Below are 54,266 nucleotides of genomic sequence, written 5' to 3' on the forward strand. Positions count from 1 at the left end.
CCCCCCTCCTCTATCAGGATTGCAGTAGCCCGCGATCGCGCTTTTAATTTCTATTACCAAGACAATCTCGATTTGCTGCAAAACCTTGGTGCAGAATTGGTTTTCTGGAGTCCCTTAGAAGATGCTGCAATACCAAAAGATGTGCAGGGAATGTATTTTGGGGGTGGTTTCCCAGAAGTTTTTGCCCAGCAATTAGCAGAAAATATCAGCGTTCGTGATGCAGTGAAAACAGCAATTTTGAAAGGAATGCCTACAGTTGCTGAATGTGGAGGATTGATGTATTTATGTGAGCAAATTATCGATTTTGAGGGTAAGTCTTGGTCGATGGCGGGAGTTTTACCCACATCTGCTGTGATGGGTGGACGTTTAACTTTGGGATATCGTCGTGCAGTAGCTTTGCAAGATAATCTTTTAGTGAAGGTAGGTACAACTGTTTACGGACATGAGTTTCATCGTTCCCGTTTAACTTTAACTCCCACTCAGCCCCTATTTGAAACTTCTCGTTACGATTGTGACGAAAATATGGGATGCGAGGGATGGGGTTTACCGACAAATGTTCATGCTTCTTATGTTCATCTCCATTGGGGAGAAAGTGGAGAGATACCACAACGGTTTATTAAGCAATGTAAAAGTTAGTACTTTTACGCCAACTAGCAATAAATTTGCTAACATTTGTAAACAATACCATTATTAATATCTCTTTCAGCTTTAAAAAGGTTTTCAAAAGTATAAAGATTGAAAATTGTCTGATGTTCTCGATACTGATGATTATCTCTACAACTTACCTGAATATCATCAATAGACCAGTTGGCAAAACCGATTCCCTTACAACTCTTTAGAACTATCCGTATTCCCGGCATTTGGGTTGTTCCTGTTCTCCAACCTTTGGAAGTAATGTAATAGGACAAGGTTGCTTTAAATTGGTTATCAGCGAACTTGATTAGGATCAATTTCATGTCATCTAAAACAAAATGTTCTTGACTTCTATCAAGTATATTGCTGAAGATACATCTATCATTCCATTTATTGAATTTGCTGAATAAGTCTGGAGTTTCTATAGGTTTAGAACGTTCTAGCCTCTCATAACAAGAAGTTGTCGCTTGTTCTTGAGTAGTATTCATCTTGATTTCACATCCATCTGCTAAAAGTGTTGATAGAAACGACTGTAATCCTACCCCAATAAGGTGTTCTGTCAATAATATTCTTAATAAGTTGCTATAAATTAACCTGAGTTCGACACTTATAAAAGGGCAAAAGGCTTGCTAAATATGAATTTAAGAAATTGGGCAGGTATGATGATGACGAAGATTTATGGAGAATCAGCAAAAAAGTCACAAAAAAACGCCGAGACTAATAAATATCTAAGAAAAATCATAGTCTCGACTATATCTCAATACAGTTCAGTTAAGGCTTAACTAAAGCTTGTGGTAGCAAGTGCCACAGTTAACCATCCACACTCATGTGAACGTCGCAGTCAATCCAAGATGCAATACCAATGCACTCCCTTTAACTGTTAATGCGTTCCGTTACATTAAAAACGCTACGCTTTTACGTGAAACTCTACTTAGTAGTGTTTTGGAACCTGCACAGGAACCAAACCGCTATTTCTCACTCTCTGCTAAAAGCCCCTGGATTTGTCCGTGGGGAATTCGTTACATTCATATCGTCATTCAATCTGCGAATCAGACGGGATAACTCACGAATGATATTCACCGCAATTTCGGGAGTTTCTTCGATCGCATCATAAAGTTGTTCTTGCGTCAGTTCTAAAAATTCGCAAGGTTCCAGAGTAGTTGCGGTGGCGGAACGAGGTTGAGTATCAAATACTGCCATCTCACCAAAGTATTTTCCCTGTTCCACCTCTGCAAGTTGTTTATTCCCAATGTGAACTTTAACTCGACCTGATACGACAATATAGAGCGATCGCCCTTCTTCTCCTTGGCGAAAGATGGTGTAATTAGCTGGAAATGACAGTTCGTTCATCACTGAAGTGAGCCGCACTATAAAATCATCCCGCAATTCCTTAAAAATTGGGACTCGCCGGACAAATAATAAACGGTCAACACTGGTTAGCATAATTACAAGTTAAACATCCAACATTACTATACATTTTCAAACTGAAGCCACGAGATTAGTCATATTAACCGATGTTTAGCACTAGCTGCCAAGAATATCCCAGGCTTAACCGACAGAAATCCACTTAGTAGGGACTTCCAGTTAAAAAAACATCCCATCTCCGGGGCGCAAGGACAAGATCCCCTACAAATGTACAAATAATTTTGGATAATTTATTTTTTGTCAGTCCCGTATATCTTCGAGATCCAGTGTCTCAATGAGCGCCGCGAGATCGTCGGCGTACCTATCCATTTCATTGCTGGTTCCAGGGCTGGCTTGACCGCCCATGTCCGCGACGGTCATGGGCGATCGCGCGATAACCATTGTCTGCTAAGAAGACCAGTTGCTCGTCCCAGGCATCAGCATTAAGCGGGCTTCAAATCTGCGCCGTGCCTCCATCAACAAAGAGTTCGATGCCGTTGACAAAGCTGCTGTCATCGGATGCAAGAAAAACGACAGCTTTAGCAATCTCGTCTGGCGTGCCCACCCGCCCAAGGGGGATATTGTCAGCCTGACTTGCTATAAATACCCTGCACCTGCTCCTCGCTCAGTCCCAGGAGATTGTAGCCAGCAGTAGGCACGACACCAGGGCTGATGGCATTGACACGAATCTTGCGCTCTTTGAGGTCGAGTGTCCAGTTCCGGGCAAACGATCGCACGGCGGCTTTGGTGGCGCTGTAAACGCTGAACGCTGGGGTGCCCTTGATAGAAGTAGCCGAAGCATTGAGAATAATCGAAGCCCCCTCTGGCAACAAAGGCAATGCCTTCTGCACAGTGAAAAGCAGACCTTTGACATTGGTGTTGAAGGTTTTGTCAAAGTGTTCTTCGGTAATCGATCCGAGCGGGACAAGTTCCCCACCTCCAGCATTGGCGAAGATGATATCAAGGCGACCTTTCTCTTGCTCAATCGTGGTGTAAAGGCGATCAAGGTCTGCTAGATTTGAGGCATCGCTCTGAACGCCCATGACGTTTTTACCGATCTCTTTGACGGCGGCATCAAGTTCACTTTGACGACGACCCGTGATGAAGACATATGCACCTTCGGCGACGAATCGCTTGGCAGTAGCAAGACCGATGCCGCTGGTGCCACCTGTAATCAGCGCAATTTTTTCTGAAAGCTTCTGTGACATAGTGATGTTTTTTTTGAATCAGGTTTAGAGACTAGTAAGTCTAGATTACATATCGTTCAAGCTGTAAAGCCACCATCAATCTTTAGGTTGGCACCAGTGACAAAGGCGGCTTCAGGACTGGCAAGATAGGAAACCAAGCCAGCAACCTCATCGCTCTGTCCGTAGCGACCGAGGGCAATTATCTTTTTCAGCCCATCGGCAAAGTCCCCTTCTGCCGGGTTCATATCGGTCTCAATCGGGCCAGGTTGAATGTTGTTGACGGTGATGCCGCGAGGTGCAAGATCACGGGCGAGACCGCGGGTAAAGCTGGCGTTGGCGCAGCCCGCCGTAGGCATCGCTCCCTTAGTCAACGCATAGACCGAGATCCCAGCAAAAGGGGTGGAATCACTGCTGACGCTGCCAATCATGATGATCCGTCCACCCTCACCCAGATGGCGAATCGCCTCCTGAGTTGCCACGAAAACGCCCTTGATGTTCACCGCGACGAGTCGGTCAAACTCATCTATCGAGAACTGGTCGATTAAACCAACAGCGATAACTCCGGCGTTGTTTACGAGGATGTCGAGGCGACCTAAGGTGTTGACTGTCTCGGCGACGGCGTGTTTCACCGCTTCAACATTGGCACTGTCAGCGGCAAGTGCCAAGGCTTTTCCACCTGCCGCTTCGATCGCAAGCACCACCTCGTCGGCTTTTTGGGGTGAACTAGTGTAGGTGAGGGCGACTGCTGCGCCATCGTGGGCGAGACGTTTAGCGATCGCTGCTCCTAGACCGCGTGAACCGCCCGTAACTAATGCAACTTTTCCTGCGAGTGTTTTTCCCATAATTTGCTCTACTGGGCATAATAGTTGCCAATCAAGATTTATTTACCAATCGGTACAAAAAGTATCCCCTGATTAAATCTTGCTGTCAAGGAAGTTTTATACTCAAAGGTATGGAAACGAGAAAGTCTCATAAAGTACAGGGACGTCCTCGCGCTTTTGATATTGACGAAGCTTTAGAGCAAGCTTTGCAGATGTTCTGGCGCAAGGGCTATCTGGGAACATCCCTTACGGATCTAACAGAGGCGATGGGCATTAACCGTCCGAGCCTCTATGCTACCTTTGGCAACAAGGAAACTTTATTCCGCAAGGTGCTTGATCGCTATAGTGATAGGCAAACAGCCTACCTTCGTGAGGCACTTGAGGAGCCAACTGCACGTAGAGTCATCGAGCGGATGATGTATGGTGTTGTTGACTTACTGACTAATCCGTGCAATCCCTCAAAATGTCTCTTTGCACTGAGTATGCTTTCATGTCGAGATCCGGACGATCCGCTCCATCAAGAATTGGCAGAACGCCGAGTCTTAGGCGAGATTGCAATACGCGATCGCTTCGAGCGTGCTTTATCAGAAGGTGACTTGCCGTCTGATATTGATCCTGCTACCCTTGCTCGTTTTGTCGTAACTGTCAACTTTGGGATGTCCGTTCAAGCAGCGAGTGGAGCCAGTCGCGCCCAACTCCTAGAGGTTGTTCAGACGGCATTGCGAGCCTGTCGAATATAAGGGACTACCAAATAATCCCCTTGGGGACTGCTTCCTCCACTTTTTCTCTGATTATCATTCTTATCTAGGCTATGCAGCTTTATTTAATCATTTTTGGGTCATTTATTTTTTTTGTAGTCCCTAAAGTTATTAATCACTTTTATTTATCATTTTAAAAAACAAGAGTATTTGCTCTTATTTGGATGAAAGCCATAATATTGACTTCATGAGCTCCCAAGGTACCTTGCTGAGGAAAAAAACACCAATTTGATTGGAGGCAATCGCCTCTAAAAACTGGGGAACTGGCTGATGACTAGCGAAGATCGGTTGTCCTTAGGTAAAACAGTCACAAAATCTCCTGAACTGCCCTCATTGCCAGAAGCAGAGAAGGACTAAGACAAACAGCATTGAATTATCGTGAGCAAAAATTATGAGTTGGCTAATTAGTACATTTTTTATTGGAATCTCTGCTGCTTTTGCAACCACCTTTGATGACAATTTATACTTGACAGCTTTCTTCGGAAAAGTCAATCGCAGCTTTCGTCCTAAGCATATTGTTCTCGGTGAATTTCTGGGATTCACTACTTTAGTATGTGCTAGTCTCCCTGGTTTCTTCGGCGGTTTGATTATTCCAAGCACCTGGATTGGTTTGCTAGGTTTGCTTCCCATCGCCATTGGTATCAGTAATCTCATCAGTCGAGATGACGAAACAGAGACAGTGCAAGCGGTATCAGTTGACTTAACTCCTGCCAAATCTGGACGGCAGAAGAAATCACTATTGGCAACCATCCGCGATCCTCAAACTTACCGCGTTTCCGCTGTCACCATTGCCAATGGAGGAAACAACATTGGGATCTATGTACCCTTGTTTGCCAGTAGCAATCTTCCAAGTTTAGGTGTAATTCTGTGTACTTGCTACTTGAGTGTTGGGGTGTGGTGCTTACTCTCTTACAACCTGACTCGTAATCCTCTGATGACTCCGGTTTTAACTCGCTATGGTCGAAAAGTCTTCCCATTTGTCTTAATTTACTTGGGACTCTCTATCTTAATTAAAAGTGAATCATATCGACTTTTACCTAGTCTGGCAATGCTTTCCAATTAGGCGTGAGGCGATCGCCTACAGTGGGCGCTTTGCACGATGTCTACGATGGTCACTGAGCTTGTCGTACCCTTACGGGGAAGCAAGCTAGCAAGAGCGTCTCCAAGAGTTGTGCGGGCTATGACGCTCCAATACTCGCTATCGGCGTCGCACCTAATCTGAAAACTTGTTACCTGGGGATACGATGTCTGACGACAAGCTACCACGCGTCTATGCAATGAGCCACTGAAAATTATTGATGGATGCTATGTCCCTCATCTAACCGAAAAATCAGCTTATCGTTTCCCATCCCAAAAGATTTTTTAATCACTTGAATTTATCAATTTGAATCAGAATAATATTTGATGTTATCAATCCATTTATCTAAAGTGAGAAGAAAGCAGATTATTGATCGCTCTTATAAAAGCAAGCTCACCACTACGAATCATCATCGGAAGGAACTAATGAATAAACCAAATCCAAAAAAATTAACTCAGTGGATCGTAACAGCAGTATTTCTGGTACTTATAGCAGGATTTTCTCTGCTTGACCAACCCAGCGTTAGAGCTTTAACACTAACACCATCCATACCTACGGGATCTAAACTAGGTCCAGTAATGCCTCCGGTTACATCGCCAATGGACTCTGTAACTTCCCCAGTAATATCTCCGGTTGCTTTGCCAATAGTGTCTGTAGCAGAAAACGTTAGACGTTTATTACAAACCAATGAATGTGTCGGGTGTAACCTAACTGGAGCAATGCTAAAGGATGTAAATCTGCAAGCGGCAAACTTGGAGGGTGCTAACTTACAAAATGCAGACTTAGAAAGGGCTAACTTGCAGCAAACAAACTTACAAGGGGCTAATTTTCAAGGAGCAGATTTAGGCAAGGTAAACCTTTTGGGAGCAAACCTGTTGGGAGCAAACTTATTTGATGCAGACCTAGAAAAAGCCAACCTGCTGGGAGCAAACCTACAAGCGGCTAACCTACAGGGCGCAGACTTGGAAAAGACAAATCTGACAAATGCAAACATGCAGGGGGTTAACCTGATGGGGGTTGATTTGGAAGATGCTATCAGACCAGAAGGATTCACTATTCAGTAATTAAACTGAAGTTCTTTGGGCAAATTTACTAAAAAACCTCAAAAGCCTGATTCAGTAATGAATACAGGCTTTAATTTTTAAGGGGTTGTACTCATGTAATTGTCAGAGCTTGCGATCGCAACAATAGTAGATAAAGGCACTTCGGCAAAATACTGTTGCTGAAATTGTTCTTCTCGGACAGCGGCTAAAAATCGTTCAACTGCTGCATCAGCAAAGCTTTCTGCACTATCGGTTGGATGCCAGCTAATTTGTAAATAAGGGTCTTGTCCTTTGACTGTGAACCCTAAAGATTTTAAAGCTTTGATTCCTACAAGTAAGGTTTGGTTGCTGATGCCGATTTTCTCTAAAAGTTGGACGCGGGTAACTAGTTGATTTGTACGACTGAGATATTTGGCAATTCCTACAAGAGTCAGCCAAATTTGATTGGGTGGTTGGTGGTTGGGTTTAGACCAAGCGATCGCTAATTGTTGCTGATTGTCAAGCACAGACGCAGAGCGGCTTGTTATTAGACATCGCCGCAACCATGTGCGTAAATTATCCCAATTAGTGGGACAATCTTCGATAATCAGTGCTGTTAGCGGTAGCAGGGCGTTTAGCCCGTCCTGAGTCCTGATTCCTGAGTGTTCCTGATTCCGTAAGTCTAAGATGAGTGGTGTTAGCGATAGCGGGGCGTTTAGCCCATTCCGAGCATTGAGTGCTGAGTTAACACTGGGACGCACGGCAATTAATCTGATTTCATAACGTTTTTTGAAGGTGTTGTAGTCCAGTTCGGCTATGCAATCACACCTTCCTGTGGGTAATTCATCTTTGTAGTGTCCCCACCATATACCAGGAAAAGCACTTCTGCTGGAATGATCCCGAATGTCAAACTCGGTTTTAATGTACTGTACCTTTTTCCCTTGCCAATCCTGCTGATTGCGATGCCAAGCATTTTCAAACCAGCAGTTCTGAATTAGCAATTTCGGAACAGGGTTGCCCATTCCACAAGGTTCTAGTAGTTTCATTTCCAAAAATAACTCTTTCCCCAAGTCTGCTACTGTTACCGTCAAGTCTGCTTGCATGGTAGGCGTTAGGGTTGTACTACCTAAAGATTGCCGCAACTGCTGATTAATCGCCGCTGTAAATAAAGGAATATTCTCCACTAACAAACTCAAACCTGCTGCAAAGGGATGTCCCCCAAAGCGATGTAACAAATGTGCTTGGTCTTTCACTAGTTGGTATAAATCGACGGAATTCACCGAACGAGCAGAACCACGGGCTAATGCGAGTGCTGGGTGCTGAATTCTGAGTTCTGAGTTAGAAGATAAAGGAGTAATTTCTCCCCCTGCTTCCCCTGCTTCCCCTGCTGCTTCCGTACTTAATAAAATAGTCGGGCGACCTGTTTCTTGTGCTACCTGTCCAGCAACTAAGCCCAACACACCCGCAGGCCATTGGGCATCTTCTAGGACTATGACGCTGGTGGTTGATAAGTCTAATTGAGTAAGTTTTTGTGCTACTTGCGCTTGTACATCTTTTTGTAAAGATTTGCGACGGCTGTTTGCGAGTTCTGTAACTTCGGCTAGTTCGTTACAACGTTTGGCATCGCGACTAGTTAATAATTCAACGCAAAAACTGGCATCACCTTGGATGCGGCTGACAGCGTTAATTCTTGGGCCCAAACCAAAGGAAATATCTGTGGGGCGATCGCCATTTTTCTGACACAATTCTAATAATCGCCCCACCCCCGGACGCCGACGCGCTGTAGCTGGCTGCTGAAAATCTGCTTGCAGTCGTTGAATTCCCATCTGTGCCAAATAACGACAATCTCCACTTAACTGCACTAAGTCGGCAATTAATCCTACTGCTACTAAATCTAATAAATCCTCTAAAGGATGTTTTGCAATATTAGGCAGAGTTTGATATAGTGCTTCCACCAACTTATAAGCTACCGCTACCCCAGAAAGATTAAACAGCTGATGTTCCCTTGGCAAATAACGGGGATTGATAATTGCTGCAACGGGTGGGCGTTCGGCGGGTAAGGTGTGATGGTCTGTAACTATTACATCTATACCTAGTTGTTTGGCATAGATAATTTCATCAATATTTGTGCTACCTGTGTCGCAAGTAACAATTAATTTGCAACCTTGTTTTGCTAAGTTATCAATCCCTTGATTATTGAGTCCGTGGGATTCTTTCAGGCGATTGGGAATGTAGTAAATTAACTGAGTATTTTGTTTAAAAAATTCCCCCAATCCATCCCAAAGTACAGATGTGGCGGTAATCCCATCAGCATCGAAGTCTCCCCAGATGGCAATTTTTTCTCTGGCGTTATATGCTTGTTGCAACCGGGCGATCGCTAGGTGCATTTCTTGCCCAAACTCAAACGGACTGGCTGGTTGATAAGCTTTATGGTTGATAAAAGCTGTTAATTGTTGATCATCTTTAATTCCCCGTTGCCACAATAATTGCGCTGCATATATTCCACTTGATAGGGGTGTATGCTGTTTCACCGCTTGGATAAACCACTCTGGGGGTTGTTCGGTCGCTGCTATAATCCACTGCTGTTGTTCTGGCATATAAAGAAAGTTAGGAGTTAGGAGTGAGGAGTAGAGACGCGATTAATCGCATCTGTACAGAAGTTGGAAACTAAAAAGTTAGAGGCTATTGATAAACAAAATATTAAGTAGGGTGTGTTATGCCCTTTATTTGTTAACCTGAGACAAATTTTCTTTCTTTCTTTCTTTCTTTCTTTCTTTGTGTCCTTTGCGCCCTTTGCGGTTCGTTCCTCATATAGTGGGGCTGACTGATATACCGCCCAGAATTGAAGTTCTAGGCTGATAGTTAAAGTCAACTCAAGTGGACTAAAATTTGCCTTTTACATATGATAGTCCTCTACATAGCTGAAAATCCTGTATTTAGTTATCTTAAGAGAACTTTAGTTATTAGCCTCGGAATTTATTCCGAAGCGGAATGGCAACGAAGCCTCAGATTAAAAAAATGTTGATAAGCTTTAAAAAGGAGGGAATTAGAGCATTTTATAAATGGTCTATTAAGAGTTCTAACTCATAACTCCTAAGCTTTGTTAGATTGGAGATTGATCCTCGTTCGTTTGAGATTCATTCACTAGGGGATTGAGGACTACTTCATTGGCGACACTATCGGGTTTCCGGGCGCGAATCGCCGGACGCGATCGCCTGTAACCTGCTCTTTCAGCTTTTTGGTGTTCGTAATCAATTAATCTGCCATAATATTCATGTTTGCTTAAATTCATTGACAAGAAAATATGCTGGCGAGTATTCCCAAAACCTTTGCGGTTAAAAAACTTTAATGCTGAAGTATTGGTGGGGTCAGTGTCTACCAGCATAAACCGCGCCCCATCTTCAATCATCCGGGCGACGACTTTATCAACCAACTTGTCTGCAACTCCCCGACGCTGATACTTCGGACTAACTCCCAGCCATAAAATGTATCCATAAGTCCAGGATGCTTTGGTGATGATGGTTCCCAAAATGAATCCTGCTAATTCCCCGTCTGTTTCAGCCACAAGACAATATTCGGGATCGGTATTGTAAAGTCCAATCACCTCCCATTCGTCCCAGGTGCGGTATAAATAAGGATATAAATCGCTAGTAAATAACCCTTCTCCCAAGTGGTAAATGGGAGCAATGTCATCAATTCCTAATTCACGGACATAAATGGCTTCAGTTTCGTCAAAGCTTGACATAAATTTAGAAGTTGTAATTTCTTTATACCCCTATTGGATTTTACAATCCTCTAATGTATAGGGTTGAGTGAGACTTCTTGAATGCTGTCAAAATTTGGCAATGAGTCTTTCACTGCTTCTTCAGTAGTTTGTGTGCGATCGCACCGTTTGGCAAACTGACAATAATCACAGGTTTTGCTACCCTCCACCACTTGGGGAAACTGCTGGTTATTTTGGTAATTTTCCAGCCAATTAGTTAACTGGCTTAATAATTGATTAAGTTTCTTTGCTGTTAATGTATGTTGAGCAGTATTGTAATTAAACTTAATATTTTGTGGTTTGCCTTCAGATTGGACAAACCAGTAAGTCATCGAAATATTTTCTGGCAAATAGTCGCTAGTTTCTGCCAATACATACAGATAAAGCCGTGTTTGCCAGTTGGATTCTAACTTGCGTTTATTGGGTGGTTTAGGATAAGTTTTCCAGTCGAGAATTTGCGCTTGTTGGTTATCTGCAATCAATAAATCATAGACAACCGTCAGCAAATAATCCTGAACTTGCAGAGTGCGGAAGTGTTCACTTTCACGGAAAGTTTGATTATCAGATGCAGCCGTTAAAATTTCTGGGGCTGCATCGGCAAAAGCTAGCATCCAGCTTTGCAGTTTAGCATCTGCTTGCAGGAAACTATCAATTGGCAAACCCATTTCTCGCTGCTGCATTAGCAAGTGAAAGCGACTACCCAAAGTTTGCCGTTCTTCTTGTTCTGGATTTGAGGGCGAATTGAGTTGTTCTAGATAGGTATGTTGAAATTTACGCGGACAAGCTTCTAGTAAGTTCAGTTGTCCTTGAGACAGTCGCAGTAGTTGAGTGTGAGTTGACAGCATTCTTCTATTTTAGAAGCAAATTATAATCTGCAACTCACCTTTAGCAGGCTATCTGTAAAAAATAGATATTTTTCACTGCCTTCACAGATAGTTTTCATGTCCACTATTTCAACTTATTATCATCTGTCTCATCTGGGTCATTGGAATGTTTAGTTTTTACTTGGGACTTGATTGAGCCAAAGCTGTAAGCCATAACTATTTTAACTATGTCAAAATATGCTGGTTGATTATCTTTGTTAACGATTGCCAAAGAGATTGACCCTGCCACTAAGATGACTAAAAGTGGCGAAAGCGTTTCTCCCCCAGAGCCGTTGCTGTTGTTTGACATGATATAATTTCCTAATGGGAAGCCTTGGGCTAACTTGCACTTAACCCAAGAAAGTTGATTAAACTTCACTACGAACCTAAAATTGCAATCTTGCTGCTGATAATTGAGTGAGGAATCAACTCCAAGACTCAATTATCATGGCGATCGCAAATAGACAAAACAGAGATACTGCTATCTTCACAAACCATATCCATAGACTTGTGGATAACAGCATCCCAACTATTGAGATAGCGCCAAAAACCTGAGATAAAACAAGAGCGATCACTAAACCAAGCAGAGTCAGCAGAAAATACTTGAGTCCCTGGCAAAACCACTTGAATAGTACATTTTCATCATCTTTGAGATTGATTTTCATAGTTTTTGTCCTGTTTTGAGAGTTAAATCTAAGCAGCAGTTAGGGCTAGCTCGACTGTCCTAAAAAAAGAGCCAATACTTTAAAGCACGCAGCAGTCCTACCAAACCTGAATCAAGTTTGAATACCAACAACAGTGGTTTGGGTATTTACAAATGGGAAAAGTAAACTTTTAAATGGATTGCAAAGAAAATTTTGAAATTAAACTTAGGTGCTCAATGCTCGTGATGATGCAGAACGCACACTACGCGCATTAACCCTTAAAATGCAGTTCCTACAGACAACAGACTTTGAATGCTTGGCTTTTCAAAATCGATTAACGGTTCCAGCTTTTGCCTTTCCCTCTTACTCACTAAGTTTGGATAATTGAACCTTAAGCTCACTAAGTGATATAAAAGACTGGCTTGACTCACTTGTAAACCATATTAAAGTAACTTAGTTACCTAGTCAAGTAGAACTGAGAAAATTATTTAAAGATACTGACTCAACAACGCATTTTCTTTATCAGATAATAGTTCAAGTGTCAATCTGGATAGATAATTTTCTCACCTAGTGAGCTAATATTGGAGTGTAGGTAGTTTGTCATAATGTGTGTATGAGTGAGATTCCCGAAGGCTTTCTTTCGACTTTAGCCCAAAAACTGAGTGTGTCTAGCAGTGAGCTAGAGGTGTTATCACATGCTGTTCAAGACAAATCGCCAAATGCGATCGCTCAAGAATTGCATATCAGCGCTGAGGCAGTACGCAAAAGATTGAGCGAGGTTTATAAGAAATTCCAAGTTAGTGGCAGTGGGCCTGGTAAGCTCACCAAGTTACAGCAAGTTATTGAAAGTGAGTATCGCGCATCTTTAGTTACCATGGAACCCATTGCCAACAGTAAGCAAGATTGGGGCGAAGCACCTACTATTCATGATGTCTTCTATGGAAGAAAAGACGAACTGTCTACGCTCAACAAGTGGATTGTTGATGATAAGTGCCGATTAGTAGCACTATTAGGCATGGGAGGAATTGGCAAAACAGCTTTGTCTGTGAAACTAGCAGACAAGGTTCAGGATAATTTTGAGTGCCTAATTTGGCGAACTCTCCGTAATGCTCCACCTATCGAAGAAATATTGGCGAACCTGCTCCGATTTTTACCTGGTGAGAAAGAAACTGATTTGCCAAAAACAGTAGATGAGCGAATAACGCTGCTAATTAAATGTTTCCGAAAGCACCGTTGTCTTGTAGTGTTGGATAATGCAGAGACAATTTTGGAAGAAGGCATACGCGCCGGACATCATTATAGAGAAGGATATGAAGGTTATGGTGAGCTACTCAAACGGGTAGGAGAAGAACCTCATAAAAGCTGCTTAGTGCTAACTTCTCGCGAAAAACCTAAAGAATTTGCACCTTTAGAGGGAGATGCATCACCAGTCAGAACATTATCACTAGACGGATTGGGAGAAACAGAAGGGCAAAAAATTCTTATAGACAAAGGTTTGTCTGATTTACCTACTAACGGGCCAAAACTGGTTAAGAATTATTCGGGTAATCCTTTGGCATTAAAGCTAGTCTCTGAGACAATCCGGGAATTATTTAATGGTAATATCGCTGCCTTTTTAGATCAAGGAGAGATAATTTTTGGCGACACCCGTAATTTACTAGATCAGCAGTTCGAGCGTACATCGGATCTAGAAAAAGAAATCATCTACTGGTTAGCAATTAAGCGTGAAGCCGTTTCACTAGAAGATTTGCTAGATGATATTGTGCGTCTGGTGGGAAAAAGGGAATTACTGGAGGCAGTAGAATCACTACGCAGGCGATCGCTCATTGATAAAAGTAAGAAAATATTTGCACTCTTCACCCTGCAACCTGTGGTGATGGAATACATCATAGACCGATTGATAAAGGAGGTTTCTCAAGAAATTGACAGTGGTAAAATTGCTTTCTTTAGGAGTCATACTCTCATGGTAGCTAGTGCCAAAGATTATATTAGAGATACTCAAATTCGTTTAATTATCAAGCCAATTATAGACAGATTGCTAAATATTTTTAGAAATCAAAAAAATCTTGAAAACAAGCTACTTCAAATTATTAATAACCCGCTTAATAAATTTCTTGTTACATCAGGATATGCAGGAGGGAACATTCTCAATATCTTGTGTCAATTACAGACAGATTTAACTGGTTATAATTTTTCTGAGCGGGCTGTTTGGCAAGCTTATTTGCGGGGGATAAATTTACATCATGTAAATTTTGCTAAGTCCGATTTAACAAAATCAGTTTTTACTGAAACCTTCGGAAGTATTTTGTCTGTTGCCTTTAGCCATAATAGAGAACTTTTAGCTACAGGCGATGCTAATGGTGAGATTCGTTTGTGGCAGGTTGCAGATGGTAAACAAATTTTAGCTTGTCAGACTTATACTCGTATTGGTTGGGTACGGTCAGTTGCCTTTAGTCCAGATGGTAAAACTCTCGCTAGTGGTAGTATCGACAAAACAGTACGCTTTTGGGATGTTAGCACAGGCAAATACTACCAAACGCTCAAACATGATGATTGTGTATCCTCCATTGCTTTCAGTCCAGATGGAAGGACACTGGTTACTGGTAGTGATGACCAAAAAGTTAGGTTATGGGATGTCAACAACGGTGTGTGTCTGAAAACTTTCACAGGACACAGTGGTAGAGTCTGGTCAGTTGCATTCAGTCCTAATGGTCAGACTCTTGCTAGTGGCAGTGGAGACCGCACAGTGCGACTATGGGATGTAAGCACAGGTGAATGCCGACTCATTTTGCCTGGACATAAAGATTGGATATGGTCAGTCGCTTTTAATCTGGATGGTCAGACTCTTGCTAGTGCCAGTCTAGACGACACAGTGAAACTCTGGGATCTTAGCACAGGTGAATGCCGCCTCACTTTGCAGGTGCATTCTAAAGGTGTCTGGTCTGTGGCTTTTAGTCCTGATGGTAAGACTTTAGCTAGTGGTGGTCAAGATGGAACAATTAAGCTTTGGGATGTCTTAACGGGAGAGTGCTTGAAAACACTGCGATCGCCCAGACCCTATGAAGGAATGAATATCACCGGGGTTACAGGCTTAACCGCAGCGCAGTTAGTAACACTAAAAGCTTTAGGATCTGTGGAAGATGGAGAGCAAAAATAAAAGGTAAAAGGGTGAACTTTACGTTTTTGTTTCATCCCCTTTACCTTTTTTATGTACCTGATGCTTATTTTATGTTAGCCCTTGCGTCCTTCACTGCGGCAAAGAAAAAGAATCCGGTGAGTGGAATGCTCAATGCCAAAATAATCGCCGTGACTTGGACACCCAAATCTGGATGTCCGTAACTAAGCTCAAAAATCGAACCGACGGCTGCGATCGCACTTACACAAGAACCACCCAGAAATAAACCGCTTTTTGGAGTTAAATACACTACTAGTCCCCTATGCTATTGGTTTCACCGCTTGATACGAGAAGCCATTCTTAGATAGCTCCTGGACTAAAGTCAAGGAGTTTTCCACACGGTCTACAAATACCACGCCGTTAAGGTGATCCATTTCGTGCTGAATGCAGCGTCCCAGGAGGTCATTAGCCTTTAATGTCCGGGGACGGCCGTATTCGTCTTTATAGGCTATTTCCACGACTTCGGGGCGCTTTACATCCAGGTATACATTGGGTATGCTCAAGCATCCTTCTTGGGCAACAGAGATATCGCGGCTTACTTGTTTAATCGTGGGGTTAATCAGCACCAAAGGCGGATTAGCTGCATTCTCTGGTTCCAGGTCGATGACAATTAGTTGTTTGTGAATTCCCACTTGGGATGCAGCCAAACCAATGCCATCTTTGCTATACATAGTTTGCAACATTTCGCGCACCACTTGACGGAGTTCGTCATCTACTTTAGAAATCCGCTTTGCTGCTTGACGCAGCACGCGATCGCCTAAATAATGAAGTTCCAAAGGTGGATTTTTTAACTTTTTTTTCTCTACAGCAATTTCAGAGGGCATGAGTCTTGATGGCTAGATGGTGAAAATTCCTACTTTAATTCTATCAAGCTCGTCACTAGTCAGTTATGAGTGCTGAGTTATAAGTTATGAGTTATGAGTTATGAATTTTTGACTGGGGTGACGTGTGTTTAAATCTTTTACAAAACTTGACTATTTGCTCAAAGAAACTTTCCTCGGTTTATTGCGGGGAGGTTGGATGAATTGGGCAGCTATAAGTACTGTTACGGTGTTACTGTTTTTATTCGGCTTGAGTTTGCAAACCTCTTGGCAAGTCGAAAAACTCCTTTACCAGTTTGGTAGCCAGTTAGAAGTATCAGTTTATCTCGAACCGGATACGCGGGCCGAAAACATTCAGCCACTGATCGCAAAAATCCCAGAGGTAGCGGCGATACAAACTATTACCAAACAGGAAGCTTGGACTAAGTTAGTTAAGGAAATGAGAATTTCTGATATTGAGAGTGCTACCCAGCAGCTAGGTGAGAATCCTCTGGTTGATGAGATGAAGGTGAAAGCTCGTAATTCTCAAGTTGTACCAACTTTAGCAACCCAGCTGGCTAAGTTACCCGGAGTTGATACGGTGCAGTATGTTGATGAAGCAGTAAAACGCATTGCCCAGTTGCACCAAGGTCTGAACTGGATTACTTTAATAATTACAATTATTCTGACTTTAACAGCGATCGCAGTGACTACTACGACAATTCGCCTGATTGTCATGGCGCGACGCCAGGAAATTGAAATTATGCAACTAGTGGGAGCAACTTCGGCTTGGATCTACCTGCCGTTTATTTTACAAGGAATTACCTTTGGCTTAGTTGGTGGTGCGATCGCTTGGAGTTTCATTTCTGTGATTCAACAGTTTCTCGGTAAGTTGCTAGCTAATCAACCTGAGTTTATTCAAGCTATCACCAACGGGGTACAACTCACTCCAGCCCAAATTTTATTATTGCCCCTGATTCTCTTGAGTTTCGGTGCAGCTGTAGGATTAATGGGAAGCTTATTTGCAGTCCGACGTTTTGCTAAAGGTTAGGCATTAGGCATGGGGGGAAAATCGTTATGAAATCGCAATGGGAATGTTTTCTGCAAAATCTCGGTGTCTGGGAAGGTTCATTTACCAGGTTTTCTCCTCAAGGTACACTTTTGAACGATACTCCTAGCCGTCTTTCGCTGGAGGGTTTGAACAATAACCAGATAGTGCGCCTAACTCTGAGCCGTTCGGGACAAGATGATGTCAAGAGAGAATATAGTTCTGTGGGAGGGAGTGTGCTGTTTTTTGAAAATGGTTCATTTTCTGAAGGTTTAATTCAGCTAGGGCCATTTTCAGAATTCGGTGGAGAATTAGCTTTTGTTCATGAAAATCGCCGCTTACGTCTGGTACAAGTGTTTGATAAAAACGGTCAGCTAAATGGACTAACTCTCATTCGAGAACATCTAGCTGGAACACAAACAGCAGAACGTCCACCCTTGCAGATAAATGACTTGTTGGGAGAATGGCTTGGTGAAGCAGTGACAATATATCGAGATTTGCGTTCGCCTGATATTTACTCTACAACTTTGAAAATACAACTTGATGATACTGGGCGATTAATTCAAAGTACTTCTTTTGGGGAACGGACAATTACTTCAACTGCTACTATCAAAGGTTCCATCGTTCTCTTTGACCAAGATCCCCAAAAGCAAATACAAGTCTTATTGTTACCTGATGGTGCTTCTGCAACTTCTCCTCTGAAGGTGCAGTTACGTCAACCCTTATTCTTGGAAGCGGGTTGGTTAATCCAACCAAACCTGCGCCAGCGGATGATTCGCAGCTATAACGAGAAAGGCGAATGGGTTAGTCTGACATTAGTTACTGAAGAAAGGGTGTAAAAAAATTGTGCAGCAGAGCTTATAAGCCTGTAAGGGTTGACTCGTAATCCGTCGTACAAGGGACACAGGAAATTATAAAATTCTTTTATTACCAACTATTTTGGGGAATAGTAGTGATTATTACAATTCCTGCAACTTAATGATATTAGGTTTAGTGTAAATCTTTGTTGAGCTTATATATTTGTAAGCTGATCACAAAACTAAAATGAGTGTTTTCTTCTCAGATGAGGCGATCGCTAGGTTAATTCAGGAAGATGTTCCCTACCTAGATTTGACAACCTACGGACTTGGCATTGGCAAGCAACCCGGTGAAATCGAGTTTTCTACCCGTCATCCGATGACCATTTGCGCTACTGAAGAAGCAGCCAGAGTATTAAAATATTGTGGTGCCGAAGTTCATTATCAAGTGGAAAGTGGTACAGTCTGCCAGGAAAAGCAATTAATTCTTCAAGCTAGTGGCACTGCTCAAGCTTTGCATAGTGGCTGGAGAGTTGCTTTAAATTTGATGGAATATGCCTCCGGTATTGCTTCACGTACCAGAGTATTAGTAGATACTGCCAAAACAGTGAATCAGTCTGTTTCTATTGTGACTACTCGTAAATGTTTTCCAGGTACTAGAGCGCTTTCCATCAAAGCAGTTCTAGCTGGCGGGGGCTTTTTTCATCGCTTAGGATTATCTGAAACAGTTCTGATATTTAACCAACACCTAATATTCCTGGGAGGTATAGCTGGGCTAATTGAGCGCATGAATGAACTACGACAACAGTTTCAGGAACAACTTATTTGCGTTGAAGTAGATGCACCAACAGATGCCTGGATGCTTGCTCAAGCAGGTGTAGATTTAATTCAGTTTGATAAAATTCCCCTACCAGACCTTGAGCCTCTGGTTTTGAAGTTGAAGCAGCAGTATCCGAACTTAAAACTAGCGGTGGCTGGTGGTATTACCTCTGAAAATATAAAAGATTATGCAAGCACTGGTGTAGATATTTTAGTCACAAGTTCACCATACTTTGGTAAACCGTGCGATATTGCAGTCAAAATGACGATGGCACAGTAGTGCATTTTTAATTTATAAATTGGGAGAAAGAGAGGCAATTTCAAAGTCCCTCTTCCAGGCTTGGGAGAGGGATTTAGGGTGAGTGCTTTTAATTCATGCAAGAAGTCTATTCACTGGAATTTCCAATTTACAGGTGAGTCTCACTTATAAACCAATACAGTTCAGTTAAGCATTTTTTCCTTCTCTCTGTGTTCTCGACGCCTCTGCGCCCGGATTTCTCACCACATCTCTCAAAACCTTGTACTCTTGAGCAGGGGAGCAGGGGAGCAGAGGAGAGTTATTGTACAAGTTCTTTCCCCTCTCTCTGCCCCTCTGCTCTCTGCACCTCTGACCTTAAGCGAGAAATGCGGGTGCGGTACCCTGCGGGAAGCCGCTTTGCGTCTACGTTAAAAAAATTGACTTTGATAAAGAGTTTTAACCTTAACTGAACCGTATTGACTTGTAAACAGCTTATTAGCTTGACAGTCACCTATTTATAAGGCAAATAACCACAGCAAGTGTCTTTACAATATTAAGCTTAACTATTTTAAAAAGAAATAAAAATTAATTTTGTTAAGGTTTGATTACCAAAAAATATAGTAATTTACTCAATAAGTTGGTATTATCTTCAAGAGATTACACTTATCCATTTTGAAAACGCAAGTCTAAAAAGAGGTTTGCGGCTAACTTTGGCAAGTGATTTATTAGTTTTTAATAACTCATATTGAAAACTAAGTATTTTGTATCGTCTGCTAAGGAGTTGGAAGTTGAACGATTTTAAGGTTTGATTTTTTTCTAACAAAATTTATTGTCAACCTGCTCAATTTTGGCGATAACGATACTAATTTTTGGTGAGCAAACAGCTTTGAGCAAAACTATCTAATTTATCAATATCCAATAGTAAACGGAGAAATGTTTTATGCGTTTTACCCGACAAATACCCATTGCGTCTTTTCTGCTATCGATACTGGTTTTATGGCAGCCTAGTTTAGCTGACTCCAGGAGTGATGTTCACTGGAATAAAGAAGAAAAAACACCATCTATCTGGGAGAAAAATAAGTGTCCTGGAGGTTTTTCACAAAATTTTCGCTTGGGTGGAGAAGTCAAGAATCCAACCACCTATAACTTGCAAAACCTGAGAAATTTGCGAGATGCTTTAAAAAAACAAAATCCACCAGTAGTTACTGAAGTAACTGTGAGCTTTCAAACTGGCTCAGGTCCACGAACAGAAACATACTATGGAGTCCCCTTATGGGAATTGATTAATAATCCGAAAGCCGGAGGTGGTCTAAAATCTGGGAATTCTGGTTTGAATCCTAAAAACTCTCTTCTGAGACAATATGTTTTAGTTGAAGCCACAGATTGCTATGGTGCAGTTGTAGCTATTGGTGAAATTCAACCTAGCTATGAAGGGAAAAAAGTGCTAATTGCATTTGAAAAAAAAGATTCTAATGGTAAAGTCGTGTCTTTAATAGATGAAGGATTTGCTCGTTTAGTAGTTCCAGGTGACAAAGCTGGAGGTCGTTACGTGACTAATGTGAGAAATATCCTCATATTATCTGCTCCGGCTTCTCCTTTGAAACCAAGATATTTCTAATGAAGAGGCTAAGATTTTTAGTCTCAAGACTATCAGTAATAACTTCTGGAAACATTTGTAAATCTCTTAAGTGTGACGGGTGAAAAGCTTGTTTACATCCACCATGTCTTCAATAATTAACAAAATCCAATACAGTTCGGATAAGCTTTTGAGGTAAGGGAGGAAAAAGAGTTTTTGAGCAATAATTATTTCTCTCCTTGCTCAAGAACTGCTCCTCCTATTTGCCTCAACTGATAATACCAATTCAATTAATGATTGCAACACATCCTTGGGTGAAGACGCGATTCATCGCGTCTCTACAAATGGTCTATTTGTCGCATTCTTTTTTTTAAATTGGTATAAATTTCTTAACTAAATGAGATTGTATAGGACTTACGCACTGTACAAAATAATTATCCTGTGTATTGACGAAATTCGGTTCTTTCCGGCTGTTAGCGATTACTTTTAAATCAGTAGCAATCGCAGTTTAATAGTGAAAAAATCAAACTTAAATGCCTGAAAATTTATATCCATATTTATTTACTGATGTCAATACGCAAAACTTAATTGTAATAAAGCCAAAATTTGTCTATATAAAATAATTGACATTTTTCCAACTAAATTGGTAGTGTTAACCTTGAGGAAAAAATATCCAAAAATCTAAAGATTTTAGCAAGCAAATGAAAAAATATTTTTTGACAGGTTCTTTGGCAGCTTGTGCCTTTAGTGTTCTGATACAAAATCAAGCTTTTGCCGCTAATCTCAACTTATATGGAGCAGGTAGTTTAAGAAATGCACTAACGGAAGTAAGCCAAAACTTCACCCAAGAAACAGGAATAGGAACGAATACAGTATTTGGCCCATCAGGGATTAGAGAGCAAGCAATAGAAAGAGAACTCCAACTTGGACAGCCTACTGCTGATGTCTTTGCTAGTGCAGATATTGGAAATCCCCAAAAACTCTACATTAAGGGGTTGAGCAGTCAGCCAGTGGAATTTACTCAAAACCAGGTTGTAGCAGTGTTTTCCTCAAAGTATTCCCAGACAAAAATTACACCAAATCAGGTGTTAGATTACTTACTAAATCCCAACATCAAGTTGGGAGCTGCAACACCTATATTAGATCCTCTAGGAGACTACACTCAACAGATATTTACTCAAGCTAATTCAAAAAACCCTGGTAGTTTTGATACCCTGAATAGTAAAGCTTTACGATTAACAGGTGGAACGAATTCTCCAATAGTCCCATCAGGACAGGACAGCTTAGTATATTTTCTTGACAAAACTCAGCAAGCAGATGTTTTCTTAAGTTACTATACTGGCGCGATCGCATCGCAAAAAATTGATCCGAGTCTGCAAGTAGTTGGGCTACCAGATTATTTGTCTGTTGCAGCACCATTTGGTTTAACAGTTATCAAAAATGCTGACCCGAATGCACAGAAACTAGCAGATTATATTTTATCACCTAAAGGACAGGAAGTTTTGCATAAGTATGGATTTATTAGCCCGACCAAATCAGTACCCGAACCCAATTATGTTTGTGGATTATTACTAGCTGCGGCTATGGGTTTAGCACTAAATAAAAAATTGGCACAGCAAAAAATAGAGATTTCAAATCTTAGATAAACTGCAATTAAAATTGCAGTGATAGGGAAATGATTGTCACTACCAACAATCAAGATGCTAAATTTAGATGCCATACGTCATATAGGAATGCAGTCAGTTCCGTATCGCTATGCTGTGATCGAGAATTTGTTGTCCAAAGAGGCTAGTTTGGAACTTGCTGTTAGCTTTCCCCAAGAACAGTTTCGCTTATCAAAGGGCGAAGGATATGGATACCTCTGGAGTGAAATGCTTGCTAGTAATGAGGATATTGCCTTAATGTCCAAGTTTAGCGATCGCGCCAGTCCTGAGTTGGCAGTTCGCTGGCGCGATCGCATTGCAGACGGAAGATTATCTTCTAATCTTGAGAATCTTAGCAGCATTTGGCGAGAACTGATCGAAGAACTCTGGACACCTGGTTACCGCCAAGCCTTAACAGAAATGTCTGGGGTGGAACTCAAAGACTGTGCAATGGTGATTGGGTTTCGTCGATATAATCCAGGGCACTGTCATCGCCCTCATACTGATGAACCATCCAAAGCTCTAACTCATCTACTATTTTTCAATGAGCAATGGCCTATGGATTGGGGTGGTTGTTTGCGAATTCTCTATGACGAACAACCAGAATCCGTCTTCCAAGATATTCCACCACTGGGCCAGCTTTCGGCTGTGATTGTGCAAGCAGATAATTCGTGGCACATGGTTACGACCGTGGCATCGGCTGCATCACAGTGCCGATTGGCTCTCAGGGTCACTTTTTTTCATAAGCTCGATGCAGGTACTTAGTGTATTGCATCGACTTTGCACGATTGAAAACAATCTTTATTCTTTATTCCACTTCTTTGGGCTTGTGCAAGATGTCAGTTTAGCCTTTCCCCAATCCTCACCTCACAATTTGAGTTGGCAGACTACTAAATAAGCTTGTGAAATGAATAGATCAGCTACATAAAGTTCAATTCACAAAATTAGTCAAATATATTCAAAAAGTTTAATTTTAATAATTGGTTGATTTTTGTTAGTTATTTGCTTGATTTCAACAGTAGTACTGTTTGTCAAAGTTCGATAACCAAAAATCTTGGTAATAGTTACCAACAGTTGGTATTGTTTTAGAAACATGAATGCCAAAAGATAAAGGATCATTGGTTCTGCGATCGCCTATATCTTTGACATATTTTGTAGTGTGGTGATTTCACAGTAAATAGCTAATTGTGAGGAGTCATAGTGGCTTTGGAAAAATTATTTGTCTTGTTTCGGCGATGTCTTTTATTTACTGCCTCAATGGTGGCATATACTCTTCCTGTTCTGAGTCAGGAGATACCAAAAGCTGACAGACAACCATTACCCCAACAGACAGCAGCTAATCAAGTTGAACCAACTCAAAAGATTTATAGTTTGAGTGATATGCAATCTGCTTTCACCAGCGCAACGTATTTACTAAAGACACCCAACAATCAGAACTCTGTTTCTCAAATAAATCAAGCTACAACTCCTGTCGTGTCGGTGACGGATGTGAAGGTAAACACTACTGACAAAGGAATAGAGATAATTTTAGTTACGTCCAGTTCTGAGAAATTGTCAGTTTCTGGGAAAGTAGAAGGTAATTCCTACGTTGCAGATATCAAGAATGCTCACTTTCAACTGACAAGTGGTGAGAGTTTCCAACAATCAAAGCCATCTGCTGGCATAGCACTAGTTACAGTTACCAATGTGGACACTAACACGGTGCGGTTAACAGTCGTTGGGAAAACGGGTGCGCCAGTGGTGGAATTATTTGATAGTCAGACTGAGGGTTTGGTGTTTGGGGTAACTTCTACTGCAACAACACAGCAGACACCAGGGGAAAACTCGGCGATAGAACTAGAGGTAATTGCTCCCCCAGATACTGGTTATCGTATACCGGATGCCACTACCGGGACAAGAACAAATACGCTAAACCGGGATATTCCACAAACGGTTCAAGTTGTCCCAAGGGCAGTGATTGAAGACCAAGCAGACAAACGCGTTGGCGATGTCCTCAGAAATCTTGGCATCGGTCAAAACTCAGAACCAAGCCGCCTTGGCGAGAGTGTGATTATTCGTGGTTTTGATGTTGAGGCTTCAAATAGTCTCAGAGATGGTTTGAGAGATAATTTCACTAGTTTTATTGGCACTCCATTTCAAAATGACCTTGCCAACATAGAACGTGTAGAGGTATTAAAAGGGCCAGCTTCGGTACTTTACGGAAATGGCTCACCGGGAGGTGTGTATAATCTCATAACTAAACAGCCACTCAGTACACCTTACTACTCAATACAGGGTAATGTCGGTAGTTATAGCTTATATAAATCCTCCATAGACTTCACAGGTCCTCTGACGACTGATAAAAAGCTGTTGTATCGCTTCAATGCTGATTACGAAAATTCCGGCAGCTATATTAATCATGTATACGCAGAGCGGACTTTTTTTGCACCCGTTATTAGTTGGCAACCGAATCGTGACACAAAGCTGACTGTATCTGGGGAGTATCTCAGTTCACGACAAGCGGAACTCTCTCCTCTAGGTTTACCTGCGATTGGAACAATACTACCAAATCCAAATGGCAAGTTTTCTCCTAACACCTATGTGGGAGATCCGACGCAAGACAGAGAGAAGGTGACAGTAGGTCGAGTTGGCTACAAATTTGAGCATAATTTTAGTGATAAGTGGTCTTTGTACAATAGCTTGAGCTATGCGTTTGTAGAGCGACCTTATACTATTAACGTCACACCAACGAGTTTAGAGGCAGATAACCGTACTGTTGATCGCTTTGAGCAGATTTGGGGTCCGACTAGCGTCAGCAACCTTTCTCAAGATACTCATGTGGTGGGTAAGTTCAACACTGGTTCTCTAGAACACCAATTGCTCGTTGGCGTTGATTGGTATCAACGGATAGTTTCACCCTTCAGTTTTGTAGTCCGAACTTTTCCGTCGCTTGATATTTACAATCCAGTTTATGGCCAGACACCAGGAGATTTTTTGGACACTCGCAAAGATAAGGAAAGACTCGATGACTTAGGAATTTATTTTCAAGACCAATTAGCGATCGCACCTAATCTGAAGTTGGTCTTAGGTGGACGGGGGGACTTTGAGGATCAAAAGATCGTCGCCGCAACCACAAGCGACCCCACAAGCCCTATTGAGAGAAGTGTTACCTCCCAATCCAATTCAGCGTTTAGCCCACGTTTGGGCATTGTCTATCAACCGATTCCACCAGTTTCACTCTACGCTAGCTACAGTCGCTCTTTCGATCAAGCTTTGGGTACAGATGTTAATAACAATTCCTTTGAACCTACCCGTGGCACTCAGTATGAAGTTGGAGTCAAAACCGACTTGCTCAATAATAAACTTTCCGCAACACTCGCTTTGTACCAACTCACCCAAAGCAACATTGTAACGACAGATATAAACAATCCCACCTATGCTATCCAAGTTGGTGAGCAGAGAAGTAGAGGTGTTGAGCTATTTTTCACCGGGGAACTTGCCCCAGGATGGAACATCATTGCCGCTTACAACTATATTGATGGCCGTGTGACTCGTGACAACACTTTTAAAGTCGGAAGTTTACTTGCTAATACTCCAGAAAATAGCGCTTCTTTATGGACAACCTATATTATCCCCAAAGGCAAATTGCAAGGGTTGGGAGGCGGCTTAGGTGTGTTCTATTTTGGTGACAGAGAAGGTGATTTAACTAACACATACACTTTACCGAGTTATGTTCGCACCGATGCTGCTCTATACTACCGCCACAACCACTTCCAGGCAGCACTCAACTTCCAAAATTTATTTGATGTTCTTTATTATGGAGGTGCTTACAATATTAATCGCGTTTTTCGAGGTGAACCTTTCGGGGTAGAGGCAACTTTAAAGTGGCAGTTATAAAAGTAAATATCATGCTGAGGTGGCTATCCCTAATTGCAATGTTGCTGCTTCTATTTTTGTATGGTTGCAGCTTGTGGAAACCTTCACACAACAATAGTCATTCTTTAAGTTTTTCACCATCCCAAGTCGATGTCCGCGTAGTCAAACACGTTATGGGTGAAACGATAGTTCCTGCCCATCCTCAACGGGTAGTAGTTTTGGTTTACGCTTTATTAGAACCTACTTTTGCTTTGGGAGTCACGCCCATCGCTGCCCCAAAGGATGCTGTCTCTGACTTGCAGCGATTGGTGGGCAAACTTAAAGGCATTGAAGATGTGGGTTTGGAGTCTCCCAATCTAGAGAAGCTTTTGCGACTCAAGCCAGACTTAATTCTGGGCTTGAGTTCCCATCAAGATATCTACAGCCTGTTGTCCCACATTGCACCTACGGTTTTGGCTACTTTTGATCCAGCTGCACCGTGGAAGGGGTTCTTAACTTTTACTGCTGATGCCTTGGGGAAAACTCAGTTAGCGCAGCAGTTAATGACTAATTATTATGCACGTTTAGCACAGTTGAAAGCTTCTATAAATCAGCGTCTGTTACCTACAGTTATATCGGTGGCTGAATTGCGTACTGATGGAGTTTTCCTGCCTGAGGCGGCTTCTTTTGAGGGAGAAATATTTAAAGATGCTGGTATTCAACGTCCGCCAAATCAGTTACTCCATTTTGAGACGAGCAACAAAATGCGCTTGGGAGGACGTTATGCTTTTCTTCCCATATCTGAGGAACTCTTGGGTGAAATTGATGGAGATATGCTATTTTTAGTCACCGAAGATATAAGGAGTCATCAAAATCCCAATTCAGAACTTCAAAATTTGAAGGCATCTCCACTATGGTCTAAGTTAAAAGTCGTGCAGCACTCCTCAGTGCATGAAGTTGGTTTTTACTGGCGTGGTATGGGCCCGATCTCAGCAAACCTATTAATAGACGATTTATTCCGATATTTAATTAAATCTATTAAACCAACAACTACTATGCCATAAGTATCCCACACTCAATATATTATGATATTGGCGTTCTCACGCATGACTCAGGACAGGCTTTATAATTGCAGATGATCGGGCATAAATCCCGATGATTGCCCGAATTCAATTAACGACTGCCCGAATTCAATTAACGACTGTCCAAATTCAATTAACGCCTGCCCAAATTCAATCAACGACTGCCCAAATTCAATAAACGACTGTCCAAATTCAATCAACGACTGTCCGAATTTAATATAGGAACTTAGTAAACTTGCTTTTATTAAACACGAAAGCGATCGCCTATTGAACCGATACAAAGCGTAGACGCTTCTTCAGCTTGTCGTCAGACATCGCACAAAAATTTATACCAATTGCTCATAACTGTTTAACTGTTAAGTGCGATCGCGACTATTTTCAATGTAACGACGCAAAACTGAGTTAATCAGTGTTTTGTACTCTGCACCTTGTTCACGAAACCACGTTATCACTTCTGAATCTAACTCAATCAGGTCACGGGCTTGTGTTGCCGGAATCCTCAGCGTGGCATTTTCAAAAAACTCATCGCTCAACGGTGGGATGTCTGAGTAATCAATATCCTCATCCGTCATCGCCTCTAATGCAGCCCAATCAGTACCTGAGGTATTGTTCAAGTCGTTGACGCTCATTTCGGTTTGCCCTTCGTGCTGAGATAATACGGACTATGTTGTTCTGTCGTTCTGTCCAAACTACAACCGCTATACCGTTGCCTAAAAAGCCAATTCCAATCCAGCGATCTTCGCCATAATCAAAACGCTCATCAAGCTCAATCAGCATGGAATTGTTAAACATTCCGGGGACATCTGCAAAATCAATTCGATGTTTACGAATATTTTCAAGATTCTTTGTTTCGTCCCACTCAAACTGTATGAAGGCTTAATGAACAATACACAAATAGTTAAGCCCATTATCGCTTATTTCAGATGAATGATAAATCCTGCGATCGCTTCATTACTCATCTGCTACCCACTTTTCGTAATCGCAGCTCATCAGCTTTTGTTTAACCGAATCAATGACCTCAGATGAAAAAGTCGTCATTGATCCAACTCGGTAAACGTCGTTTAATACAAAGTGGTAATCTTTTCCTGTATACTCAGCAACAACTTGAGCTAGACTGCGATCGGACATATTTTTGTAGAGTATTGATAGCAAAGGCAGATATTTCTGATCATCAATACCTTGAGGAAAAGCACACTGAATCAACTGATAAGTACTTGCTAAATAGGCTGGGATTGTCTTCTGCATAATTCAGTTACCTGTCAATGAATAGGGGAGATAAAGATAGACATTAAAATCAACCCCTTGGGCACTGGCTGCGCGAACAGCTTTCGCATCCGCTGTCATAGTTACAATACCCATTTGGTCGCCTGTTCCTAAAATGATTATATTGTTAGCATCCAGGCTTCGAGTTGGTCTTAATGTTTGGGCTGCTGCGGAAGGATTGTCTGGAACGACCATAACTATTTGCAAAAAACGATTTGCTCTTGTCTGTTCTGAGCTACCTGCTGAATACTGCACAATATTAACGAATTCATTAAATGCAGTTTGTGCTATGAACATTTGTTGCTTGTTGACGAAAGCTCGTAGTTTATAGCGAACAGGAGAACCCTCAGCAATGAATGCAACTGCGGTATTAGTATCTAGATTAATCACGTTTTATGTGAACCAAAAATCACAGCACTATATACTTGGCGTTGTGATGTGATTATCCCACGATAAGCATTATTGCTAATTGTTACACAACAGAGAAAAGCTGTGTTAAGAAGTCTTTCAGCCTTTACATCAAAGAACAGCGACGTTGCAACGCTTGCTTAAGTAAAGTTTGATATTCTTCATCCTCAACCCGATAAGCACCAAACCTCTCCAAATGAGGATTCATCATTTGGGCATCAAAAAACACAAATTTCCTCTGGCGCAATCTTTCCACCAACTTGACCATCGCTACCTTTGAACCTTCGGGAATGCGGTAAAACATCGACTCGCCAATGAAAGCACCGCCAATAACAATCCCTAAAATTCCCCCTGCTAATTCGTCACCCTGCCAAGTTTCAAAACTATAAGCATAACCATTTTGGTAAAGTAGCCAATAAATCTTTTGCAATTCCGGTGAAATCCAAGTTGTCTCTCTGTCAGCACACCCAGCCACCACAGCTTGAAAGTCCTGATTAATCGCCACAGTAAACCGCTCTTGATTGATGACACGCTGCAAAGACTTGGGGTAGCGAAACCGCTCATCCAAAGGAATAAAAGTTCGATCGCGACTTCCGTACCAACTCAGGCGATCGCGCTCATCAGCCATGAGAAAATAGCCTTGTGCATAGCCCTCAACAATAGCGGCGATATCATATTGCATAAATAAATATAAAATAAACACTCTTAGAAACGCACTTTGATGCTAACAGTCAACCTCAGCGTTCCTCTGTGTTTCCTTCTGCGTCCCTCTGCATTTAAGATAAAAAAATGACTCAACCAATTCCACCCATCACCCTACCACCGCCTGAAAATCCGCTGCTCGAAGGTGAATGGTTACGAGAGCGTTTACAGCGGTGGCTAGATACAGAATTTATCCCCGAAGCAGTCAACCAAAATATTGCCCAACGAGCCGCACAGATTTTTGTGCGTCAACGGATGGAAGGAGAAAACGACCTTGGTTCTCTGGTAATTGCCATTGTCACAGAGATGCAGTCGTATGATTTTTCCAATAGCTTCTATGGAGAGTTTGCGATCGCCAACGCCGTCAGCGATCTACTCTTAGAAAGTCTGGGAATTGATAAATGTTGTGGTCAATAATTGTTGTCATTTGTCATTAGTCCTTTGTTATTTACCAATGACTAATGACTGTTGACTACCAACTAGACTTAACAACTCCAGGCAAAAGACCTTCATGCGCCCATTCCCGCAGTACATTCCGAGACAGTCCGAAATCGCGGTAAACACCTCTAGAACGACCAGTCAACCAGCAACGATTGCGGTGGCGGGTGGGCGCACTATTCCGGGGTAGCTGTTGAATCTTCCGGTGGATTTCCAGCTTATCCAAGGGAGATTCTGCACTTCTGAACTCATCCAGAAGAGCTTCCCGCTTGTCAGCATACTTTTCTATCAACCTGGTGCGCTTTTTCTCGCGCTCAATCAAGCTCTTTTTTGCCATACAATTTTTAATTGATTAAAAGACAGCATTTTCCATTCTACAGTCTCTCTATCAATTCTAGGGTTTTTGTGTTGCCTACTGGTCTGTCAAGCTGAAATTGACGGACATGGGGACACGAGGCGAAGAGACAGAAATTACGCACTGAAAACCTACCCTACAACCACTGGTTTATTCGCAGCAGGACATAAATCAGCAAGCTCACAAGCGATGCAGGCAGGAGAGCGGGCTTTGCAAATCGCACGACCGTGATAAACCAGCCGAATTGACCAATTTTCCCAATCTGATTGCGGCAATAACCCGATTAAGTCTTGCTCAATCCGAACCGGGTCTTTTGCTTCAGTTAAACCCAAACGCTCACACAGGCGCTTGACGTGAGTATCTACCGTCACCCCAGCATTAATGCCATAAGCATGAGCCAGAACTACATTTGCTGTCTTCCGCGCCACACCTGGAAGCTTTAACAACTGTTCCATTTGGTTGGGGACAACAGAGTTAAACTCAGTGACAATCATCCGACATGCGGCTTGAATGTTCTTGGCTTTATTGCGATAAAACCCAGTTGAACGCACCAAGGTTTCTAATTCTACCAAGTCAGCGATCACTAAACTAGCAGCATCAGGAAACTTACTAAATAAAACTGGTGTCACTTTATTCACCCGCTCATCAGTACACTGAGCCGAAAGAATAGTTGCCACCAACAGTTGTACTGGCGTTGAGTAATTCAAAGAGCAAGTAGCATCTGGATAAAGACGCTTCAGACGAGCTAAAATTTCTAGCGATCGTTGCTTTTTAGATAACGATTTGCAGGTAATGCTCACTGGAACAATTTTTGTACCCATTCCAATTGGCTAGTTAATTGGGTGGTTTCTTTGACGATCAAGAAAATTCCTAGTCCTAAGAGTAACACCAAACCTGTTTGCATTACACCTTCTTGAATACGAGCAGGAACAGGCTTACCGCGCAAACCTTCAATCAGCAGAAAAGCGAGTTGTCCGCCATCCAAAGCTGGTAAAGGCAAAATATTGATAATAGCCAAGTTAATGCTGATAATTGCAGCAAAAGACAACAAGTTTACGCTATTGTCCTCAGCTAATTTTGCACCTATTTTGACAATATTAACTGGCCCAGAAACTTGTCCAGCAGTTTGTTGAAAGTTGGTAATTAACTGCCCAAAACCACTGAGTGTTCCAACAAATAATTGTTGAAACCTGTTAGCAGCAATGCCGAAAATTTCAAAAGGACTATTAGGACGGCGATAAACTGCTGTAGCATTTGGACTGAGTGCCACACCAACTACACCTTTGCCATCGGCTCCTAGTTTTGGTGTTAATTTCAGGGTTTGTTGTTGATTTTTACGCAGAATTTTCAGTTCGATTTGCTGATTGGGATGAGTTTGAATTTCTTTAGTCAGCAAAGGAGTTGACTTGTCAGAAGCCGGGAGTTCTTGACCATTAACAGCCAGAATAATATCTCCTTCCCGAATTCCTGCTTGATAGGCAACAGATTCTTGATTAACAGGCTGTACAAGGACACCAGCTTGATAGTTTAATTCCTTAGGAATACCGACGATACCTAATTGCAGAGCCAGCACCAAATAGGCAAATATTAAATTGGCGATTACTCCGGCACTGATGACGATCGCCCGGTCTAATACTGGACGGTTACGCAGCAGATTCGGGTCATTGGGTGGAACATCGCTATCGGGGTCATCATCGGGAAAGCCCACAAAGCCGCCCAAGGGAAAGGCACGGACAGCATATTCGGTTTGTGAACCTTGGTACTTTAAAAGAACTGGGCCAAAACCCAAAGAAAAACGGTTAACCAGAATGCCTTGAGAACGGGCTGCAACAAAATGTCCCAACTCGTGTACCAAGATCAGAACAGCCAAGACTGCGATCGCTGCTAAAACTGACATAGAGTAAATTAGTGAAGATATTAAGCTATAGTTATATCCATTCTAATTGGGCATTTGGCATTGGGCATTGGGGAGCCACTGCGTTGTCCAGGTTCCCCGGCTTGTCCCTTGCGCGTCTCCCTTAGGAGAAGTTAAGTGGCATTATTGGGTATGGGGCATATTTCATCCCTGGTTTTAACATCTAAAGCTACAACTTTTCTCCCTGCTGAAAGTAAGGTTGCAGCGCTTCTGGTATCCTCACGGTCCCATCAGGTTGTTGATAATTCTCCAAAATTGCTGCCATCGTCCTTCCCACAGCTAAACCCGAACCATTGAGGGTATGTACGAACTGAGTACCTTTCTTCCCCGCCTCCTTGAAGCGAATATCAGCTCGTCGCGCCTGGAAATCTATAGTATTGGAACAGCTAGAAATTTCGCGGTATTTGCCAGAAGAGGGCAACCAAACCTCTAAATCATAAGTTTTGGTAGAGGCAAATCCCAAATCCCCAGTACTTAAATTTACGACTCGGTAAGGCAACTGCAACGCCTGTAAAATTGCTTCTGCATTCCCCACCAATTTCTCCAGTTCATCAAAGGACGTACTGGGTTCGACAAATTTCACCATTTCCACCTTGTTAAATTGATGCAGGCGAATTAATCCCCGCATATCGCGCCCATAACTACCAGCTTCGCGGCGAAAACAGGGAGTAAAAGCACAGTGGTAAATAGGTAAGTTTTCCGCAGCGAGAATTTCACCCCGGTAGAGATTTGTAACTGGAACCTCTGCTGTGGGAATAAGCCACAAATCGTCATCAGCGCATTTAAAGCTTTCTTCAGCAAACTTGGGTAACTGACCGGTCGCCGTCAAAGACTCGGTATTCACTAACAGCGGCGGACTGACTTCCACATACCCAGCTTGAGTATGGAGAGCAAGCATAAATTGAATTAATGCCCTCTCCAATGCTGCACCAGCGCCTATCAATGTCACAAAGCGACTTTGGGCAACTTTTACCGCTCGCTCAACATTAAGAATACCTAGCTTTTCGCCGATTTCCCAGTGAGGAAGAATATTCAGATTTTGGGGAATGTACTCATCACCCCAACGGCGCACTTCTACGTTATCTTCCTCATTCTTTCCAAGGGGTGTAGAGTCGCTTGGTAAGTTGGGAAGTGCCAATACAAGTTGGGCAATTTCAGCTTTGAGGTTTTTTTCCTGGGGTTCAAGTTCGCTCAACGTAGCTTTGACAGAGTTACCTTCATCCCGCAAAGCTTGAATTTCTGGGTCTTGAGGATTGATTCCAGATTTAATCTTCTGCCCGACAATTTTACCGATTTCATTGCTACGAGCTTGAAGTTGACTACGTGTCCCCTCTAGTTGCCGTTGTTGCCGATCTAATTGTAAAATCGGTTCAATGTCGTATTTACCACTACGACTGTTCAATCGTTCTTGAACTAATTGCGGATTTTCCCGTATTTGCTTAATATCCAGCACAAATTTTTCTCAGTTTTTAGCCTAAATTCTTCCTGTCAATACAGTTAACATATAAGCATTTAGCATATAGTAAATTTGCTTTGCTGTAACTGGAAAAACAAAGTTTATTGGAAAAATTAGTCTCAATCTCTAATCAAGATTTTACCCTAGCATCACTGCCAGGGCTAAGAAACCACATAATGCATTTGACTAATCATGAATTCGGATCTTGAGTTACTGTCGTTTCAGTAACCTGAGCAAGACTTTGACCATTACCATTATTGTTATCAGCGGCTGCAAACGTCCTTTGAGTGATATTCGCTGGTTCCTTATCGTCTCTATTTTGTCCAGGTGAAGGTAACCAGTATGCAAGCACACCTGATAAACCACCCCAGTAAAGCGCAATATTCTTTTCGTCCCCTGGCGAACCAAGCTTGAAAATGCACAGCCCCAACACGACGCTACTAAAGAAAACCTGTACGCCAAATCTCCATACGTCTTGATTAAATTTCTGTGTTGGTTGATTTTTCATAGTGTCAAATTGATTTTTCATAGTGTCAGACTTCCAAAAAAGGTACTTATCATCCCTGTGCTAGTTTTGGCATCACCTACTAGTACAACACGGTGTAAATAGAGCAACCATTTAAAAACCCTAAAAAGCCCATTCCGTAATACTTTTGACTTTTGACTTTTGAACGCCAGTTGCTTCAAGTCGGCAGAGCCGCCCAACGCACTGGCTCCTTTTAACTTCCGCCTTGCGGTACTAGAGGCTTGTAGAGACGTGAAATTTCGCGTCTCTACAACAGGATTTTGATGACAAACCAACTAATCAAATTTAATCAAGGATTATAAGGATTATGTAGTTGTCTTCACACCCAGTTTTGTCCGTTTCGGAAAAGTATGATTAATTTCTTTTGACTCCTGAAAACTCAGCACTCAGGACTCATATTAGGGTCGGTTAATCCGATTGAGTAGCCAAAGTGACGCAATAAGCCCTGCAAAATGCGCTGAGACAGTGTTGGTGTTTGCCTGCACCACAAGCATATCTAGACCGCTAATAATCCGGGTGGGGTCAAAAAGTTGCGTAGTTATGGCTTGGGGAGATATGGATCTTGCTACCAGTGTCCCAACGATCGCTTGCGCCCCCAAAAGAGTTACCAGCGTTCCCCCTAAATTTACCCACACCCCTAAGCGTAATACTTGCACAGTCTCGCTTTTACGAGGGCGGTTGCTGGAATTGGAAGATTCCAATTGCTTGCCAATTCTAGTGTAACGGTAAGCTAAATAAATGCCCGCAGCCAAAATAACCAGTCCACAAATTGCTAAAAATACGCCAAAACCAGTCCCAGGATTATTAGCAGGACTGCCAGTTCTTTGATTAAAGATGGCGAACAGCAGCACAATTATGCTAGAAACAACGCCTAGTACTAGCTGAATCCAGAAGCTAATCCAACCTGTAAGGCGAAAGGTTTGGGCAATCGCCCGGAGAGTTGAGGAAGATGATGGAGCATCGGGAGTCTGTGACATACTGTTCACCAATGTGCTGGGCGCTTTCAAAAGACACAAAAACACGGAGAGAAGTCTGAGCTGAAAGCCTCAGATCAGAACTTCCAGGGGACACGGAAAGCCTTGTTGAGAGGTATCGCACTTTGCGTCTCTCCCTTTGCTAGTCTTTGCGTCTTCTTTGATAAATTTACTATCACACTTGCCAAATAAGATAAGAGATTCTCTTGTGGAGGATATCAGAAATAGTTAATGCTTAGGTGTGTCCACAGGCGTAGCAGCTTTAACCCATATGTCTTCTGCTTAAGCTTTTAGAATCTACATTGGTAAAATCACTGTAAAACAAAGTGTTTCTTAAGTTTTACAGACAAAATTGCATTTTACCTGTAAAATTTCTTCGATGGCATTTTATTGCTTAAGCAGTTCTAACCAGTTCGGCATCACTTAATACCAAGATAGTGACTTCGCCACTGTCTGTTTGCTCCTCACCACACCGGATCGAGCTTGGGTAGGGGTACAGTATTTTGTGCCCCTAAAACTCGCAAACTCGTCCCACAACTTCACAGGCGTGGGTAATTATTTGGTGTTTACGCTTTGGAAATCTAGTCCAAGTAGTTTTATATACATTGGTTATTTAGTGGTAGCACTGTATACTGACTACAAGGAATATAGACCTTACCCTAAGGCATTTTTTTAGCCATTCATTAACCATGAAACTTGAGGATATATATCAATTTTTTGAGAATCCTCCGCCAACTTACCTTTGTCAGGAAGTAGCAGTTTGTTACATACTGTCTGTTTTGTTACAAGGTGAATCCTACGGAACTGAGTTGATTGAGCGATTAGAAACTGAATATTCCACCTATAGGCTTTCGGATACCGTACTTTATAGTGCAATCAAATTTCTGGAAGACCAAAAGGCAATCACTGGATATTGGAAGAAACTCGAAGGACGAGGACGCCCCAGGCGGATGTACCAAGTTTTTCCAGGATGGCAAGTTCAAGCACAGGATTTAGCTTTTCTTTGGCAAGACTACATCAACAGAAGGACAAAGTAACGAATAATTGATAATGAATGAGTCTCCTCCAGTCAATCAATTTTGGATTTTGGATTTCCGATTTTGGATTGACCCCGACCACAAGGGTATGGGGCTTGAGGATTTTAAATTGAGAATTTTGGATTTGTTCCGCCCACGTACTCCGTAGGAGAAGCAAGCTAGCAAGAGCGGCACGTACCCCTACGGGGATCTTGGTACGCGTTAGCGTTTCCAAGAGTTGTGCGGGGCGGGGCATGAACCAAAAAATCTTTTATCTAAAATCTTTTATCTAAAATTCGTAGTCAAACACTAACAATTAGTTATGGATACTGCTATTCTGCCATCTACGTTCTTGCTTACCTTGTTGTTATCGGTTGGGCTGTTTTTCTTTATTCGTGCCTCGACTAAAGACCGCATAGAAACAGCGCAACTGGTATCTGAACAAGACGAAGCGGCTTTAATGTCTCAATTAAAAGAGTATTTTCGCTCACGGTCTTACCGAGTGGTAGCGGTAGACCGAGAACAAAACAAAGTGACTTTTGAGGGTAATGTTCGCCCCAGTTGGTTCTTAGCTATATTTTTAACTTTGCTGGCAGCGACTGGTATTGTTTGTCTATCACTAGTCGTTTCTCTGCTTTTTCCTAACCTCAGTACCCTTGTTCTGGCTATGGTACTGCTGTCGCCTTTAAGTGGTCTATTTTATTGGAAAAAATCTGGAAGACTTGAGAAGGTGTCGCTCAAAGTAGAAACAACTCAGAGCGAACAAACCTCCTCAAGTAAGATCACTGTAGTTGCCCATCGAGATGAACTCAGTGAGTTACAGAGAACTCTACAGCTCAAGGCTGGTGAATAATTGTTGGTTTGGGTGACCATCTCTTAACTATGATATGCAGACTTTTTACCTGACCTACTCTTTAGGCAATGGAAAGTAGTCAGGAGGAAATCAAGACTTCTGCTTTGTCAGTTTTCCCCACGACACAAGTCGTGGGGAAAAATTTAAATTTATTAACTTAAATTTGTTGACAGAGCTTCCTTAACAATTTACGGCATAAGAGCGCAACTTCACTAGCGCTTTTGGACGCGCTTGGCTCTATACCCACTCCCTTCTGCATCATGACACTAGCATCAACCCATGCAATCTAGCGTGGTTTGAGACAAGTTGACTTTCCAACTACTTGGACTAGGCTTAAAAAGCAAATCAGCTCCAAACTAAAAAAAAATTAAATTTTGCATAAACTTAGCAATTTTGCTAGTTAATGATAGTCAGGAGCCACATTCAATGCGTAAGATGACCATTTCTGGTTCACCGAGTAGCTAAAGCAAGAGGTTCTTGACCTGGCGAAGGTTCTAACACCCTCAAGCTAGGAAACAAGAAATGGTTTTCCTCTACGTATTGAGCACCAAAGAGTCCCTTTTCTGCCCAGAAATAACGGTCTGTGGTGTGTTCGTTTCGCTTTACGAGTAGCAAGGCCGGTGGCAAAATACCTTCAGCTTGAATGAATCTTCTCGCTGCTGTCACAGGCTTTTCTTCGCCACTTTCGATGCTATATTGAGGCACATGTTCCAAAATCCGCCGTCCTTCCTGACGACGACGACTTTTCCTTTTGCGTCTCCTTGCCAATCTATTGTCCTCCTCTTTCAAGCTATAGATTGTAGTGATAGCTACAAAATCAGTCGTCATTATATAAGTTCTAGTTCAAAATATCAATAGCTTTTAACCTTTTAATGCAAGAAAATTAATATCTTTGAAGATAGAGAAAACAAAACCACCTAAGGATATAATCCCTTGGTAGTAACCATCACTAAGAAGATTTTAGTTAAGCTTTATAAAATGAGTGAGGTAAAAACTAAGTATCCTCTCTTAACATCATGCCTCAAAATCTGTAATCTTGAGCAAAAGCTAAAAAATGTTAATGTCTGCCAGTTCCGATTTTCTGGCTCTGTGTCGAGAGCAAATAGCGCTGCTAACCCAAGGGCTGGGAGCAACTTTAAGTATTGTGTACCTCACACAAGAGTTGGTAGAGACTCCCTCAGGTGAGGCCAAACTGATTCCTGTGGTAATTTACCCAGAAACAGCATTATTACCGTCAGGGGAGGAGACTGCTGAAGCGACAGTACACAAGCAACTTCAAGTTGGAAATGTGTTTACATTACCCAATGATCAGAGAAAGTTATTGACAGCAGGAGCAGAATCTCCAACCTCGTCACAGGAGTCTGAAAGACCAGACGCATCTCAACCCCATCTAAAAGAAGAATACCTACTTAGTGGTAATCAAATTGTTTTACCTCTGGTTTATGAGGGTGTGATGATGGGGTTACTGGTGACGGGTAGGCAAGACCGGACATGGAATGAACATGAGGAAAGTCAGATTCAACGGATAGCTCAAACACTGGCGATCGCTTGTATTTTAGATCAACGGCGGGCATGGTTTGAGCAGCAGTTGCGTGAGCAACAAATTCTCCAAGAAAAACAGGGGGATTTACTGGATAACCTGTTGCATCAGTTTCGCAACCCATTAACGGCATTGCGGACTTTTGGCAAACTGCTATTGAAACGGTTCCGGCCAGCAGACGCCAACCGAGATGTGGCAAATAGTATTGTGCGGGAAAGCGATCGCCTCCAAGAATTGCTGCAACAATTTGAGCAAGTAATTGACTTGACAGAGGCAGATTTAGCACCACTACATCTGGCAGAAGATAAAGTATTTGTAGCAACTATCCAAAAATCCGCTAAACCGCCGCTATTATTGCCGGGAACGGGAGATAAAGCAGTTGACTGCTCGTTAGCAGATATATTGGAACCATTATTAATATCAGCTAAAGCAATCGCCCAAGAGCGAAAGCTAAAATTAATAACTGAAATTCAACATAATTCACCTCTAGTTCGTGCCAACATCAAAGCATTACGAGAGGTCTTAACTAACATCATCGATAATGCTTTAAAATATACTCCTACTGGTGGCAAAATTTTGATTCAGGCGGGGCAAAAAAAAGCTAATTTTCAGGGAATTGTGATCAGTGACAACGGGCCTGGGATTCCACCTGAAGATTTAGAGCATCTTGGAGAACGGCATTATCGGGGTGTACAAGCGCAAACAGAAATCCCCGGCACAGGTTTGGGGTTAGCGATCGCTAAACAATTAATAGAGCAAATGCAGGGCGAAATCGAGGTTTTCAGCCCTGCAATCAACTCTAAGCTAACTTCACCCGATGCGCCGGGGACTACGTTTATTATTTGGTTACCGGAAGTTGAAAACTAAAAGTTAGGAGTCATTCAATTTTGGATTTTAGATTTTAGATTTTTTCTTCAATCCAAAATTCAAAATCTAAAATTGACAGAGTTAGGAGTTAGGAGTTTTCAATTAAAAAGTCGTTTTAATTCACCACTCATCGCTCATAACTCCTCACTCCTGACTATCTAAGTGAAACCAACAAGTTTTGATTAATCGTCATTTGTAAATCAGTATTTGGGTCAATGGCGATTAAGTCAACACTCTTCTTACCGAAGAACAGACCAACCAACGCACCGATACCAGCGCCACCTAAGACTTCTTCTGTGGCAATGGCGCGATCGCCTGTGACAACTGATATTGCAGTTGCTGCACCTGCGCCCAATACAGTATTCTTGATAATTGAACCAGTACTAATACCCTTCTTGACGGTTTCAGTTTTGGTAATAACTTCAGAAGTAGCGTTGAGTTGATACTCCTGACCATTGGTCAAAACCAGTTTCTGGGCAACGAATTGAGAACCGCCTGTAGCAGGTTTGAGTTGACCAATAACCTGACTACCAGCAGGAATCACTACAGATCCGTCTTGCGTAACCACGTTTTGGGATACAGTCAATGTCAAAGGCGCTGTTTCATCCTTTGTAACCAGAATTTTTTCTGCCTTGTCATACTTCACAGGAATAGCAGTCCCTTGGGCAATTGTGACTGATACAGGTGTTGGGGTAGTAGATCCGACAGCCACGACATAGGGCGAGTTAATTGCTGAGGCTTGATTAGAACTAACCAATGCTTGGTAAATAAAAGCTGCTACCTGGGCGCGAGTAGCGGTTGCAGTTGGATTCAGGAACTTCACATTCGGATAGTTGACCACAATTTGCTTCTGTGTTGCTGCTGCGATCGGGCTACGGGCATAGCTAGCGATGTTAGAGGCATCGTTGAAGTATTGCAGAGTGCTTTCGGTATTGCCGCTAGGAGTATATGCCAAACCGTTAGCGAGGGAAACCAAAACCTGCTCACGGGGAATAGCCTGGTTAGGCTCAAAGCGATTTCCAGGATAACCAGACAAGAAACCAATGGTATAGGCTTGCTCAATTGCACTGGATGCCCAATAGTTGCTTGGCACATCAGTAAAATTGATTGTCTGCCGTTGCTGTGTTTTTTGGAAGGCTTTGTTGACCATCGCCGCAAATTGAGCGCGTGTCACCGCTTCTTCAGGGCGGAAGCTACCATCAGGAAATCCGGCAATTACACCTAGTTGAGATAATTGTTGAATAAATTGTGCCGCCCAATAGTTAGATGAAACATCAGAAAAAGTAGTTTGAGCTAAAGATGGCGAAGCTGTAATGAAAGGCGCTACAGTACCCACTGTGACGCTTAAAGCCATGAGTGCAGCTGTTCTAGATTGCCAACGATTTAAAGTAAACATTAATTTTTAACTCCGGTAAAATTAGTTTTTTTACTGTTAAATAATTTAGACAATTTTCTGAAGTATTAGGTTCCCAACTTTTTCTATTTTTTGTAAAGATTATTACCTAAGTAATACAGTCATAATCCCAAAATCTCTGTCAAACGAACTAGGTAATAGCAGTAGTGTAATCACCCTATTACCTCTGAGCGCAATTAAAGAAGTATTCCAATAAATATCGATGCTGAGTAAGACGATATAGAGGTAGAATGGTTGCTATTAAATAAAATTTTTTATAGTTAAAAATGAAGGCGATCGCCCACTATAGTTAAAGTGGCGATCGCCTATCAGGGGTGATTAAAGTCACGACTTGAATTGAGTTAAATCTAATAGCGGGATTGTGGTACTAAATTCTAACTTTAATTTAGTGTGAGCCTTTAATCCTGTGCAGTTCTAAGGACAATAGCAGTCCCTTGGGGAAATAGACTGATACAGGTGTTGGGATAGTAGACCCGACAGCCACGACATAGGGCAGTTAATTGCTGAGGTTTGACACGACATAGGGCGAGTTAATTGCTGAGGCTTGATTAGAACTAACCAATGCTTGGTAAATAAAAGCTGCTACCTGGGCGCGAGTAGCGGTTGCAGTTGGATTCAGGAACTTCACATTCGGATAGTTGACCACAATTTGCTTCTGTGTTGCTGCTGCGATCGGGCTACGAGCATAGCTAGCGATGTTAGAGGCATCGTTGAAGTATTGCAAAGTGCTTTCAGTATTGCCGCTGGGACTATATTCCAGACCGTTAGCCAAAGAAACCAAAACCTGCTGGCGGGGAATAGCTTGGTTAGGTTCAAAGCGGTTTCCAGGATAACCAGATAAGAAACCAATGGCGTAAGCTTGCTCAATTGCACTGGATGCCCAATAGTTGCTGGGCACATCAGTAAAATTGATTGCCTGCCGTTGCTGTGTTTTTTGGAAGGCTTTGTTGACCATCGCCGCAAATTGAGCGCGTGTCACCGCTTCTTCAGGGCGGAAGCTACCATCAGGAAATCCGGCAATTACACCTAGTTGAGATAATTGTTGAATAAATTGTGCCGCCCAATAGTTAGATGAAACATCAGAAAAAGTAGTTTGAGCCAAAGACCGCGGGGAGCATCCCACTTTGATGAGTTTACCTTGCAAACGATAAGTCACTTGCCCACAAGCAAAACCTGCTGATTTAGTCTCTACATAAGTTTGCGTTGGCGGATTTTGTTTATCTAACCGCGATTTCCAATCGCCAGATATTTTTTCTAGAGTGGGATGCTTACTTAAAAACTCTGAGTCTGTAACAATATCGTGAGGTCCCTTAACATTTACTTTAGAATTATTAATGTAGATATTATAATCATAAATAACGTTTTTATTTTGATTATCTTCATTGTTAATATCCTTGCCAGGAAAAGCATAGAGAATGTTCCTTAAAATTCTGACATCTGATGACCCACGGGCAAATATTTGCCCATCTTTAATTTCTGGACTCTGATTATTTAAAACAGCTGTGTTATTGACGATATCAACATGCTCACTTAAAAATGTATGAATCCCTGAACCACCATTATTAAATGTCAAATTGTTTTGAATTAAAGTCCGTCCTACATATGCATCCAAATTTGGGTTCTGCTCATTTCTGGAAGTATCGATAATAATGCCATTACCATCTGTGATCTTTCCCACCGCAATCCAAGGGATGTACATGCGATTGTTATATACCTTGTTGTTGGTCACGAACATCTTGTATCCCCGGTTGGTGTCAGAATTCCAATTGCTCCCCATCGAAATGCCACTGCAACCATAAACACCATACCAGCCATTATTGAACACAGTGTTATTATCAATCTTCACATAATCAGACTGCCCTGCTCCGATACCTCCTCCTCCACAGTCATGCACTTTGTTGTTCAGAATACGGATGTGATGAACATGACCATTGGCTCGTCCGTCAATGTTTATGCAGTTTCCGCTTGTAAGCGGATTTGATCTGTTAGTCTTCTGACTTAATGCATAATCAAGGGTAATATTGGCATTGTTTCCTATAACTTCCAGCCCGTTGATCTCGATATATGAAGCTCCACTTGAAATCAGGATACCGTTCCATGTATTATGCTGAATTTTTGGGAAATGCCCAGGATATGCTTTATACCTAATCCATGCATTTGCAGTTCCAGAACGTTTAATACTTACTACACTCGGAGCTTTGGCTAAATTTGTGTATACTCCGTTCATAATCAATACTGTATCGCCAGGGTTAGTTATATCTGCTGCCTTTTGAATTGTCCTAAAGGCGGATGAAGTAGAAATTCCGCTATTTTTGTCGTCTCCGCTACCACTAACATAGTATATTTTCGGTGTTGAATTCGTGCTGATTAGCTCGCGGCTGGATAGACTCCTTTCCTTGTTAATGGGTACCTGGCGAACGTTTTTAACTAAAGATACTTTTATCCTTTCTCCTTGAGCCAAAAGACTTAATACTAGGGGAATTGCAAGATATGTGCTTAAACTGAAACCTGGAATTACCACAGGAAAAGGCTCCTTTATTGCTACTATTTAACAAAAATATCAGGATATTTCCTAATTTGGAATACTCTTTTGAATAGAGAATATAATAGAGCCGATTTTCCTAGCTCCTTCAATAGCGCAATTAAATAAGTATTCCAAGAAATATCGATGCTGAGTAAGACGATATAGAGGCAGAATGGTTGCTGTTAAATAAAATTTTTTATAGTAAAAAATGAAGGCGATCGCTCACTATAGTTAAAGTGGCGATCGCCTATCAGGGATGATTAAAGTCACGACTTGAATTGAGTTAAATCTAGTAGCGGGATTGTGGTACTAAATTCAAGTTAGAATTCAGTGTGAGCCTTAAATCTTGTGCAGGTCTGAGGACAAAAGCATTTCCTTGTTTTTTCCGCAACAGGACACTCGCACCCGCACCCGCAGCTGCGCCGAGAACAGGTTTTAAATCGTCAATTCTGTTGTTGCCAGTAATTAGTGAACCTAAAACACCAGCACCTCCACCAATAGCTGCATCAGTTAAAACCTGATTTGTGCTTGGTCCCCGTGAAACTCTTTGAGTTGTAGTATATGTCCGAGAACTTGCATTAATCGACTGACGCTGACCATTGGAAAATTCTAATTCTTGAGCTATAAACCGCACGCCTTTTCCTTGGTTTTGATCTGTATCTCTTGAATAATTATCTAAGTCAACAGGTTCTAGCCGTCCATTTACTTTAGTACCGGCAGGAATTAAGACATTTCTATTTCTGTCGAGAATGTCTTTGGCAATTCTCAAGGTTAGAGATTTACTTTCCCCAGGAGCAATAGTAATTGTCTCTTTTTCGTAGGTGACAGGAAAATCAACCCCAGAAGGAATGGTAACGTTTCCGTATTGCCCAGTTCTATATTGCCCAAGTCTGTATTGTGCATTAGCAGGAGCAAAGCCCAATAGGGGGCTAATGACGCTTGTAGTAACTGCTATTGCCATAAGTGCAGCAGTTCCAGATTTCCATTGATATAGGCGAGTCATAAGAGGGTTGTCCTTTGTGTATGTGATGTATGTAATGACGGTGATTCACTGAGTTTGTTTCTGACTGTTTATGAACCTGTCTATAGGCGTATTCCGAAGATAAAAGTGCTTATTATGATGAGGAGTCTGTGCGATCGCGACGCCAAATAGACCATCGTAGACATCGCTCCTCAGAATTTGTATTCTGCTAATGTGCGTTACTAAAATCAGAGGCGAGACACTCATAGGACGCAAAACGAGTATCATCTTGTTCCCAAATCCTGTTTTATTACTTATGTCCACATATCTAAGCCATTGAATAGAGGCGAATGTGGCTAACTGCGAACTCTTACTTTTATTCTAGATTGATTTGCTAGGACTTGGGAAATATTTTCGTTTTCTTAACGAATGATTTACCTGTGGGACTGAAAGATCAACTATCTGCTGTATGTGTATTTAAGATTGCTACTGATGCTGTTTAATCTCTGCGATCGGTAATAACAAAGTATCTTCTATTTGCTGTCGTACTTCACGGCTGACATAACAATCGCTATTAAGGCAATCTGCCAGTAATTTATTGGCATCATAATACTGCCGAAGCAATTCCTTTTGCTCGTTACTGAATTGCCAATCATGACCAATATTGCGATATTTAATCATTACTACTCTTAATTCTTCACACCAAGCCTTCCCATTAGCTAACCACCATTTCTGAGATTGTTGCCAGTCTTGTCTACTTGGTAGTTGCTCTCGAAGTTTTTGCAGCAAATTGTTGAGTTCTGAGTCTAGAGAGAGGTCGAGGGATTGGGAGAGGGATCGGTTGAGATCGAGGGATGTTGAGTCATATCTAACACTCGCATTGTGCCGCAGCGTTGTTGAATGATGGGTTTTATCTTTTCACGTACCCCTTGCACGATCGCATCAATATCAATGCTGTTATCCTGATTTACCTCTGGTTCACTAGCTGGTTCAGTAACTATTTCTTCCCACTCTAGGTTTAGTCTGTCGCAAATCTGGACAAAGAGATTGCGGTCAACAGGTTTACCTGTAAAGAATTTTCCGATCGGCTGGCGAGTTACTTCTAACTCATCCGCTAATGCCTTTTGAGTTAAAGAACAGCGGATCAAAGCTCTTTTTGCTTTTTGGATACCTTCTGGAGAACAGGAAAGCGATCGCCCGGACATAAGCTAACCACTACACTTTTGCTGATTCTAACTGCCAATTTGACAATTCATCCTCATCGCATACATAAGTCATTCATATCCCAAGCCTGTATTTAAGCCTACAACAACCACCCGCCTGTAAAGCTAGGGATGTAGTGATTCAAACGATTTGGGAGTCGGTAAATGTTATTTAAGAAATTTTCTTCAAGAGATGAAGTGCTGGCTGTTGTAACGCTGATTATGGTGATTGGTTCTCTCACTCTTGCAGTTATCGACGAAAAGAGTCGCCCTCAATTTCTCGATTTAACAAAATTTGCTGTCGGTACATATATTGGATTGTTGATACCTCGGTCAAGGTCAAGCGATCGCGATCGCAATTAGCTAAACTCAAATTATGTCTTGGCGACTAGAAGTCGGACAACCATAAAAACGAAACCCGCGTTGACGGGTTTTAATTTTTTATTATCCACAAAAAGCGATTAGCTAAAATAATTCCCAGCTAGCCGACTTCTAGAAGCAATCACTTGGGCATTAAACCGCAGAGGCGCTGAGAGTGGTGAGAAAAAACAATCTTATTTTACGAGTCACCTTGAAAGGGTTAGTGCTATCAATTTTTGATGCGAGCGCAGCAATTCTTGTACTGGGTTAAAATTTATTCACTTGCCATCAACAAGTATGAAATATGGAGTATGTAGCAGTTCTCAATTGCGTGGAATACTGGAGCCAGTTGTATGGGCAGCTTTAACAGACTTGAGTAGAACTGGCGTACCGTTCGTAGGGCTTCCCACAGGCTACGAAAACCGCTATAAACCTCATATTGGAGTCGGAAAATTCCCTAGTGAAATTACATCCTTAAAGGCGAACAGGAGCAGATGTTCTAACCACCAAAGCTCTCAATATTTCTTCTCCAAGAATTTTTTCCGAGATATCATATATATCCCTAGCAGGAATAGACCCGCTACTAGCGGAGGTTCAGGTATGCTTTTGAATTTGGCATAAATAGCTGTTCTAGTTGTGGCTCCTTCAAGAGCATTAATACTTATCTGGGGAATATCTGGATTAAATCCAGTTAGCTCAAGCGTGTATTTATTGCCTTCAAAGGTGAAACTGCGATTATTCAAACTTGTGTCTAGAAATACAAAGTCTGCATTATCTTCTGTATTTGTTGGGTCATTAGGTGTATTTACTAGACCAAACTTGAAGTCAAAAACTTCGCTGATTCCAGTGGGAGGGTTGAAGGATAAATTGAGATTTAAAGGTACAAATCCAACACTTGTACCTTTGAGTACTGTTCCGTTAAAGTAAGTTAAATCAGCTATTTTGAATGCAGAGTTAATGTCAGTTGAAAATGAACTTCCATCCAATGTAAGTTTATTTGAGCCTGTTATTGTACATCCACTAGGAGTATTTGAACTTGCTGGACACACATTAGGATCACCCCAAATAAATGTGTTGCTTCCCACACCTGTGTATGTTGGTTTGGTATCTATATTTTCTGGAGTGGGGTTTCCCCATGTGCCACTAGAGATACCAGAAAAAGTCACAGCATGGGCTTGACCAGAGAAACCAAATCCTGTGGTCGCACTCACAAAAAAACTAGATATAGTAGTCGCAAAAACCAAACTTAGTTTCATAACTTAAGGTTTCAATTCTCATTTTTGAGCTTTTCTCAACTAGGTTTCCAGTCTACGGTAGTAAATTTACGGAAAATACGCTAATATATTATTGTAATTTTTATAAAATATTTATATTATATTTGTATATTTATATATCTTAGTCAAAAAATTATATACATTAAACTTACTTTATGAACTGTGAAAATATTTTAGCACTTTGTAATTAGTAAAACTGTTAGCGATCTCTATCTTAGTTGGTTCGCTGATTAACTGTCAAGTTGATATCAAGCTACTCTGCTTTGACATTCTCTGCCTATTGGGACGCTAATCACGTTCATCCTCAAGGGTTTTCGGCATCTGCTTTATAACTTTGACAAAATCTCTGGCAACAACTGACTAGGAAGTTTAGATAAAGCCAAATTTTGTCCCTGTATCCCTAATTCATTATGAAAAGCACGAATAGTTTTCACTACATAAGTGAAGGTTGTTTGATAGGCCTCTGGTTGTTTACTTAATCCGTTTAAAGCTTGCAAATGGTTATCTAATGCTACTTCTAAGTGTTGAGAACGTGTTGCTTTGTCGCCATTAAAAGACTTATCTATTACTAGCTGATAATGTGCCAGTCCCAGGTTATTATAAGAGGCAAGCAAATCAAAACTTAAAGAAGTACTGCTAAGTGAGTGAGCCAAGGCTATAGCCTCTTCGTAAGCGCTAATACATAGTTGTAGATACTTTTGCCGTGCCTCTTTAGTTGTCTGAGATAGGTTTGCTAGATGCCAGTAGGCAGTACCGAGATTATTTTGTGTAGCGGCGCAGGCACTGGGAACATTAGCTGGAGTGCGATACTTAAGAGCTTCGCTATAAACATCTATAGCTAGCTGGAGATTTTGGGCTGGTTGTTCATATTGTGCCAAATTCCAACAGGCAGTACCGATGTTATTTTGAATCATACCATACTTGAGCGGTTCCTGTTCAGGGTTGTAGTGTACAAGTGCTTCGTTGTAAGCTGCGATCGCTCTCTTTAAATGTACAATCGGTTGATTGTATTGCCCTAGATGCCAGTAAGCAGTACCCAAATTGTTCTGGCAAGCCGCATACTTTAAAGAGTCCATATCGGCTGTACGGTAGCTAAGTGCTTCACTGTAAGCTAAAATTGCCTGCTGCCAATTTTCAGATGGGTGAGAAAAACGAGCTAAATCACCATAGGCTGTCCCCAAATTATTTTGCACACGAGCGTAAGTTTCCGGATGTGTCTGGGGCGAAATCATATTTAACGCCAATTGATAAAATTCTATTGCCTGCTCTATATAAGTTTGTCCTTCCTCAGAATTGGGTGGTGTGCGGTAAAGCATCCAGTAGAGTGTACCCAAGTCATTCAAGATATCTGGGAGTTGCGGTGAGGTTTCGTCATAGCTAATTGCCTCCTGATAGGCAATAATTGCCACCATCAGGTTTTCTAGGGTTGACTCTCCTTGCTCAATGCGAAGGCGGTATAAGGTGCCCAAGCGATGATAGGCTTCTGCCAGTACCTCACCTAGAACTTGCTTTTGGTGTAATTCTTCAATCTCCAACAAAATCTGGTGCAGTTGTAAATAATCCTCCGTATTTGGAGCAATACTAGTGTTGATTGTTGCTGTCAATAGCTCCGTTAACTCGCTGCTAATATAAGATAAAGACGACAGGGATTGATTATTACTCCCACTACCAGACCTATTAGTAGATTCCTGCTGTTGTGGTGCAGCCTTCAATAAATCTGCTGTTGACGGCGAAACTTCCTGGGTTTTATATACGCCATTCCTTTGTATCTCTGCTGGAAAATCAGAATTATTCTCAAACTTTAACTCGGTGGCTGCGGTTTTGAGTTCCGCTTGGTTAACTGATTCATCTAGAATCGATTGCTCAATATTCCCTAAATCCAAGCTTCCAGAACGTGAAAAACTTTCTGGATAGCCCAAATTCTGTGTCGCTGGTGTGGGTTCTCCAGCAAACACAAATACGCCAGTCCGACAACGCCAAAACTGTGGTGCTGATTGCTTGATAGCAGATAACCAAGGACGCGGTATCCACAACAGCAAGTTAGATTCTAGGAATCGGCTGGATTCTTGTGTAGACAAATATTCTTCGCTTAAGCGGAGATAGTGCAAAAATAACCGTTGTGTTGCCACTGGTTGCTTGGTGAGATGCTCCACACCTACAATCTGAAATGCTGGGACTGGAAAAGGTCTTCTTGGGGTATCTTTTGATGCCCCAACAATTGGCGGTGGATAATTAGCCAACCATTGATTTATCTGAATTATGGGATTGGGATCGTTTAAATTCAAACGCAATGTGACTAATCGCGGATAAGCTGAAGTGCTATTTTCATCAGAATTTGATGGCTGATATAGTACCTGTCCAACAGGATAAGCCAATGTAGAGTGCAAACGGGCTGCTACCTGATTTCTTAAGTGTAAATCATCACATACCGCTAAAAAAAATTGTCGTCGTAAGCCAAGACTTAGGGCAAGTTTCAGGCGGTGGTATACTTGCCGATTCCAAGTAGAATTATTGTTGTGTGCAGGATCATTCACGCTCATAGCGGCTAAAGAGCCAAAACACAGTATATATCACCTTTATGGGTGCATCCAAGTGGGCTAAACTCATAATGAAAATGGTTTTTAAGTAGATGTTATGCGGCTTTGAATAAATTGAGCCTTCAGGTTTATAAAAAGAAAAAAGTATACGATTATACTATAATTGCTAATTCAATTTTAACAAAAAATAAAAAAGCAGGTCCCTCTTAAAATCGGAACCTGAAAAACTATAAAGAAGATGAAATTTTATTAAAATGTTTAATGCTCAACTGCTCTGAGAAACAAAGAAGGCGACTGAAACCAAGCCGCCAACCAAAACTGTAGCGGTGATTGCTAGTAAGATATAAGTTCGCTTTTGCCCTTCCGTGGGAGGTTCTGCTTGATAAATCTTTGGTTCCCGGGCAAAATTATTCAGAAGGCCGCCTTCTTCGTTTGTATAGGGCATGAATCAATTCCTTTATCTTTATCGTTCATTTAATGTTACATAAATGCTAAATCCGCTCTGAAACTGCTAGACAAATCGTTACATTGGGCATTGGGCAATTCAATTTTGGATAATGGAATTGATAATAGCGCAGCGTAAAGTCTGCGGCATGGCAACTCTTAGAGACGCTACGCGTAGCTGGCTTTTGAGCAGGGGTACGCTTAGAGCGAGTCCGCGTATCTCTACGGGGAAGCAAGCTAGCAAGAGCGTCTCGTAGAGAGCATCTTTTAGATTAAATTTCAATCTAAAATTCTTACTCCCTAGTCCAGGTCGGCGGAAATAAAGCTACCACTCAAAACAGCCAGAAAGCCCAAAATTAAAACCTTTTGACTTTTGACTTTTGAACGCCAGTTGCTTCAAGTCGGCAGAGCCGCCCAACGCACTGGCTCCTTTTGACTTCCGCCTTGCGGTACTAGTCCCCTTGTCTGCCTTGTCTGTCTATTCCCCATGCCCCATGCCTTAACTAGTAATCGTCCCAGTCAGAGGAGAACTAGGACTAGCATAATCTTTGATGGGCATCCTGCCAGCAAGGTATGCTAGACGACCGGCGACTGTTGCTAAATTCATGGCACGAGCCATTGCTGCTGGGTTTGGAGAAAGAGCGATCGCACTATTAATCAACAAAACATCTGCTCCCAATTCCATTGCCTGGGCGGCTTCTGAGGGTGAACCAATACCAGCATCTACCACCACTGGCACACCCGCATTTTCGATGATGATTTGGATATTGGCGGTTGTTTTTAGCCCTTGTCCAGAACCTATCGGCGATGCCAAAGGCATTACCGTAGCACAGCCTACTTCTTCTAAACGCTTGGCTAACATGGGGTCAGCGTTAATATAGGGCAATACTGCAAAACCTTCTTTAACTAATTGTTCTGCGGCTTGCAGCGTCCCAATTGGATCTGGGAGTAAATACTTAAGGTCAGGTATTACTTCTAACTTCACAAAGTTATTATCTTCCTGCCCTAATAATTTCGCCATTTCTCGCCCCAAACGCGCTACCCGAATCGCCTCTTCAGCAGTTTGACAACCTGCGGTATTGGGCAACATCCAGATTTTTGTCCAATCCAAGGCTTCAGCTAAACCTTCATGTCCGGGGGCCTTGGTTTGTACCCGTCGGACTGCGACGGTGACAATCTGGCAATCGCTGGCGGCGACACTTTGCTGCATTTCTTCAATGCTGCGATACTTACCAGTTCCGGTCATTAAGCGGGATTGGAAGGTTTTGCCAGCAATAATTAGTGGGGAGTCTTGAACGGAGAGTGGTGGGTGCTGTGGAGATATGGCAAGGTGATGCCCGTTGGAAAAATTGGCAGAGTGAGTCAGCATTGGGGTGGAGGTAGATGGCTGCGATTGGAAGCGGGAGTAATGAAAATCTGAAAGTATTGGGTCAGACTTTTGTTCCAAGATTAAATCGGCAATCAATGTCGCTGTTACTGGTGCAAGTAGAATCCCGTTGCGGTAATGACCAGTAGCAAGGGTTAAATTTTGACAGTAGCTGGTGCCAAGGATGGGTAACTCATCGGGGGTGGCTGGGCGAAATCCCCACCAGAATTCTTGGATAGGATAATGCTTTAATTGGGGATACAGCCGGATGGCAGCTTGTAATAATGTTTGAATGCCTTCTGGGGTGTTGTTGGGGGTGAAGCCAACGGCTTCGCTTGTTGCCCCAATAATCAGCTGATCGCGTCTTGGTACGATGTAAATATCCTGCCCAAATAAAACCCGCTTTAAGGGCAATTCCGACGCAAATTCTGGTATCCGCACACTCAGCATTTGTCCTTTTCTGGGTAGCACAGGTAGTGGTAACAAATCATTTGACCAAGCACCTGAAGCTAAAACATAGTGCGCGGCGCGAATTACCCCAGCATTGGTTTGCACGCCAACCACTTGTCCTTGCTGCTGTAAAAATGCTTCTACTGTAATCCCGTCTTTGAGTTTAACACCAACAGACTCAGCCGCTGTCCACAGTACTTGAGCTAGAGCTTTATTATCAACTTGTGCGTCTTCAGGATACCACCAGCCACCAACTACTTCTGCTCCCAATCCTGGCTGATATTGATGAATTGCCTCTTTGTTTAACCAGTAAGCCGGGGATGGGGGGGATGAGGGGGAAAGACTTGCCCTCCTGCTCCCCTGCTCCCCTGCTCCCCTGCTTTCTTCAAAAAAGGGTGTGAGGATACCGCAGGGCCGGTAGCCAGTATTTAAGCCAGTTAGTTCTTCTAGTTTGTGCGTCCAGTCGGGATACAAAGCACGCGATCGCCAACACAATGAACGCATGGCCCCATTAGGGATGTTTTCCGCGTCTGGTGCTAACATCCCAGCAGCGGCATGGGTAGCGGCAGCCTGAAAGTTACGACAAAACACGGTGACGTTTGTCCCGCGCAGTTTTAGTTCAATGGCGATCGCTAAACCAATAACACCGCCACCAATAATTACAATCTCACTAGTCATCAGTCATTTATCATTAGCCATTTATCATTAGTACATAACTAATAACTCATAACTAATTAACTCATAACTTATAACTTATAACTCGTAACTAAAGACGGATCTTATCGTTACCATAAGGCTCGAATTGGTTCGTTGCCTTGGTTTGCATCGCTGGATGGTGTGTTTGTTTGTGAAGTATCTGTATTGCCGTCTGTTGTAGTGTCAGAAGGTGAGGTTGAGTCATTGGAGGGATTCTGGGCAACGTTACTCCTGTTACCAGGTCTTGGGGCTACAATACTGCGCCTGTTTTGGTTTGTTTCAGTTGTTTCATTTCCTTCAGTGGCAGTTTCTTCATTCTTGCTGCCAGCACTGCTATTAACATTGATATTAGCTGGCAGAACTTTGGCTGCTTTGCCACCGGGAGCGTTAGCGGTTTGTACGCCCATAGGAAAGTTGATGCCTAGTAATGTACCAAGCAGAATGGCCAAACCTCCAGCCATTAGAATTAAGGGTGTCCATCTACCCATCTTGTTTTACTCCTTTTTAACCTTTTGGTGTCCACACTATTCGAGAACCTTGTCCCCAAAATCCATCAAACTTTGTCACTTTCACATCGCCTAAAACCTGAGTTTGACAGGCTAAACGCAAATCTGTTGTAGGAGAATGGGGAGGAAGCGAACGCCGTGCTCGATCACGCCAATTCGCTGCTGATACTTCGCCCTCTAACTTAACCGCGCAGGTTCCACAACTGCCAATGCCCCGACAGTTTATTACCTTAGCACCGTCATTGTAGAGGTGAATACTATTTTGCAGCAAAATTTTTCGGAGATTGCTTCCCTGCTCGCAATCAATTGTTTTACCTTCAGCTAGTACTTTAGGCATTTTTAAATTGCCAAACTGGCGTTTTGTTGTATATTGACACATTGTCTCGAAAGTTGTCTCGTCGGTCTCAGTTTTATGACCACAAATTCCTCACCTCAACTTTGGCTCTATGACACTACATTACGGGATGGCACTCAGCGCGAGGGGCTATCAGTATCGATAGAAGATAAGTTACGCATTGCCAAGAGACTCGATCAACTGGGAATTCCCTTTATTGAAGGCGGTTGGCCTGGTGCCAATCCGAAGGATGTACAATTTTTCTGGCAACTCCAAGAAGATCCGCTAAAACATGCTGAAATTGTGGCTTTTTGTTCGACTCGACGCCCCAATACCACTGCCGCAACCGAACCGATGCTACAGGCTATTTTGGCTGCGGGGACTCGCTGGGTAACGATTTTTGGCAAGTCTTGGGATTTACATGTCACAGCCAGCCTGAAGACGACGTTAGAAGAAAATTTGGCGATGATTCGTGACACGATTGAGTACCTCCGTTCTCAAGGGCGTCGGATTATTTACGATGCCGAACATTGGTTTGATGGCTACAAACACAATCCAGATTATGCTTTACAGACATTAGAGGCTGCGATCGCATCTGGTGCGGAATGGCTAGTCCTCTGTGATACCAATGGCGGCACTTTACCCCACGAAATTAGCCAAATCGTTCAAGATGTAGTCAAAGTGACTGGGGAATGGGGAC

The 54,266-nt window shown here is 42.2% G+C and carries 50 protein-coding genes and 4 pseudogenes; 20 read left to right on the top strand and 34 right to left on the bottom strand.

Annotated elements, in window-relative coordinates; genetic code table 11:
- A pseudogene (locus Q0541_RS18605) lies at window positions 1–636 on the top strand (cobyrinic acid a,c-diamide synthase); the annotation flags it as partial.
- Between the two features lie 29 nt (window positions 637–665).
- On the opposite strand, the gene Q0541_RS18610 reads toward Q0541_RS18605, so the two are convergent.
- Both Q0541_RS18610 and Q0541_RS18615 read right to left on the bottom strand, forming a co-directional pair.
- Window positions 666–1,121 (bottom strand): hypothetical protein, encoded by a 456-nt coding sequence (locus tag Q0541_RS18610; RefSeq protein WP_298913319.1) that lies wholly within the window; start codon window positions 1,119–1,121, stop codon window positions 666–668.
- A gap of 487 nt (window positions 1,122–1,608) precedes the next feature.
- Complete coding sequence (locus tag Q0541_RS18615) at window positions 1,609–2,076, bottom strand: Crp/Fnr family transcriptional regulator (RefSeq protein ID WP_273761982.1); 468 nt, start codon at window positions 2,074–2,076, stop codon at window positions 1,609–1,611.
- Window positions 2,077–2,295: 219 nt separating this feature from the next.
- Here Q0541_RS18615 and Q0541_RS18620 point away from each other — a divergent pair, with 219 nt between their 5' ends.
- A complete protein-coding gene (locus Q0541_RS18620; protein WP_298913328.1) occupies window positions 2,296–2,484 on the top strand; it encodes a hypothetical protein in 189 nt (62 codons plus the stop codon).
- Window positions 2,485–2,491: 7 nt separating this feature from the next.
- Here the strand turns inward: Q0541_RS18620 and Q0541_RS18630 are convergent.
- Window positions 2,492–3,245: pseudogene (locus tag Q0541_RS18630) on the bottom strand (SDR family oxidoreductase).
- A gap of 56 nt (window positions 3,246–3,301) precedes the next feature.
- Complete coding sequence (locus Q0541_RS18635; RefSeq protein ID WP_298913337.1) at window positions 3,302–4,066, bottom strand: 3-oxoacyl-ACP reductase family protein; 765 nt, start codon at window positions 4,064–4,066, stop codon at window positions 3,302–3,304.
- A 110-nt stretch (window positions 4,067–4,176) separates the two neighbouring features.
- Between Q0541_RS18635 and Q0541_RS18640 the strand changes: the two genes are divergently transcribed.
- From Q0541_RS18640 to Q0541_RS18650, 3 genes are all read left to right on the top strand, one after another.
- Window positions 4,177–4,785, top strand: coding sequence for a TetR/AcrR family transcriptional regulator (locus Q0541_RS18640; RefSeq protein ID WP_298913340.1), 609 nt, complete (start codon window positions 4,177–4,179; stop codon window positions 4,783–4,785).
- 409 nt (window positions 4,786–5,194) lie between these two features.
- Entirely contained in the window at window positions 5,195–5,866 is a 672-nt protein-coding gene (locus tag Q0541_RS18645; RefSeq protein ID WP_298913343.1) for a cadmium resistance transporter, read from the top strand.
- A gap of 440 nt (window positions 5,867–6,306) precedes the next feature.
- A complete protein-coding gene (locus Q0541_RS18650; RefSeq protein WP_298913346.1) occupies window positions 6,307–6,945 on the top strand; it encodes a pentapeptide repeat-containing protein in 639 nt (212 codons plus the stop codon).
- A gap of 77 nt (window positions 6,946–7,022) precedes the next feature.
- Here the strand turns inward: Q0541_RS18650 and Q0541_RS18655 are convergent, their stop codons facing one another.
- The 5 genes from Q0541_RS18655 to Q0541_RS18675 form a co-directional block, all read right to left on the bottom strand.
- A complete protein-coding gene (locus Q0541_RS18655) occupies window positions 7,023–9,500 on the bottom strand; it encodes a DHH family phosphoesterase (protein WP_298913349.1) in 2,478 nt (825 codons plus the stop codon).
- Window positions 9,501–10,006: 506 nt separating this feature from the next.
- A complete protein-coding gene (locus tag Q0541_RS18660; protein WP_298913352.1) occupies window positions 10,007–10,648 on the bottom strand; it encodes a GNAT family N-acetyltransferase in 642 nt (213 codons plus the stop codon).
- 50 nt (window positions 10,649–10,698) lie between these two features.
- Entirely contained in the window at window positions 10,699–11,511 is an 813-nt protein-coding gene (locus Q0541_RS18665) for a PD-(D/E)XK nuclease family protein (protein WP_298913355.1), read from the bottom strand.
- A gap of 103 nt (window positions 11,512–11,614) precedes the next feature.
- Window positions 11,615–11,839 carry a hypothetical protein gene (locus tag Q0541_RS18670; protein ID WP_298913358.1) on the bottom strand — a complete coding sequence of 75 codons (225 nt, stop codon included), beginning with the start codon at window positions 11,837–11,839 and terminating at the stop codon, window positions 11,615–11,617.
- Window positions 11,840–11,954: 115 nt separating this feature from the next.
- The gene (locus tag Q0541_RS18675; RefSeq protein ID WP_298913361.1) at window positions 11,955–12,194 is read right to left on the bottom strand and encodes a hypothetical protein; all 240 of its coding nucleotides are present in this window, start codon (window positions 12,192–12,194) and stop codon (window positions 11,955–11,957) included.
- Window positions 12,195–12,786: 592 nt separating this feature from the next.
- On the opposite strand from Q0541_RS18675, the gene Q0541_RS18680 reads away from it, so the two are divergent.
- Entirely contained in the window at window positions 12,787–15,330 is a 2,544-nt protein-coding gene (locus tag Q0541_RS18680; protein ID WP_298913364.1) for an NB-ARC domain-containing protein, read from the top strand.
- A 64-nt stretch (window positions 15,331–15,394) separates the two neighbouring features.
- On the opposite strand, the gene Q0541_RS18685 is transcribed toward Q0541_RS18680, so the two are convergent.
- Window positions 15,395–15,598, bottom strand: a complete 204-nt coding sequence (locus tag Q0541_RS18685) for a hypothetical protein (protein WP_298913367.1) — start codon at window positions 15,596–15,598, stop codon at window positions 15,395–15,397.
- Between the two features lie 10 nt (window positions 15,599–15,608).
- Window positions 15,609–16,172 (bottom strand): peptide deformylase, encoded by a 564-nt coding sequence (gene def, locus Q0541_RS18690; RefSeq protein WP_273762007.1) that lies wholly within the window; start codon window positions 16,170–16,172, stop codon window positions 15,609–15,611.
- Window positions 16,173–16,296: 124 nt separating this feature from the next.
- Here def and Q0541_RS18695 point away from each other — a divergent pair, with 124 nt between their 5' ends.
- The 8 genes from Q0541_RS18695 to Q0541_RS18730 all read left to right on the top strand — a co-directional run bounded on the left by Q0541_RS18695 (window position 16,297) and on the right by Q0541_RS18730 (window position 27,167).
- Window positions 16,297–17,199, top strand: a complete 903-nt coding sequence (locus Q0541_RS18695) for an ABC transporter permease (RefSeq protein ID WP_298913371.1) — start codon at window positions 16,297–16,299, stop codon at window positions 17,197–17,199.
- A 26-nt stretch (window positions 17,200–17,225) separates the two neighbouring features.
- Window positions 17,226–18,035, top strand: a complete 810-nt coding sequence (locus Q0541_RS18700; protein WP_298913374.1) for a DUF3598 family protein — start codon at window positions 17,226–17,228, stop codon at window positions 18,033–18,035.
- Between the two features lie 205 nt (window positions 18,036–18,240).
- Window positions 18,241–19,092 carry a ModD protein gene (gene modD, locus Q0541_RS18705; protein WP_298913377.1) on the top strand — a complete coding sequence of 284 codons (852 nt, stop codon included), beginning with the start codon at window positions 18,241–18,243 and terminating at the stop codon, window positions 19,090–19,092.
- A gap of 898 nt (window positions 19,093–19,990) precedes the next feature.
- Entirely contained in the window at window positions 19,991–20,668 is a 678-nt protein-coding gene (locus tag Q0541_RS18710; RefSeq protein WP_298913382.1) for a hypothetical protein, read from the top strand.
- Window positions 20,669–21,327: 659 nt separating this feature from the next.
- Window positions 21,328–22,272, top strand: coding sequence for an extracellular solute-binding protein (locus tag Q0541_RS18715; protein WP_298913385.1), 945 nt, complete (start codon window positions 21,328–21,330; stop codon window positions 22,270–22,272).
- A gap of 33 nt (window positions 22,273–22,305) precedes the next feature.
- Window positions 22,306–23,034 (top strand): 2OG-Fe(II) oxygenase family protein, encoded by a 729-nt coding sequence (locus tag Q0541_RS18720; RefSeq protein ID WP_298913388.1) that lies wholly within the window; start codon window positions 22,306–22,308, stop codon window positions 23,032–23,034.
- Between the two features lie 435 nt (window positions 23,035–23,469).
- A complete protein-coding gene (locus Q0541_RS18725; protein WP_298913391.1) occupies window positions 23,470–26,145 on the top strand; it encodes a TonB-dependent siderophore receptor in 2,676 nt (891 codons plus the stop codon).
- Window positions 26,133–27,167 carry an iron-siderophore ABC transporter substrate-binding protein gene (locus tag Q0541_RS18730; RefSeq protein ID WP_298913394.1) on the top strand — a complete coding sequence of 345 codons (1,035 nt, stop codon included), beginning with the start codon at window positions 26,133–26,135 and terminating at the stop codon, window positions 27,165–27,167. The genes Q0541_RS18725 and Q0541_RS18730 overlap by 13 nt, the downstream gene beginning before the upstream one ends.
- Before the next feature lie 374 nt (window positions 27,168–27,541).
- Here Q0541_RS18730 and Q0541_RS18735 read toward each other — a convergent pair whose 3' ends face one another.
- The 5 genes from Q0541_RS18735 to aat all read right to left on the bottom strand — a co-directional run bounded on the left by Q0541_RS18735 (window position 27,542) and on the right by aat (window position 29,538).
- On the bottom strand, window positions 27,542–27,814 hold the full coding sequence (locus tag Q0541_RS18735) for a BrnA antitoxin family protein (RefSeq protein WP_298913397.1): 273 nt from the start codon (window positions 27,812–27,814) through the stop codon (window positions 27,542–27,544).
- A complete protein-coding gene (locus tag Q0541_RS18740; protein ID WP_366941896.1) occupies window positions 27,777–28,055 on the bottom strand; it encodes a BrnT family toxin in 279 nt (92 codons plus the stop codon). The genes Q0541_RS18735 and Q0541_RS18740 overlap by 38 nt, the downstream gene beginning before the upstream one ends.
- 81 nt (window positions 28,056–28,136) lie before the next feature.
- Window positions 28,137–28,430, bottom strand: coding sequence for a DUF3349 domain-containing protein (locus Q0541_RS18745; protein WP_298913400.1), 294 nt, complete (start codon window positions 28,428–28,430; stop codon window positions 28,137–28,139).
- 3 nt (window positions 28,431–28,433) lie between these two features.
- A complete protein-coding gene (locus tag Q0541_RS18750; RefSeq protein ID WP_298913403.1) occupies window positions 28,434–28,838 on the bottom strand; it encodes a DUF1308 domain-containing protein in 405 nt (134 codons plus the stop codon).
- 124 nt (window positions 28,839–28,962) lie between these two features.
- The gene (gene aat, locus Q0541_RS18755) at window positions 28,963–29,538 is read right to left on the bottom strand and encodes a leucyl/phenylalanyl-tRNA--protein transferase (protein WP_298913407.1); all 576 of its coding nucleotides are present in this window, start codon (window positions 29,536–29,538) and stop codon (window positions 28,963–28,965) included.
- A 107-nt stretch (window positions 29,539–29,645) separates the two neighbouring features.
- Between aat and Q0541_RS18760 the strand changes: the two genes are divergently transcribed.
- The gene (locus Q0541_RS18760) at window positions 29,646–29,975 is read left to right on the top strand and encodes a hypothetical protein (protein WP_012410384.1); all 330 of its coding nucleotides are present in this window, start codon (window positions 29,646–29,648) and stop codon (window positions 29,973–29,975) included.
- A gap of 55 nt (window positions 29,976–30,030) precedes the next feature.
- Here the strand turns inward: Q0541_RS18760 and rpsN are convergent, their stop codons facing one another.
- From rpsN to Q0541_RS18790, 6 genes are all read right to left on the bottom strand, one after another.
- The gene (rpsN, locus tag Q0541_RS18765) at window positions 30,031–30,333 is read right to left on the bottom strand and encodes a 30S ribosomal protein S14 (RefSeq protein ID WP_298913413.1); all 303 of its coding nucleotides are present in this window, start codon (window positions 30,331–30,333) and stop codon (window positions 30,031–30,033) included.
- Between the two features lie 149 nt (window positions 30,334–30,482).
- Entirely contained in the window at window positions 30,483–31,172 is a 690-nt protein-coding gene (nth, locus tag Q0541_RS18770; RefSeq protein WP_298913415.1) for an endonuclease III, read from the bottom strand.
- The gene (gene rseP, locus Q0541_RS18775; protein ID WP_298913417.1) at window positions 31,148–32,248 is read right to left on the bottom strand and encodes an RIP metalloprotease RseP; all 1,101 of its coding nucleotides are present in this window, start codon (window positions 32,246–32,248) and stop codon (window positions 31,148–31,150) included. The genes nth and rseP overlap by 25 nt, the downstream gene beginning before the upstream one ends.
- Before the next feature lie 187 nt (window positions 32,249–32,435).
- Window positions 32,436–33,719: a serine--tRNA ligase gene (gene serS / locus Q0541_RS18780; RefSeq protein WP_298913419.1), complete on the bottom strand. Its 1,284-nt coding sequence runs from the start codon at window positions 33,717–33,719 to the stop codon at window positions 32,436–32,438.
- Between the two features lie 193 nt (window positions 33,720–33,912).
- On the bottom strand, window positions 33,913–34,251 hold the full coding sequence (locus Q0541_RS18785) for a hypothetical protein (RefSeq protein WP_298913421.1): 339 nt from the start codon (window positions 34,249–34,251) through the stop codon (window positions 33,913–33,915).
- Window positions 34,252–34,646: 395 nt separating this feature from the next.
- Window positions 34,647–35,225: a DUF3611 family protein gene (locus Q0541_RS18790; RefSeq protein WP_298913424.1), complete on the bottom strand. Its 579-nt coding sequence runs from the start codon at window positions 35,223–35,225 to the stop codon at window positions 34,647–34,649.
- A 686-nt stretch (window positions 35,226–35,911) separates the two neighbouring features.
- Between Q0541_RS18790 and Q0541_RS18795 the strand changes: the two genes are divergently transcribed.
- Together Q0541_RS18795 and Q0541_RS18800 are read left to right on the top strand one after the other, a co-directional pair.
- Window positions 35,912–36,259, top strand: coding sequence for a PadR family transcriptional regulator (locus Q0541_RS18795; RefSeq protein ID WP_298913428.1), 348 nt, complete (start codon window positions 35,912–35,914; stop codon window positions 36,257–36,259).
- Between the two features lie 301 nt (window positions 36,260–36,560).
- Complete coding sequence (locus Q0541_RS18800) at window positions 36,561–37,091, top strand: cofactor assembly of complex C subunit B (RefSeq protein ID WP_298913431.1); 531 nt, start codon at window positions 36,561–36,563, stop codon at window positions 37,089–37,091.
- Between the two features lie 450 nt (window positions 37,092–37,541).
- On the opposite strand, the gene Q0541_RS18805 is transcribed toward Q0541_RS18800, so the two are convergent.
- A complete protein-coding gene (locus Q0541_RS18805) occupies window positions 37,542–37,859 on the bottom strand; it encodes a DUF3155 domain-containing protein (RefSeq protein WP_273769574.1) in 318 nt (105 codons plus the stop codon).
- 286 nt (window positions 37,860–38,145) lie between these two features.
- On the opposite strand from Q0541_RS18805, the gene Q0541_RS18810 reads away from it, so the two are divergent.
- Window positions 38,146–39,498 (top strand): ATP-binding protein, encoded by a 1,353-nt coding sequence (locus tag Q0541_RS18810; protein ID WP_298913435.1) that lies wholly within the window; start codon window positions 38,146–38,148, stop codon window positions 39,496–39,498.
- Between the two features lie 154 nt (window positions 39,499–39,652).
- On the opposite strand, the gene Q0541_RS18815 is transcribed toward Q0541_RS18810, so the two are convergent.
- From Q0541_RS18815 to Q0541_RS18835, 5 genes and pseudogenes are all read right to left on the bottom strand, one after another.
- Window positions 39,653–40,894, bottom strand: a complete 1,242-nt coding sequence (locus Q0541_RS18815; protein WP_298913438.1) for an S-layer homology domain-containing protein — start codon at window positions 40,892–40,894, stop codon at window positions 39,653–39,655.
- A 430-nt stretch (window positions 40,895–41,324) separates the two neighbouring features.
- Window positions 41,325–42,068, bottom strand: a pseudogene (locus Q0541_RS18820) (S-layer homology domain-containing protein); the annotation flags it as partial.
- 1,657 nt (window positions 42,069–43,725) lie between these two features.
- Window positions 43,726–44,439, bottom strand: a complete 714-nt coding sequence (locus tag Q0541_RS18825) for a conjugal transfer protein TrbI (RefSeq protein ID WP_298913441.1) — start codon at window positions 44,437–44,439, stop codon at window positions 43,726–43,728.
- A gap of 444 nt (window positions 44,440–44,883) precedes the next feature.
- Window positions 44,884–45,186, bottom strand: a complete 303-nt coding sequence (locus tag Q0541_RS18830) for a hypothetical protein (RefSeq protein WP_298913444.1) — start codon at window positions 45,184–45,186, stop codon at window positions 44,884–44,886.
- Between the two features lie 17 nt (window positions 45,187–45,203).
- Window positions 45,204–45,602, bottom strand: coding sequence for a hypothetical protein (locus Q0541_RS18835; protein ID WP_298913447.1), 399 nt, complete (start codon window positions 45,600–45,602; stop codon window positions 45,204–45,206).
- A 162-nt stretch (window positions 45,603–45,764) separates the two neighbouring features.
- Between Q0541_RS18835 and Q0541_RS18840 the strand changes: the two genes are divergently transcribed.
- A complete protein-coding gene (locus Q0541_RS18840) occupies window positions 45,765–45,962 on the top strand; it encodes a hypothetical protein (RefSeq protein WP_298913450.1) in 198 nt (65 codons plus the stop codon).
- Window positions 45,963–46,474: 512 nt separating this feature from the next.
- Here Q0541_RS18840 and Q0541_RS18845 read toward each other — a convergent pair.
- From Q0541_RS18845 to Q0541_RS18870, 6 genes are all read right to left on the bottom strand, one after another.
- Window positions 46,475–47,215 carry a choice-of-anchor K domain-containing protein gene (locus tag Q0541_RS18845; protein WP_298913453.1) on the bottom strand — a complete coding sequence of 247 codons (741 nt, stop codon included), beginning with the start codon at window positions 47,213–47,215 and terminating at the stop codon, window positions 46,475–46,477.
- Window positions 47,216–47,559: 344 nt separating this feature from the next.
- Entirely contained in the window at window positions 47,560–49,773 is a 2,214-nt protein-coding gene (locus tag Q0541_RS18850) for a tetratricopeptide repeat protein (RefSeq protein ID WP_298913456.1), read from the bottom strand.
- Window positions 49,774–50,035: 262 nt separating this feature from the next.
- The gene (locus Q0541_RS18855; protein WP_273762042.1) at window positions 50,036–50,215 is read right to left on the bottom strand and encodes a ssl1498 family light-harvesting-like protein; all 180 of its coding nucleotides are present in this window, start codon (window positions 50,213–50,215) and stop codon (window positions 50,036–50,038) included.
- Window positions 50,216–50,713: 498 nt separating this feature from the next.
- Complete coding sequence (gene thiO / locus Q0541_RS18860) at window positions 50,714–52,708, bottom strand: glycine oxidase ThiO (protein ID WP_298913468.1); 1,995 nt, start codon at window positions 52,706–52,708, stop codon at window positions 50,714–50,716.
- A 107-nt stretch (window positions 52,709–52,815) separates the two neighbouring features.
- Window positions 52,816–53,214 carry a hypothetical protein gene (locus Q0541_RS18865; RefSeq protein ID WP_298913471.1) on the bottom strand — a complete coding sequence of 133 codons (399 nt, stop codon included), beginning with the start codon at window positions 53,212–53,214 and terminating at the stop codon, window positions 52,816–52,818.
- A gap of 16 nt (window positions 53,215–53,230) precedes the next feature.
- Window positions 53,231–53,569 carry a 2Fe-2S iron-sulfur cluster-binding protein gene (locus Q0541_RS18870; RefSeq protein ID WP_273762048.1) on the bottom strand — a complete coding sequence of 113 codons (339 nt, stop codon included), beginning with the start codon at window positions 53,567–53,569 and terminating at the stop codon, window positions 53,231–53,233.
- Window positions 53,570–53,644: 75 nt separating this feature from the next.
- Here Q0541_RS18870 and Q0541_RS18875 point away from each other — a divergent pair.
- Window positions 53,645–54,266 (top strand): annotated as a pseudogene (locus Q0541_RS18875) (citramalate synthase); the annotation flags it as partial.

Source organism: uncultured Nostoc sp., from assembly GCF_937863485.1.
GTDB lineage: Bacteria > Cyanobacteriota > Cyanobacteriia > Cyanobacteriales > Nostocaceae > Nostoc.

What these genes read in the sequence shown, in the direction of transcription:
- Q0541_RS18610 (WP_298913319.1), bottom strand. Translation starts at nt 1,121, where the DNA reads ATGAATACTACTCAAGAACAAGCGACAACTTCTTGTTATGAGAGGCTA.
- Q0541_RS18615 (WP_273761982.1), bottom strand. Translation starts at nt 2,076, where the DNA reads ATGCTAACCAGTGTTGACCGTTTATTATTTGTCCGGCGAGTCCCAATT.
- Q0541_RS18635 (WP_298913337.1), bottom strand. Translation starts at nt 4,066, where the DNA reads ATGGGAAAAACACTCGCAGGAAAAGTTGCATTAGTTACGGGCGGTTCA.
- Q0541_RS18640 (WP_298913340.1), top strand. Translation starts at nt 4,177, where the DNA reads ATGGAAACGAGAAAGTCTCATAAAGTACAGGGACGTCCTCGCGCTTTT.
- Q0541_RS18645 (WP_298913343.1), top strand. Translation starts at nt 5,195, where the DNA reads ATGAGTTGGCTAATTAGTACATTTTTTATTGGAATCTCTGCTGCTTTT.
- Q0541_RS18650 (WP_298913346.1), top strand. Translation starts at nt 6,307, where the DNA reads ATGAATAAACCAAATCCAAAAAAATTAACTCAGTGGATCGTAACAGCA.
- Q0541_RS18655 (WP_298913349.1), bottom strand. Translation starts at nt 9,500, where the DNA reads ATGCCAGAACAACAGCAGTGGATTATAGCAGCGACCGAACAACCCCCA.
- Q0541_RS18660 (WP_298913352.1), bottom strand. Translation starts at nt 10,648, where the DNA reads ATGTCAAGCTTTGACGAAACTGAAGCCATTTATGTCCGTGAATTAGGA.
- Q0541_RS18665 (WP_298913355.1), bottom strand. Translation starts at nt 11,511, where the DNA reads ATGCTGTCAACTCACACTCAACTACTGCGACTGTCTCAAGGACAACTG.
- Q0541_RS18670 (WP_298913358.1), bottom strand. Translation starts at nt 11,839, where the DNA reads ATGTCAAACAACAGCAACGGCTCTGGGGGAGAAACGCTTTCGCCACTT.
- Q0541_RS18675 (WP_298913361.1), bottom strand. Translation starts at nt 12,194, where the DNA reads ATGAAAATCAATCTCAAAGATGATGAAAATGTACTATTCAAGTGGTTT.
- Q0541_RS18680 (WP_298913364.1), top strand. Translation starts at nt 12,787, where the DNA reads ATGAGTGAGATTCCCGAAGGCTTTCTTTCGACTTTAGCCCAAAAACTG.
- def (WP_273762007.1), bottom strand. Translation starts at nt 16,172, where the DNA reads ATGCCCTCTGAAATTGCTGTAGAGAAAAAAAAGTTAAAAAATCCACCT.
- Q0541_RS18700 (WP_298913374.1), top strand. Translation starts at nt 17,226, where the DNA reads ATGAAATCGCAATGGGAATGTTTTCTGCAAAATCTCGGTGTCTGGGAA.
- modD (WP_298913377.1), top strand. Translation starts at nt 18,241, where the DNA reads ATGAGTGTTTTCTTCTCAGATGAGGCGATCGCTAGGTTAATTCAGGAA.
- Q0541_RS18710 (WP_298913382.1), top strand. Translation starts at nt 19,991, where the DNA reads ATGCGTTTTACCCGACAAATACCCATTGCGTCTTTTCTGCTATCGATA.
- Q0541_RS18715 (WP_298913385.1), top strand. Translation starts at nt 21,328, where the DNA reads ATGAAAAAATATTTTTTGACAGGTTCTTTGGCAGCTTGTGCCTTTAGT.
- Q0541_RS18735 (WP_298913397.1), bottom strand. Translation starts at nt 27,814, where the DNA reads ATGAGCGTCAACGACTTGAACAATACCTCAGGTACTGATTGGGCTGCA.
- Q0541_RS18745 (WP_298913400.1), bottom strand. Translation starts at nt 28,430, where the DNA reads ATGCAGAAGACAATCCCAGCCTATTTAGCAAGTACTTATCAGTTGATT.
- aat (WP_298913407.1), bottom strand. Translation starts at nt 29,538, where the DNA reads ATGCAATATGATATCGCCGCTATTGTTGAGGGCTATGCACAAGGCTAT.
- Q0541_RS18760 (WP_012410384.1), top strand. Translation starts at nt 29,646, where the DNA reads ATGACTCAACCAATTCCACCCATCACCCTACCACCGCCTGAAAATCCG.
- rpsN (WP_298913413.1), bottom strand. Translation starts at nt 30,333, where the DNA reads ATGGCAAAAAAGAGCTTGATTGAGCGCGAGAAAAAGCGCACCAGGTTG.
- nth (WP_298913415.1), bottom strand. Translation starts at nt 31,172, where the DNA reads ATGGGTACAAAAATTGTTCCAGTGAGCATTACCTGCAAATCGTTATCT.
- rseP (WP_298913417.1), bottom strand. Translation starts at nt 32,248, where the DNA reads ATGTCAGTTTTAGCAGCGATCGCAGTCTTGGCTGTTCTGATCTTGGTA.
- Q0541_RS18785 (WP_298913421.1), bottom strand. Translation starts at nt 34,251, where the DNA reads ATGAAAAATCAATTTGACACTATGAAAAATCAACCAACACAGAAATTT.
- Q0541_RS18790 (WP_298913424.1), bottom strand. Translation starts at nt 35,225, where the DNA reads ATGTCACAGACTCCCGATGCTCCATCATCTTCCTCAACTCTCCGGGCG.
- Q0541_RS18795 (WP_298913428.1), top strand. Translation starts at nt 35,912, where the DNA reads ATGAAACTTGAGGATATATATCAATTTTTTGAGAATCCTCCGCCAACT.
- Q0541_RS18800 (WP_298913431.1), top strand. Translation starts at nt 36,561, where the DNA reads ATGGATACTGCTATTCTGCCATCTACGTTCTTGCTTACCTTGTTGTTA.
- Q0541_RS18810 (WP_298913435.1), top strand. Translation starts at nt 38,146, where the DNA reads ATGTTAATGTCTGCCAGTTCCGATTTTCTGGCTCTGTGTCGAGAGCAA.
- Q0541_RS18815 (WP_298913438.1), bottom strand. Translation starts at nt 40,894, where the DNA reads ATGTTTACTTTAAATCGTTGGCAATCTAGAACAGCTGCACTCATGGCT.
- Q0541_RS18825 (WP_298913441.1), bottom strand. Translation starts at nt 44,439, where the DNA reads ATGACTCGCCTATATCAATGGAAATCTGGAACTGCTGCACTTATGGCA.
- Q0541_RS18835 (WP_298913447.1), bottom strand. Translation starts at nt 45,602, where the DNA reads ATGTCCGGGCGATCGCTTTCCTGTTCTCCAGAAGGTATCCAAAAAGCA.
- Q0541_RS18840 (WP_298913450.1), top strand. Translation starts at nt 45,765, where the DNA reads ATGTTATTTAAGAAATTTTCTTCAAGAGATGAAGTGCTGGCTGTTGTA.
- Q0541_RS18845 (WP_298913453.1), bottom strand. Translation starts at nt 47,215, where the DNA reads ATGAAACTAAGTTTGGTTTTTGCGACTACTATATCTAGTTTTTTTGTG.
- Q0541_RS18850 (WP_298913456.1), bottom strand. Translation starts at nt 49,773, where the DNA reads ATGAGCGTGAATGATCCTGCACACAACAATAATTCTACTTGGAATCGG.
- Q0541_RS18855 (WP_273762042.1), bottom strand. Translation starts at nt 50,215, where the DNA reads ATGCCCTATACAAACGAAGAAGGCGGCCTTCTGAATAATTTTGCCCGG.
- thiO (WP_298913468.1), bottom strand. Translation starts at nt 52,708, where the DNA reads ATGACTAGTGAGATTGTAATTATTGGTGGCGGTGTTATTGGTTTAGCG.
- Q0541_RS18865 (WP_298913471.1), bottom strand. Translation starts at nt 53,214, where the DNA reads ATGGGTAGATGGACACCCTTAATTCTAATGGCTGGAGGTTTGGCCATT.
- Q0541_RS18870 (WP_273762048.1), bottom strand. Translation starts at nt 53,569, where the DNA reads ATGCCTAAAGTACTAGCTGAAGGTAAAACAATTGATTGCGAGCAGGGA.